The sequence below is a fragment of the Leucobacter tardus genome, from assembly GCF_017583045.1.
In the GTDB taxonomy this organism is placed as follows: Bacteria; Actinomycetota; Actinomycetes; order Actinomycetales; family Microbacteriaceae; genus Leucobacter; species Leucobacter tardus.
The window spans coordinates 230,687-285,304 of the sequence record NZ_JAGFBF010000001.1 but is presented as its reverse complement, the minus strand read 5'-3'; the positions used below and the strand labels follow the sequence as shown (position 1 = coordinate 285,304).

At 68.7% G+C, this 54,618-nt stretch carries 62 protein-coding genes and 1 riboswitch (1 of these 63 running past the window's edge); of the genes, 30 read left to right on the top strand and 32 right to left on the bottom strand.

Annotated elements, in window-relative coordinates:
• Positions 1–4: 4 nt before the first annotated feature.
• The gene (locus tag J4H85_RS01300) at positions 5–328 is read right to left on the bottom strand and encodes a DUF952 domain-containing protein (protein ID WP_208236141.1); all 324 of its coding nucleotides are present in this window, start codon (positions 326–328) and stop codon (positions 5–7) included.
• Between the two features lie 49 nt (positions 329–377).
• Here J4H85_RS01300 and J4H85_RS01295 point away from each other — a divergent pair, with 49 nt between their 5' ends.
• The 3 genes from J4H85_RS01295 (at position 378) to J4H85_RS01285 (ending at position 2,671) form a co-directional block, all read left to right on the top strand.
• Positions 378–932 (top strand): TetR/AcrR family transcriptional regulator, encoded by a 555-nt coding sequence (locus J4H85_RS01295; protein ID WP_208236139.1) that lies wholly within the window; start codon positions 378–380, stop codon positions 930–932.
• Positions 933–1,034: 102 nt separating this feature from the next.
• Positions 1,035–1,919, top strand: coding sequence for an ABC transporter ATP-binding protein (locus J4H85_RS01290; protein WP_208236137.1), 885 nt, complete (start codon positions 1,035–1,037; stop codon positions 1,917–1,919).
• 29 nt (positions 1,920–1,948) lie between these two features.
• Positions 1,949–2,671: an ABC transporter permease gene (locus J4H85_RS01285; RefSeq protein WP_208236135.1), complete on the top strand. Its 723-nt coding sequence runs from the start codon at positions 1,949–1,951 to the stop codon at positions 2,669–2,671.
• Between the two features lie 46 nt (positions 2,672–2,717).
• Here J4H85_RS01285 and J4H85_RS01280 read toward each other — a convergent pair whose 3' ends face one another.
• Together J4H85_RS01280 and J4H85_RS01275 are read right to left on the bottom strand one after the other, a co-directional pair.
• Positions 2,718–3,557, bottom strand: coding sequence for a PhzF family phenazine biosynthesis protein (locus J4H85_RS01280; protein WP_208236133.1), 840 nt, complete (start codon positions 3,555–3,557; stop codon positions 2,718–2,720).
• Positions 3,558–3,609: 52 nt separating this feature from the next.
• The gene (locus tag J4H85_RS01275; RefSeq protein WP_243893360.1) at positions 3,610–4,323 is read right to left on the bottom strand and encodes a GAP family protein; all 714 of its coding nucleotides are present in this window, start codon (positions 4,321–4,323) and stop codon (positions 3,610–3,612) included.
• 80 nt (positions 4,324–4,403) lie between these two features.
• On the opposite strand from J4H85_RS01275, the gene J4H85_RS01270 reads away from it, so the two are divergent.
• Both J4H85_RS01270 and J4H85_RS01265 read left to right on the top strand, forming a co-directional pair.
• Complete coding sequence (locus J4H85_RS01270; RefSeq protein ID WP_208236129.1) at positions 4,404–5,276, top strand: DNA-formamidopyrimidine glycosylase family protein; 873 nt, start codon at positions 4,404–4,406, stop codon at positions 5,274–5,276.
• A 135-nt stretch (positions 5,277–5,411) separates the two neighbouring features.
• On the top strand, positions 5,412–5,573 hold the full coding sequence (locus tag J4H85_RS01265; RefSeq protein ID WP_208236127.1) for a hypothetical protein: 162 nt from the start codon (positions 5,412–5,414) through the stop codon (positions 5,571–5,573).
• A gap of 70 nt (positions 5,574–5,643) precedes the next feature.
• On the opposite strand, the gene J4H85_RS01260 is transcribed toward J4H85_RS01265, so the two are convergent.
• A complete protein-coding gene (locus J4H85_RS01260; RefSeq protein ID WP_208236125.1) occupies positions 5,644–6,261 on the bottom strand; it encodes a TetR/AcrR family transcriptional regulator in 618 nt (205 codons plus the stop codon).
• 118 nt (positions 6,262–6,379) lie between these two features.
• On the opposite strand from J4H85_RS01260, the gene J4H85_RS01255 reads away from it, so the two are divergent.
• Genes J4H85_RS01255 through J4H85_RS01225 form a run of 7 tightly spaced genes read left to right on the top strand, consistent with a single transcriptional unit; the run spans position 6,380 to position 11,368 of the window.
• Positions 6,380–6,529, top strand: coding sequence for a hypothetical protein (locus J4H85_RS01255; protein ID WP_208236123.1), 150 nt, complete (start codon positions 6,380–6,382; stop codon positions 6,527–6,529).
• A 25-nt stretch (positions 6,530–6,554) separates the two neighbouring features.
• Positions 6,555–6,842 carry a DUF7882 family protein gene (locus J4H85_RS01250; protein WP_208236121.1) on the top strand — a complete coding sequence of 96 codons (288 nt, stop codon included), beginning with the start codon at positions 6,555–6,557 and terminating at the stop codon, positions 6,840–6,842.
• 21 nt (positions 6,843–6,863) lie between these two features.
• Positions 6,864–7,367, top strand: coding sequence for an SRPBCC family protein (locus J4H85_RS01245; RefSeq protein ID WP_208236119.1), 504 nt, complete (start codon positions 6,864–6,866; stop codon positions 7,365–7,367).
• A 27-nt stretch (positions 7,368–7,394) separates the two neighbouring features.
• Positions 7,395–8,330, top strand: a complete 936-nt coding sequence (locus tag J4H85_RS01240) for an EamA family transporter (RefSeq protein ID WP_243893293.1) — start codon at positions 7,395–7,397, stop codon at positions 8,328–8,330.
• Positions 8,331–8,357: 27 nt separating this feature from the next.
• Positions 8,358–9,329 (top strand): permease, encoded by a 972-nt coding sequence (locus J4H85_RS01235; RefSeq protein ID WP_208236118.1) that lies wholly within the window; start codon positions 8,358–8,360, stop codon positions 9,327–9,329.
• A 7-nt stretch (positions 9,330–9,336) separates the two neighbouring features.
• A complete protein-coding gene (locus tag J4H85_RS01230; RefSeq protein WP_208236116.1) occupies positions 9,337–10,107 on the top strand; it encodes a TIGR03943 family putative permease subunit in 771 nt (256 codons plus the stop codon).
• Positions 10,097–11,368 (top strand): hypothetical protein, encoded by a 1,272-nt coding sequence (locus J4H85_RS01225; RefSeq protein ID WP_208236114.1) that lies wholly within the window; start codon positions 10,097–10,099, stop codon positions 11,366–11,368. Before J4H85_RS01230 ends, J4H85_RS01225 begins: the two co-directional genes overlap by 11 nt.
• 94 nt (positions 11,369–11,462) lie before the next feature.
• On the opposite strand, the gene J4H85_RS01220 is transcribed toward J4H85_RS01225, so the two are convergent.
• Genes J4H85_RS01220 through J4H85_RS01210 form a run of 3 tightly spaced genes read right to left on the bottom strand, consistent with a single transcriptional unit; the run spans position 11,463 to position 14,667 of the window.
• Entirely contained in the window at positions 11,463–12,356 is an 894-nt protein-coding gene (locus tag J4H85_RS01220) for a glycine betaine ABC transporter substrate-binding protein (protein WP_208236111.1), read from the bottom strand.
• A 56-nt stretch (positions 12,357–12,412) separates the two neighbouring features.
• Positions 12,413–13,387, bottom strand: a complete 975-nt coding sequence (locus J4H85_RS01215; protein WP_208236109.1) for an ABC transporter permease — start codon at positions 13,385–13,387, stop codon at positions 12,413–12,415.
• Positions 13,388–13,398: 11 nt separating this feature from the next.
• Positions 13,399–14,667 (bottom strand): quaternary amine ABC transporter ATP-binding protein, encoded by a 1,269-nt coding sequence (locus tag J4H85_RS01210; RefSeq protein ID WP_208236108.1) that lies wholly within the window; start codon positions 14,665–14,667, stop codon positions 13,399–13,401.
• A 380-nt stretch (positions 14,668–15,047) separates the two neighbouring features.
• Between J4H85_RS01210 and J4H85_RS01205 the strand changes: the two genes are divergently transcribed.
• From J4H85_RS01205 to J4H85_RS01195, 3 genes are read left to right on the top strand one after another with little or no spacing between them, the layout of a single operon-like run.
• A complete protein-coding gene (locus J4H85_RS01205; RefSeq protein ID WP_208236106.1) occupies positions 15,048–15,935 on the top strand; it encodes an ABC transporter substrate-binding protein in 888 nt (295 codons plus the stop codon).
• A gap of 12 nt (positions 15,936–15,947) precedes the next feature.
• Positions 15,948–16,952, top strand: a complete 1,005-nt coding sequence (locus tag J4H85_RS01200) for an amino acid ABC transporter permease (protein ID WP_208236104.1) — start codon at positions 15,948–15,950, stop codon at positions 16,950–16,952.
• Positions 16,953–16,969: 17 nt separating this feature from the next.
• Positions 16,970–17,722: an amino acid ABC transporter ATP-binding protein gene (locus J4H85_RS01195; RefSeq protein ID WP_208237263.1), complete on the top strand. Its 753-nt coding sequence runs from the start codon at positions 16,970–16,972 to the stop codon at positions 17,720–17,722.
• A gap of 51 nt (positions 17,723–17,773) precedes the next feature.
• Here the strand turns inward: J4H85_RS01195 and tagD are convergent, their stop codons facing one another.
• From tagD to J4H85_RS01170, 5 genes are read right to left on the bottom strand one after another with little or no spacing between them, the layout of a single operon-like run.
• A complete protein-coding gene (gene tagD / locus J4H85_RS01190) occupies positions 17,774–18,172 on the bottom strand; it encodes a glycerol-3-phosphate cytidylyltransferase (protein WP_208236102.1) in 399 nt (132 codons plus the stop codon).
• A 40-nt stretch (positions 18,173–18,212) separates the two neighbouring features.
• The gene (locus J4H85_RS01185; RefSeq protein ID WP_208236100.1) at positions 18,213–18,683 is read right to left on the bottom strand and encodes an SseB family protein; all 471 of its coding nucleotides are present in this window, start codon (positions 18,681–18,683) and stop codon (positions 18,213–18,215) included.
• A gap of 10 nt (positions 18,684–18,693) precedes the next feature.
• Positions 18,694–19,305, bottom strand: coding sequence for an energy-coupling factor transporter transmembrane component T family protein (locus J4H85_RS01180; protein WP_208236098.1), 612 nt, complete (start codon positions 19,303–19,305; stop codon positions 18,694–18,696).
• The gene (locus tag J4H85_RS01175; protein WP_208236096.1) at positions 19,302–19,994 is read right to left on the bottom strand and encodes an energy-coupling factor ABC transporter ATP-binding protein; all 693 of its coding nucleotides are present in this window, start codon (positions 19,992–19,994) and stop codon (positions 19,302–19,304) included. Before J4H85_RS01175 ends, J4H85_RS01180 begins: the two co-directional genes overlap by 4 nt.
• Positions 19,991–20,602, bottom strand: a complete 612-nt coding sequence (locus J4H85_RS01170) for a biotin transporter BioY (protein WP_208236095.1) — start codon at positions 20,600–20,602, stop codon at positions 19,991–19,993. Before J4H85_RS01170 ends, J4H85_RS01175 begins: the two co-directional genes overlap by 4 nt.
• Before the next feature lie 91 nt (positions 20,603–20,693).
• Here J4H85_RS01170 and J4H85_RS01165 point away from each other — a divergent pair, with 91 nt between their 5' ends.
• The 9 genes from J4H85_RS01165 to J4H85_RS01125 all read left to right on the top strand — a co-directional run bounded on the left by J4H85_RS01165 (position 20,694) and on the right by J4H85_RS01125 (position 27,921).
• On the top strand, positions 20,694–21,305 hold the full coding sequence (locus J4H85_RS01165; RefSeq protein WP_208236093.1) for a TetR/AcrR family transcriptional regulator: 612 nt from the start codon (positions 20,694–20,696) through the stop codon (positions 21,303–21,305).
• 71 nt (positions 21,306–21,376) lie between these two features.
• Positions 21,377–22,762, top strand: coding sequence for a glycine--tRNA ligase (locus J4H85_RS01160; protein WP_208236091.1), 1,386 nt, complete (start codon positions 21,377–21,379; stop codon positions 22,760–22,762).
• 52 nt (positions 22,763–22,814) lie between these two features.
• Positions 22,815–23,975: a CPBP family intramembrane glutamic endopeptidase gene (locus J4H85_RS01155; RefSeq protein ID WP_243893292.1), complete on the top strand. Its 1,161-nt coding sequence runs from the start codon at positions 22,815–22,817 to the stop codon at positions 23,973–23,975.
• Positions 23,972–25,345, top strand: coding sequence for a hypothetical protein (locus J4H85_RS01150; RefSeq protein WP_208236089.1), 1,374 nt, complete (start codon positions 23,972–23,974; stop codon positions 25,343–25,345). Before J4H85_RS01155 ends, J4H85_RS01150 begins: the two co-directional genes overlap by 4 nt.
• 98 nt (positions 25,346–25,443) lie before the next feature.
• Positions 25,444–25,767, top strand: a complete 324-nt coding sequence (locus tag J4H85_RS01145) for a YtxH domain-containing protein (protein WP_208236087.1) — start codon at positions 25,444–25,446, stop codon at positions 25,765–25,767.
• Positions 25,764–26,228, top strand: a complete 465-nt coding sequence (locus tag J4H85_RS01140; RefSeq protein WP_208236085.1) for a phage holin family protein — start codon at positions 25,764–25,766, stop codon at positions 26,226–26,228. The genes J4H85_RS01145 and J4H85_RS01140 overlap by 4 nt, the downstream gene beginning before the upstream one ends.
• On the top strand, positions 26,225–26,485 hold the full coding sequence (locus tag J4H85_RS01135) for a hypothetical protein (protein ID WP_208236083.1): 261 nt from the start codon (positions 26,225–26,227) through the stop codon (positions 26,483–26,485). The genes J4H85_RS01140 and J4H85_RS01135 overlap by 4 nt, the downstream gene beginning before the upstream one ends.
• 208 nt (positions 26,486–26,693) lie before the next feature.
• The gene (locus J4H85_RS01130; RefSeq protein WP_208236081.1) at positions 26,694–27,479 is read left to right on the top strand and encodes a uroporphyrinogen-III synthase; all 786 of its coding nucleotides are present in this window, start codon (positions 26,694–26,696) and stop codon (positions 27,477–27,479) included.
• A gap of 28 nt (positions 27,480–27,507) precedes the next feature.
• Positions 27,508–27,921 (top strand): hypothetical protein, encoded by a 414-nt coding sequence (locus J4H85_RS01125; RefSeq protein ID WP_208236079.1) that lies wholly within the window; start codon positions 27,508–27,510, stop codon positions 27,919–27,921.
• 9 nt (positions 27,922–27,930) lie between these two features.
• Here the strand turns inward: J4H85_RS01125 and J4H85_RS01120 are convergent, their stop codons facing one another.
• The 6 genes from J4H85_RS01120 to J4H85_RS01095 all read right to left on the bottom strand — a co-directional run bounded on the left by J4H85_RS01120 (position 27,931) and on the right by J4H85_RS01095 (position 34,693).
• Entirely contained in the window at positions 27,931–28,851 is a 921-nt protein-coding gene (locus J4H85_RS01120; protein WP_208236077.1) for an AEC family transporter, read from the bottom strand.
• Positions 28,851–30,566 carry a thiamine pyrophosphate-binding protein gene (locus J4H85_RS01115; RefSeq protein WP_208236075.1) on the bottom strand — a complete coding sequence of 572 codons (1,716 nt, stop codon included), beginning with the start codon at positions 30,564–30,566 and terminating at the stop codon, positions 28,851–28,853. The genes J4H85_RS01120 and J4H85_RS01115 overlap by 1 nt, the downstream gene beginning before the upstream one ends.
• Entirely contained in the window at positions 30,563–31,345 is a 783-nt protein-coding gene (locus J4H85_RS01110) for a cyclase family protein (RefSeq protein WP_208236073.1), read from the bottom strand. Before J4H85_RS01110 ends, J4H85_RS01115 begins: the two co-directional genes overlap by 4 nt.
• A gap of 53 nt (positions 31,346–31,398) precedes the next feature.
• A complete protein-coding gene (locus tag J4H85_RS01105) occupies positions 31,399–32,187 on the bottom strand; it encodes a response regulator (RefSeq protein ID WP_208236071.1) in 789 nt (262 codons plus the stop codon).
• Positions 32,184–33,449, bottom strand: coding sequence for a sensor histidine kinase (locus tag J4H85_RS01100; RefSeq protein WP_208236069.1), 1,266 nt, complete (start codon positions 33,447–33,449; stop codon positions 32,184–32,186). The genes J4H85_RS01105 and J4H85_RS01100 overlap by 4 nt, the downstream gene beginning before the upstream one ends.
• A 71-nt stretch (positions 33,450–33,520) precedes the next feature.
• A complete protein-coding gene (locus tag J4H85_RS01095; protein ID WP_208236067.1) occupies positions 33,521–34,693 on the bottom strand; it encodes a hypothetical protein in 1,173 nt (390 codons plus the stop codon).
• Positions 34,694–34,863: 170 nt separating this feature from the next.
• Between J4H85_RS01095 and J4H85_RS01090 the strand changes: the two genes are divergently transcribed.
• The 4 genes from J4H85_RS01090 to J4H85_RS01075 all read left to right on the top strand — a co-directional run bounded on the left by J4H85_RS01090 (position 34,864) and on the right by J4H85_RS01075 (position 38,095).
• The gene (locus tag J4H85_RS01090) at positions 34,864–35,268 is read left to right on the top strand and encodes a GntR family transcriptional regulator (RefSeq protein ID WP_208236065.1); all 405 of its coding nucleotides are present in this window, start codon (positions 34,864–34,866) and stop codon (positions 35,266–35,268) included.
• Entirely contained in the window at positions 35,265–36,209 is a 945-nt protein-coding gene (locus J4H85_RS01085; protein WP_208236063.1) for an ABC transporter ATP-binding protein, read from the top strand. Before J4H85_RS01090 ends, J4H85_RS01085 begins: the two co-directional genes overlap by 4 nt.
• 2 nt (positions 36,210–36,211) lie before the next feature.
• Positions 36,212–36,922, top strand: coding sequence for a hypothetical protein (locus J4H85_RS01080; protein WP_208236061.1), 711 nt, complete (start codon positions 36,212–36,214; stop codon positions 36,920–36,922).
• 66 nt (positions 36,923–36,988) lie between these two features.
• On the top strand, positions 36,989–38,095 hold the full coding sequence (locus J4H85_RS01075; protein WP_208236059.1) for an acyltransferase family protein: 1,107 nt from the start codon (positions 36,989–36,991) through the stop codon (positions 38,093–38,095).
• Here the strand turns inward: J4H85_RS01075 and J4H85_RS01070 are convergent.
• From J4H85_RS01070 to J4H85_RS01015, 12 genes are all read right to left on the bottom strand, one after another.
• The gene (locus J4H85_RS01070; RefSeq protein ID WP_307863301.1) at positions 38,085–39,983 is read right to left on the bottom strand and encodes an ABC transporter ATP-binding protein; all 1,899 of its coding nucleotides are present in this window, start codon (positions 39,981–39,983) and stop codon (positions 38,085–38,087) included. The genes J4H85_RS01075 and J4H85_RS01070 overlap by 11 nt on opposite strands.
• Positions 39,984–40,035: 52 nt before the next feature.
• On the bottom strand, positions 40,036–40,521 hold the full coding sequence (gene ribH / locus J4H85_RS01065; RefSeq protein WP_208236057.1) for a 6,7-dimethyl-8-ribityllumazine synthase: 486 nt from the start codon (positions 40,519–40,521) through the stop codon (positions 40,036–40,038).
• Positions 40,518–41,852: a 3,4-dihydroxy-2-butanone-4-phosphate synthase gene (gene ribB / locus J4H85_RS01060; protein ID WP_208236056.1), complete on the bottom strand. Its 1,335-nt coding sequence runs from the start codon at positions 41,850–41,852 to the stop codon at positions 40,518–40,520. The genes ribH and ribB overlap by 4 nt, the downstream gene beginning before the upstream one ends.
• Positions 41,853–41,886: 34 nt before the next feature.
• Entirely contained in the window at positions 41,887–42,606 is a 720-nt protein-coding gene (locus J4H85_RS01055) for a riboflavin synthase (protein ID WP_208236055.1), read from the bottom strand.
• Positions 42,606–43,880, bottom strand: a complete 1,275-nt coding sequence (locus J4H85_RS01050) for a bifunctional diaminohydroxyphosphoribosylaminopyrimidine deaminase/5-amino-6-(5-phosphoribosylamino)uracil reductase RibD (protein ID WP_208236054.1) — start codon at positions 43,878–43,880, stop codon at positions 42,606–42,608. The genes J4H85_RS01055 and J4H85_RS01050 overlap by 1 nt, the downstream gene beginning before the upstream one ends.
• Before the next feature lie 60 nt (positions 43,881–43,940).
• Positions 43,941–44,079, bottom strand: a riboswitch (FMN riboswitch).
• Between the two features lie 77 nt (positions 44,080–44,156).
• Complete coding sequence (locus tag J4H85_RS01045; protein ID WP_208236053.1) at positions 44,157–45,203, bottom strand: LLM class flavin-dependent oxidoreductase; 1,047 nt, start codon at positions 45,201–45,203, stop codon at positions 44,157–44,159.
• Positions 45,203–45,433, bottom strand: a complete 231-nt coding sequence (locus J4H85_RS01040) for a tautomerase family protein (protein WP_208236051.1) — start codon at positions 45,431–45,433, stop codon at positions 45,203–45,205. The genes J4H85_RS01045 and J4H85_RS01040 overlap by 1 nt, the downstream gene beginning before the upstream one ends.
• A gap of 3 nt (positions 45,434–45,436) precedes the next feature.
• Positions 45,437–46,921 (bottom strand): aldehyde dehydrogenase, encoded by a 1,485-nt coding sequence (locus J4H85_RS01035; RefSeq protein WP_208236049.1) that lies wholly within the window; start codon positions 46,919–46,921, stop codon positions 45,437–45,439.
• The gene (locus J4H85_RS01030) at positions 46,918–47,712 is read right to left on the bottom strand and encodes an alpha/beta fold hydrolase (protein ID WP_208236047.1); all 795 of its coding nucleotides are present in this window, start codon (positions 47,710–47,712) and stop codon (positions 46,918–46,920) included. Before J4H85_RS01030 ends, J4H85_RS01035 begins: the two co-directional genes overlap by 4 nt.
• Positions 47,713–47,742: 30 nt before the next feature.
• The gene (locus tag J4H85_RS01025; RefSeq protein ID WP_307863300.1) at positions 47,743–48,315 is read right to left on the bottom strand and encodes an amino acid synthesis family protein; all 573 of its coding nucleotides are present in this window, start codon (positions 48,313–48,315) and stop codon (positions 47,743–47,745) included.
• Complete coding sequence (locus J4H85_RS01020; protein WP_208236045.1) at positions 48,312–48,968, bottom strand: amino acid synthesis family protein; 657 nt, start codon at positions 48,966–48,968, stop codon at positions 48,312–48,314. Before J4H85_RS01020 ends, J4H85_RS01025 begins: the two co-directional genes overlap by 4 nt.
• The gene (locus J4H85_RS01015; protein ID WP_208236043.1) at positions 48,965–49,642 is read right to left on the bottom strand and encodes a GntR family transcriptional regulator; all 678 of its coding nucleotides are present in this window, start codon (positions 49,640–49,642) and stop codon (positions 48,965–48,967) included. The genes J4H85_RS01020 and J4H85_RS01015 overlap by 4 nt, the downstream gene beginning before the upstream one ends.
• Positions 49,643–49,758: 116 nt before the next feature.
• Here J4H85_RS01015 and J4H85_RS01010 point away from each other — a divergent pair, with 116 nt between their 5' ends.
• The gene (locus J4H85_RS01010) at positions 49,759–50,706 is read left to right on the top strand and encodes a flavin reductase (protein ID WP_208236041.1); all 948 of its coding nucleotides are present in this window, start codon (positions 49,759–49,761) and stop codon (positions 50,704–50,706) included.
• Between the two features lie 103 nt (positions 50,707–50,809).
• Complete coding sequence (locus tag J4H85_RS01005; protein WP_208236039.1) at positions 50,810–52,474, top strand: BCCT family transporter; 1,665 nt, start codon at positions 50,810–50,812, stop codon at positions 52,472–52,474.
• Between the two features lie 94 nt (positions 52,475–52,568).
• Here the strand turns inward: J4H85_RS01005 and J4H85_RS01000 are convergent, their stop codons facing one another.
• Entirely contained in the window at positions 52,569–53,549 is a 981-nt protein-coding gene (locus tag J4H85_RS01000; RefSeq protein WP_208236037.1) for a putative endonuclease domain-containing protein, read from the bottom strand.
• 330 nt (positions 53,550–53,879) lie between these two features.
• On the bottom strand, positions 53,880–54,618 hold the 3' portion of the coding sequence (gene trpS, locus J4H85_RS00995; protein WP_208236035.1) for a tryptophan--tRNA ligase. It continues 272 nt past the right edge of the window; the window shows 739 of its 1,011 coding nt (coding positions 273–1,011); its start codon lies off the right edge, out of view; the stop codon is at positions 53,880–53,882.

The following is a 54,618-nucleotide window of genomic DNA, read 5'->3' as shown; positions in this document are numbered from 1 at the left end:
AGGGCTACTGATCGCGGGGAATCGGGACCACGGCCGTCACCACCTCGGGCACCATGGGGATCGCGCCGAAGATCCGCGGAGTTCCGTCGACGCGCGCCACCTCGACGCCGTAAGCAGTCAGGCCGGTGACGCTGCAGTCGATGCGCAGCAACGGGAGGCGCACATCGCCGTAGACGTCTGCGACCACGCGCGCGACATGCTCGGGGTCCGTTGCGCGGATGTAGTCGCCCGGTTCCCACGCGACGCCGCGCGTCGCGACTTCGTATTCGCCGAATCGCGCTCCGGCTTCCCAGTCGTCGGCGATCGCCACGTGACAGATGATGTCCATCAATCCTCCAAATGAAACGTCAGAGTTTCATTCAGCGTAGTATGGAGCAATGCCCGTCGTCGAACGCAAGCGCGGCCGCCCGACGGCGGCTGAGAAGGTCGAGCGCGATCAGCGCATCCTGCAGGTCGCGACCGACCTCTTCGCCGAACTCGATTTTCACCGGGTCTCTCTCGACCTCATCGCCGCACGCGCCGGGGTCGCGAAGCGCACCCTCTACGATCAGTACGGCGGAAAGCCCGCGGTGCTGAGCGCGGCCGTCCGGCAGCTGCACTCGTATGCACAGCATCCCGCTCCGCATCTGCGCGATGCCTGCGTCGCGATCGTGTCGGCGGTGTGCTCCGACCGGGCCGTCGGAGTGCACCGGGCCGTCATCGCATCGGCCGACACGGTCGCCGCGCGTGCGTTTCTCGAGTCCGGCCCCCGCGCCGCCCAGCAGTACCTCGCCGGATACCTCGGTGGAGATCTCGCGCGCGCAGGGCACCTGTTCGCCGCGCTCCTCGGCGAACTGCATCGCTTGCGCCTGCTGGGTCTTGCGCCCGCGCCGACCCGAGCGATGGTCGACCGTCACGTGTCGGACGTGCTCGCGGTCCTCTCGATGTCCTGAGACGTGGTGCGACGACGTGCTGCCGACCAGTGACACGGCGTCACATGAGCTGATGACGTACGCGCCCTGCCGGTGACGCCTCGGGCGGCGTGGAATAGAGGCATGACACGAGAGACAGTGATCGACGTGCACGACTTGACCGTGCGCTACGGAACGTTCGAGGCCGTCACCGGCCTGAGCTTCGAGGTGCGACGCGGTGAGCTGTACGCGCTGCTCGGAACGAACGGCGCGGGCAAGAGCTCGACGCTCGAGGTGATCGAGGGGCATCGCACCGCATCGTCGGGCGAGGTGCGCGTGTTCGGCGAGCCGCCGACGCGACGGCGTTCGGTGCGACCGCGGACGGGCATCATGCTGCAGGAGAGCGGCTTCGCCGAAGACCTCACCGTGCGTGAGACGCTCGGCTTGATCGGCAGCCTGTCGCAGCGGGAGGATCGGCCGGAGCGGGTGCTCGACGTCGTCGGGCTCGCTCCGAAGGCGGCGACGCGGGTCTCGCAGCTCTCGGGCGGTGAGAAGCGGCGACTCGATTTCGCGACCGCGATCTTCGGATCCCCCGAGCTGCTCTTCCTGGACGAGCCGACGACCGGCCTCGACATCCAGTCGCGCGACGCCCTGTGGGAGACCGTCGATCGCCTGCGCGAGGACGGCGCGACCATCGTGCTCACCACCCACTATCTGGAGGAGGCGCAGCAGCGCGCCGACCGGGTCGGGTTGATGCATCGCGGTCGATTCCGCATGGAGGGGACGGTCGCCGAGATCACCCGGACACTGCCCGCCACCATCTCGTTCAGAGCCACGGCGGAGTCTGCGGAGATCCCGTTGGAGCACGTGCGCCGCGACGACGGCACCGTGCTCGTCGAGACGCACGCGCTGCAGGGCGACCTGCATCGCCTGCTCGCCTGGGCGGACGAGCGAGATCTCGAGCTGCTCGAGCTCGAGGCGGGGCCGACCCGCCTCGACAACGTGTTCCGCTCGATCGCCAACGACTGACGCCAGCACCGATTCGAAGGACTCCCATCATGCTCCCCATTGCCCGCAGTGAATTCCTGCAGATCGTCCGCAACCGAATGGTCTTCGTGAGCGCGACGATCGTGCCCGTCGGCCTCAGTCTCGTCTTCATCTCGCAACGCGAGGTGTTCGCGCAGTCGCCCACGGGGGTCGGTCTGCTCGCCGGCGCCTTCATGATGATCCTGATCAGCATGGGGCTCTACTCCACGGCCGTGACGACGCTCGCGGCGCGACGGCAGACCCTGTTCTTGAAGCGACTGCGTTCGACAGCCGTCAGCGATGGCGCGGCACTCAGCGGCATCGTGATCCCACCGGCGATCATCGGGATCGTGCAGGTCACCGCCGTGCTCGCCGTGCTGGCGTCGATCGATGCGCCCCCGGCAGAACCGCTGCTGCTCGTGGTCTCGGGACTCGCGCTGGTGCTGATGATGCTCGGCTTCGCGCTCGCGACAGCGGGGATCACGCAGTCGCCCGAGCACGCCCAGGTGACGACGCTCCCCATCACGCTCGGCGCCTCGGCCATCGCGTTCTGGATCGGATTCACCGGAACCGAAGAGCTCACCCTGCTCAAGCGCCTGCTGCCCGGCGGGGCGGCGACGGAGCTGACGATCTCCGCCTGGAACGGCGGAGCGGAGTGGGGCGAGAGTCTGCTGCTGCTCGCGCCGACCGCGGGGTGGATCGTGGTCGCGGTCGTGCTCGCGAAGTCCATGTTCCGCTGGGAACCGCGACGCTGAGCGGCACCGGCGAGGTGCCGAGACCGGCCGACCCGGCGGAGTAGCGTCACGCCATCGCCGAGCCCCGGAAGCACACGGTCGTCGCGCCGCCCACCCAGACGGTGCCCTGCTCGGCGGCGATGGTGACCTCGCCGGCCCGACCGAGCCGCGTGCCTTGCGTCACGGTGTAGCGGTCGGGCGCTTCGCCGCTGGTGATGAGCCACTGCGCCGTCGACGCGTTCAAGCTGCCGGTCACCGGATCTTCGGCGACGCCGACGCCCGGCACGAATGCGCGGATCTCGAACGCGTGCGGGGACCCGGCGGGGTGCGCTCCGATGACCCCGACCTTCGCGTCGCGAATGCGTGAGAAGTCGGGTTCGAGGGCCAGCACCTCATCGGCGGTGGCGAGACGGACGACGGCCCACCCCGGCCCGTTGTCGACCCACTGGTGTGCAACGACGCGCTCGCGATCGATGCCGAGCGCGTCCGCGATCTGCACGACGAACGGCTCATCGAGGTCGCCGGACCGCAACACCGGGGGAGCGGCGAAGGCGAGTGCCTCACCGTCATGGCGCAGTTCGATGAGCCCGGCCGCGCACTCCTGCACGATCGTGCCGGCCTCACGCGGTTCGCCGCCGCGATCGAGCCATGCGCGCGCCGACCCGAGGGTGGGGTGCCCGGCGAACGGGAGCTCACCGCCCGGAGTGAAGATGCGCGCGCGGTAGTCGGCGCGCGCCTCGGTGGGGGAGAGGATGAACGTGGTCTCGGACAGGTTCGTCCAGCGGGCGATGCGCTGCATCTCGTCGTCGTCGAGGTCGTCGGCATCGAGGATCACCGCCACGGGGTTGCCGCGATACGGGTCGCGGGCGAAGACATCGACCTGGGCGAACGGGTGCGGTGCGGGCATGGTGCGGGCTCCTCGGGGTGAATGGACGAATGGACGAGTGGACGAACGGAGATCAGGCCGGGCGCGGTGATCCCCACACCCCGAGTCCGAGCAGGATCAGGCCGATCACGAGAACGATGCCGAACTCCCAGGGGCGACGATCCATCGTGGCCAACCGGTGGAAGACCGTCGTGATGCGGTGCGCGGCGCGCGGCAGGCGCTGCCACGCCCAGGTCAGCAGGACGTAGGGCGACACCGTCGCGACCAGGAACACGGCGTAGGCGAGCACTCGGATCGGGTCGTCCGTGCTGATCCCGCGGACCAGGCGGGCGGCGACATACACGGTGGCGAGGCCGCTCACCCCGATCACGGTGTTCGAGGCGCCGACGACGATCATCTGCCACGGTCGTTGCATGCCGGCAGACCGGGGCAGTCGAGCTCGAACCGGACGTCGCGGACGACGCAGCCGCACCCCCATGACGACCGCAGCGAGCACGAAGAGCGTGCCGAACACCAGGTCGACGCTCCGCCGCACGAGCACGCCCTCGACCTCGTTGCGCAGCGCGGCTTCGAGCGTGCGCGGATCGATGAACTGGAGCACCAGCAGGAGCGCCGTGGAGCCGAGGGCCAAGCCCACGAGCATGCCGGCGATGAGCCGGTCGGGTCGTTGCACCTGCGTGAGAATGCGGAGGGCGACCGCGATGAGCGTCGGGCTGAAGCCCATAACCAGACCGAGACCGATGAGGCTCACCGCACCGCCGGCGAAGCGCAGCAGATCGGCCAGCATCACAGTGATCACGCTAGCGGGCGGGATCGGCCGGCGCCAGTGGGTGTGCGCCACTCCGGCCCCTCCACCATACTGAGAGCATGCCTGAACTGCCGGAGGTCACCGCGCTCGTCGCGGATCTCCGTCGACGCGCCGTCGGCAGGACGGTCGACCGTTGCGAGATCCGAGCGTTCGCCGCGCTCAAGACGGCCGGCATCGGCCCGGACGCGCTGCAGGGAGACACCGTCGACGCGGTGACGCGTCACGGCAAGTTCCTGGACCTGCGGATCGGCGCCCACCACCTCATCGCGCATCTCGCCCGTGCGGGGTGGATGCAGTGGCGCGACGAGGTGCCCGAAGCGGTGGCGCGGTCGGGCACAGGGCCACTGGCAGCGCGACTCGTGTTCGCCGACGCGCACGGTTCCGACGCCTGCCTCGACATCACCGAGGCGGGGACGAAGAAGAGCCTGGCGCTGTACCTAGTCGCGGATCCGGAAGAGGTTCCCGGGGTAGCACGGCTCGGCCCTGACCCGCTCGATCCGGCATTCACGTTCGAGGTGTTCGCGGGCATCCTCGCCGACGCGGGTCGCGCTCAGATCAAGGGCGTGCTGCGCAGACAAGAACTCATCGCGGGGATCGGCAACGCCTACTCGGACGAGATCCTGCACGCGGCGCGCATGTCACCGTTCACTCCCGCAGCGATGGATCAGGAGCACGCCGAACGACTGTACGCGGCGATCGAGCGCACGCTCACGGACGCCATCGAGCGCGCCGCGGGCACGCCGGCCTCCGGATTGAAGCGCGAGAAGCGCTCCGGAATGCGCGTGCACGGCCGTACCGGAGAAACATGCCCGGTCTGCGGCGACACCGTGCGCGAAGTGACCTACGCCGACTCCTCGATGCAGTACTGCCCCACCTGTCAGACCGGCGGGAAACCGCTCGCGGATCGCGTGCTGTCTCGGCTGCTGAAGTAGAGAACTTCGCAGCTCTGAACGTCTCGAGCGACGGGGACAGCAAATTCCAGAATTAAGGGTATCGGGTCACTGGAGAAAGCGCCAGGCCCCCCGGTGCAAGTTTTCAGAGAAACAGCTGAAAGATACACTGCGAGGATGAATATCTTTCTGATCCTCATCATCATCGTCGCCATCGCGCTGCTGCTCGTCGGCGGCCTGGTCGAAGCCGTGCGGTTCCTCCTCTGGGTGGGCCTCGTCCTGGCGATTATCGCCGTCATCATGTGGCTCTTCCGAGCCATCACCGGCAAACGCCGCTAGAACACTCACGTGAGGGGCCGCACGGTATCCGTGCGGCCCCTCACGTGTATCCGGGGGTCAGAGACCGTGTTCACCCTCCAGCTGCGCCCGGCACGGAGGTGCTCGCGTCCGGCCACGAATGCGTGCAGATCCCGTCCCACATGAGGCGCAGCTGCGCAGCCATGTCGACGGAGCGGTCGAGCAGCCACTGCAACTGCAGTCCATCGGCGGCGGCCATGAGAATACTCGACGTGACCGGAATGTCGACGTCAGGTCCGACGTCACCGCTCGCCTGCCCGTTCTCGATGACTTTGGCGAAGAGGGCGCGGATGCGGGCGACGCGACCCTCGAAGAACTCGCGGGCGGCGTGCCCGTCGATCGTCGCCTCCGACGCGCACTCGACGTAGAGCTGCACGAGACCGGGAACCGACGTGTTGTGCGTGATGACGTCGATGAAGCCCTCGAAGGTGGGGTTCGGGTCGAAGAAGGTCTGCCGATCGTACTGATCCTTCGACTGGAGCACGGCGATCGCGAGCTCTTCGCGCGTGCCGTAGTAGTGGACGAGCCCCGCTTGGCTCAGTCCGACACGGGACGCGATCTCGGCGTTGGACGTCTGCCGCCAGCCGCGCCGAGCCACGATATCGAGGGTGACGTCGATGATCTCTCGCCGTTTCGCGATCCCTTTCGCGTATGGGCCCCGTTGACTCATGGACCTAGCCTACGAGATTGCACCGCAGGTGTTTCGAGAACGCCTTATAGCTAATGCGACCCCGCACTGTCAATGGGTCGGGTGTGCAACTCGCCCCAGTGCCGGATCGTCTGCCAGGATGAATCCGAACCTCGCAATCCTGCCGAAGTCGTTCTTGATCTCGGCGGGTCTTCAGGCCGACTCTCGATTCGAGATCGGTGTCCACACCTCGTCGACCCTCTCGGCGCTGCGTCGCACGCGACCCGTGCGATCTTCGGCGACCGCGTGAGTCCGCTGCACCCAAGGAAACATCAATGGGATACCTCAACTATGGGGCGAGGCACGTGTTCGAGTTCGATGACCGCACTCTCGCGCACCTCCAGCCCGTCATCCTCGCGAAGCTCAGCCGACAGGAGAGCTTCGCCTTCACCTGGACGGATCGGGGACACCGGCGCAGCATCTGGCTGCACCCCGCGATCACGCTGTCGTTCCAGCTCGCTGCGGAACCCTCACCGCGGCTGAATCGTGCCTGGCTGCATGCGCTCACCAAGCAGGCGAACGGATCGTCAGGCCTCAGGATCGTCACGGAGCCTGACGCGTAACCCCGCGGGGTGCAGCAGCTCATGCCCACACACACCGGGACGGCCCACGCCGACATCGCAATGCCCGTGCAGGGGGTGTACGAACTCTGGACGCGAGTCGAAACCTATCCGCACTACCTCTCGGCGGTCGAGGAGGTCGCGCGGCTGACCGACACCGTGCTCCACTGGCGGGTCGCCTTCGGCGAGCACCGTCGCGACTTCGACGCGGTCGTCGAGGAGCACCTCCCGCGGCAACGCATCGCCTGGCGGAGCCTGGGATCCGCGTTTCACACGGGGAATGTGACCTTCGAGGCCCTCGATGCCGCGCGCACCCGTGTGCGACTCCACCTGACCTGGGATCATCGGGTACTGGAGTCGCCCGAGGGTGAACGGGTGAGCGGTCGGCTCGTCGACGATGCCGCGGTCGCGGCGGATCTCCGGGCCTTCGCCGACTACGCGGCAGCGACCGGTGCCGGGGACGATCCCCCGAGACTCATCGGGGAGCCCGAGGCGCACGAATCTCCTCCCGGCGACCGCCTAGGATAGCTGCGGGGGTGAAGAAAGGAGTCCGCGTTGCGTCGCATCGTCGTCCTCGGATTCGTCTTCACGCTGCTGTCGGCCTTCTTCTTCGCCGTGTCAGGCCCCGTCGCGAAGACGATGTACGAGATCGGCTGGACACCCGGAGCGGTCGTGCTCGTGCGATTGGCCGGCTCCGCCGCGTTGCTTCTGGTGCCGACGCTGCTCGCGCTGCGCGGCTACTGGGGTGAGGTGCGCCGGCACTGGGTGACCGTGGTCGTCTACGGCGTCGTCTCGATGGCGGGTGTCCAGGCCTTCTTCTTTCTTGCGGTCGAGCACCTCACGGTGGCCGTCGCACTGCTGCTCGAGATGACGGCGCCGATCCTCATCGTGTTCTGGGTGTGGGCGCGCACACGGCGACGACCCGGAGCCTTCACATTCGCGGGCGTCGTGGTCTCACTCACGGGTGTCGTGCTCGTGCTCGACCTGCGCAACGTCTCCCTGAACGTCTTCGGCGTGGTGATGGCGCTCGCCGCTGCGGTGTGCCTCGCCAGTTACTTCCTGGTGTCGGCGAACGCGACGATCCGGGTACCACCCGTCGCCTTCACGGGTCTCGGCATGTGCGTCGGCGCGCTCACCGCGGTCGTCGTGAATGCGGTCGGCATTCTTCCCGTGCGTTTCGTCTCCGCCGATGTCGCGTTCGCCGGGGCGACGGTGTCGTGGACGGTGCCGATGATCCTCATCATCCTGTTCACGGTGGGCGCCTACTTCTGCGGCATCATCGGTCTCCGGTACATCGGCGCGACGGTCGGTTCGTTCGTGAATCTCGCCGAGGTGCCGTTCTCGGCGATGGCGGCGTGGCTCATCCTGGCGGAGGTGCTGACGCCGGTACAGCTGCTGGGGGGCGTCGGCATTCTGGGAGGCATCGCGTTCATCAAGTGGGGCGATGTGCGCCTCGCGCGTCGGCGCGCGGGTGCGCAGCGCAGCGGATGAGATAACGGTTCTCGTTACACTGGTCTCGTGCTTCCCGATCGGCTCAGCGACTTCGTCACGCTCTCTGTCAGCGTGTTCATCGAGTCGCTGCCGTTCGTCTTTCTCGGGATCCTGCTGTCGATCGTGGTGCAGGTGTGGCTGCCGCCGACGCTCATCGAGCGCGTGCTGCCGCGTCGGCCGGTACTGCGTCGCGCATCGCTGTCGCTGCTGGGGGTGCTGCTTCCGGTCTGCGAGTGCGGCAATGTTCCGCTCGCACGCGGACTGATTCTGCGCGGGTTCACCCCGGCCGAGGCGCTCACGTTCCTTCTGGCCGCGCCGATCCTGAACCCGGTCACGATCATCACGACCTATCAGGCGTTCGGGTGGGATCACGGAATCCTGGTCGCCCGCATCCTCGGCGGCTTCGTGATCGCGAACCTCGTGGGCTGGGTCTACAGTCGACACCCGCGTCAGCACGAGATTCTCACGCCGCGGTTCGAGGCGAGCTGTCGCCACGCCGCAGCGGGACCCGACCACGACCACGAGCACGACCACGACCACGCCGAGGAAGGCCGGTCGAGCGAACCCGTCCGACCGGGTCTGTCGCACCGCACGCGCACCCGACTGCGTCGCAGCGCGCTCGGCTTCGCCGAGGAGTCGAGCGCCATGCTGCCGGCGCTCGCGGTCGGATCCGGGATCGCCGGGGCGATCCAGGTCGGTGTGCCACGTGAAACACTCCTGCTGCTCGGCAGTCACCCGCTCCTCTCGGTGCTCGCCCTCGTCGCGCTCGCGTTCATCATTTCAATCTGCTCGAACGTCGACGCGTTCTTCATCATGTCGTTCGGGTCGACCTTCATGCCGGGCGGTATCGTCGCCTTCCTGGTGTTCGGGGCGATGCTCGACATCAAGATGCTCGCGCTGCTCCGCACGACGTTCACGACGCGCACGCTCGTGCAGCTCCTGGCGATCGTCGGGCTCTGCAGCATCGCCATCGGATGGGGGGTCAACCTTGTCGCGTGATCGCATCATGACGCACTGGCGGGGTCTGGTGCTCAGCGCCATCGGCATCGCCGCCACCCTCTCGCTCGCCCTGAGCGGGCGACTCGACTGGTACATCCACCCGAGGTACACCGTCTTCACCGTGACCATGTCGCTGCTCGGCGCCGTGGTCGGAGTCCTGGCGGTCGTGGTCCTCGCCTCGGGTGACCGGCGCCGCCGCCGCGCGCAGACGCAGGCGCAGACGGTCGGTGCCGATGCCGCCGCAGGATCCGACCGCCCCCGGGCGCTCGCCCTCGTCTCCGCCGGGGTGCTCGTGGTCGGCCTGGCCACCGCGTTGCTCATCATCCCTCCCGCCACCCTGAGCGCCGCGACTGCGGGTCAGCGCGAGATGAACGCGTCGATCAGCCCCGGCGGAGAAGCGCCGATCGCGCTCGACGACGTCGACGACGTGACCGAACTCGACGTCAAGCAGTGGTCGTTGCTGTTGCGCCAGCAGGGCGGCGACGAGGCGCTCGGCCGCACCGCCGACCTCGTCGGCTTCGTGATGCCCGCCGAGGGCGCGCCTGACGACGTCTTCTACGTGGCCCGTTTCTCGGTCACCTGTTGCACCATCGACGCCCAACCGGTGGGCGTGCCGGTGTACGCGCCCGGCTGGGAGGACGACTTCGGCACCGACGACTGGGTGCGCGTCACCGGCGTCTTCGCCGCGAATCCCGATCCCGACGGTGCGCACCCGACCGTCCTCATGCCCGCCGAATCGGAGACGGTCGAGATGCCGGAGGACCCCTATGTCCATTGAGCATCACGACTCCAGCGCGCCGCACAGGCGCGGATCTTCGGGCGGCAGGCACGGCCGTTTCATGTGGGCCGTCATCGGCGTGCTCGCGGTGCTCGCCGCCGCTCTCGGTGCCGCTACGCAGACGCAGGGGCCCCGTCTCGAAGCGATCGACGTGAACACCGCTGCGGTGACGGAGCGCGCCGGGCAGACGCTGACGATCCAGGCGAATCAGCCCGTGAACCCTGATGATGCCGCGGTGCCCGAGGTGAGCGTCGTCCCCGAGGTGACGGTCGACTCCGTGGTCGTCGACGGCAGCGCGATCGTCATCACTTTCGCCGAACCCCTCGACTACGCAACGACGTACACGGTGACGGCGACGGCGGAAGGCCGGCACACGGGCCGAGCGGCAGAGCTGCGCGCGGCGTTCACGACGCTCGACCCCGAGGTCGCGACGCTCGTGCGCGGAGCGGAATCCGATCGCGTCGCCGCGCAGCGGCTGCAGGACGGCGACGCGCACGATCAGCTCGCCGTCGCCGAGCGCATCCAGGAGTACGCCCTGCTCGACGACCAGACCGTGGTCGTCACCCTCGATGACGCTGATCGGCCCGCCGTGGAATCGGTGCCGCGCAGCGGGGGCGATCCGGTGCCGATGATCGACTCCGGCATCGCTTCCGTCCGCGACCTCCGCGTCGAACCGCGGACCCGGCTCGCCGGATTCATCGTCGACGACCTCGACCAGTCGGAGACGTTCAAGGTGCTGACGTACACCGACTCGCTGCTCCTCTACGACATGAACAGCCCCGGCACCCTCCTCGCCACAGTGGTGGACGAGCAGAATCGGCCGCTCGAGATCGCGGAGTGGCGCTTCGTGCCCGGCACCACGGCGGTGCTGGCCAGAACCCTCGAGGGCGAACTCGTCGCCTACGACCCGGCACTCGGATCGGCGGCGACGCCGGCGACCGAGGCGGATTGGGACGCGGCGGAGGACGCCGCGTCAGGACCGGCCCTCGACCTCACGACCACCGGCGACGTGGTGACCGTTCGCGACGAGTCGGGGGAGCGGGAGCTCTTCCGGCCGGCTGCGGAGTCGAGCCGGGTCGGAGCCGTGTGCGCGGCCCCCAACGACGAGGTCGTCGCCATCGAGGTCTTCTCGGGCGACGGTGAACCCGACGGGTATCCGGTCCCCGGGTTCACGGGCGCCACCGTCTCCTACGTGCGCGTCGCCGACGGAGCGGTGATCCGCAGCGCGAACGGGCTGCAACCCGACTGGTGCCGACAGTAATCCCGCCCCCGCGTCACGCGCGTTCGTGAGCGCCCCGGACACGCGAACGGGGGCCGGATCGCGATGCGACCCGGCCCCCGAAAGGTGCAGCGGATTAGCTGGTGAGGCCGTCCACGTACTCCTGGTTCTGCTCGATCCACTCGCGCACGATCGGCTCGTAGTCGTCCGAGCCCTCGTTCTCGTTGAACATCAGGTTCTCGAGCGAGTAGAGGTGATCCGAGTCCATCTTGAAGTTGGTGAGCCACTCCGAGACCTCGGGGTGATCCTCGGCGAGCGTGGAGCTGCCGTACGAGTAGATGCTCTCGGCGTCGCCGAGGGTGCCCTCGGGATCCTCGAGATCCTTGATGTCGTAGGCGTCGTACGCCCAGTGCGGACGCCACAGGGTCACGGCGATGTTGTCACCGGAATCCATCGCGCTCTTCAGCTCGGTCAGCATGGCCGGGGTCGAGGAGACGACGAAGTCCATGTCCTCGAGACCGTAGGTGGGAATCACCTCGTTCTCGGTGGCGGAGGTCAGGCCCGCGCCGGCCTCGATGCCGACGATGCGGTTGCCGAACTCGTCGGCGTTGTCGGCCAGCTCGCTGATCGAGTCGATCGGGGCGTCGGAGTTGACGGCCATCGTGAGCTTCGCCTCGTCGTTCCACGCACCGAGCTCGACGATGTCGTCGCCGTAGCGCTCGACGTACTCCTGGTGGGTCAGGGGCAGCCAGACGTCGAGCACCGCGTCGTAAGCGCCATCGGAGAGGCCCTGGAAGACGGGTGCCGGGTCTGCGGTCTCGATCTCGACCTCGTAGCCCTCATCCTCGAGGATGACCTTCCAGAGGTTCGTGACGGCGATCGCCTCGTCCCAATTGAAGAGACCGAAGGTGACGGTGCCCTTGCTGTCGCCGTCGCCGCTGCCGCTGTCGCTGCCGCCGGCGCAGCCGGTGAGTGCGAGTGCGCCTGCCGCGCCGAGCGCGAGAGCGCTGGTGAGGAACTTCTTCTTCATCGTGTGTCCTTACTTTCTGTCGTACGTGGTCTGTGTGGGGTGCGCAGCGCCGGCGATCAACCGGGGATCGGCGCGCGCTGGGGCGATGCGACCTGACGGTCGGCGGTCTCCTGCGCTTCGGCCTCTGCCGATGCCGGTGCGGTGCCTCGCGGCGCCTCGCCCGCGGGCTTCGCGGCGCGACCGCTGCGCTTCTTCTTGCGGCTCCGCTTCGAGGCGCCGAACGCGCCGGTGATGCGGTCGAGGATCATCGCGAGCACCACGACCGAGAGTCCGGCTTCGAACCCGAGCCCGATATCGATGCGGTTCAGCGAGGCCACGACGTCTCCGCCGAGTCCTCCCGCGCCGACCATACCGGCGATGACAACCATCGAGAGGGAGAGCATGATGACCTGGTTGACGCCGGCCATGATCGAGGGCATCGCGAGCGGCAGCTGGATCTGGCGCAGGATCTTCCCGGGGGTGGAGCCGAAGGCGTAGCCGGCCTCGACGACCTCTTTGTCCACGCCGCGGATGCCGAGCTCGGTGAGTCGCACGCCCGGGGCGAGGGCGAAGACGATGGTCGCGACGATACCCGGGACCACGCCGACACCGAAGAGCATCAGGGCGGGGATCAGGTAGACGAACGCGGGCATCGTCTGCAGGAAGTCGAGGAAGGGGCGGATGATCTTCGACGCGGTGTCGTTGCGTGCGGCGAGAATGCCGAGCGGGATCGCGATGATGAGCGCGATGAACGAGGCGATGATCACGAGCGCGAGGGTGTTCATCGCGTTGTCCCACTGATCGACCGAGACGATGACCATGAGCCCGATGACGGTGCCGAGGGCGAGTTTCCAGCTCTTCGCGAAGTACGCGATGATCGCGAGGACGATGATCACTGCCCAGAACGGGGGTGTGGAGGTGACGAAGTCGAGACCGTCGTAGAGCGACCCCATCAGGGAGCGCAGCACGCTGAAGAATCCGCTGAGCGTGGAGGTGAGCCAGTCGACGCCGTCCGAGACGATGTCGCCGAGCGGCAAGCGGATGCTGTCCATGAACTCATCCATCAGACGCGTCCCCCTTCAATCGTGTCCGAGGATCCCGGCAGCGAGACCGGTTCCCGGCTTGCCGCGGTGTCTTCGCCGTCCTGCAGCGTCGCCGTGATCGTCGCGGCCGGAACCGTGGGCGTCGGCTCGATGATCGGGATCGCCGTGGTCGTCGGAGGCACCTGCGCGAGCGACGCCAGCAGCGTCACACGCGGGACGACGCCGATGAGTCGGCCCTGATCGTCGGTGACGGCGATCGGGAGCGGGCTCTCGACGGCGAACTCGAACAGTTCGGCGATCAGCTGATCGGCCGTGACCGTCGCCGGGGTCGGGCGGAGCGCTTCATGGAGGTCGGTGCCGCCCTCGCGGACCAGACGCATCATGTCTTTATCGCGCACCACGCCGAGTAGGGTTCGCTTGGCGTCGGTCACGAACAGGGACGCGGTCTGCAGGTCGCGCATCGTCTTGAGCGCGGCGCGCGGGCCCGCCGAGGCGAAGACGACCGCGCGCGGCGCCTCCATGACATCGCCGGCCGTCAGCACCCGTGCGCGGTCCACGTCTTGCACGAACTGCGCGACGTAATCGTTGGCGGGGTCGGTGAGGATGTCGTTCGGGGTGCCCACCTGCACGATGCGCCCATCGCGCATGACCGCGATGCGGTCGCCGAGGAACATGGCCTCGTTGAGGTCGTGGGTGATGAACACGATCGTCTTGCCGAGCTCCTGCTGCAGTTCGACGAGCTGCTCCTGCATTTCGCGGCGGATCAGCGGATCGAGAGCCGAGAACGCTTCGTCCATGAGGAGGATCTCGGTGTCGGCTGCGAATGCGCGGGCGATGCCGACGCGCTGCTGCATGCCGCCCGAGAGTTCCTCGGGGTAGTGCTCCTCCCAGCCCTCGAGGCCGACGCGCTTGAGCCAGTGCTTCGCGCGCTCGGTGCGCTTGCCCGACGCGACGCCCTGGAGTTCGAGGCCGTAGGCCACGTTCTCGAGCACGGTGCGGTGGGGCAGCAGGGCGAAATGCTGGAACACCATGGACATATGGTCGCGGCGCAGGCCGCGCAGCTCAGTCGGTCCCGAGCCCACGACCTCGGTGCCGAACACCTTGATCGAGCCGTCGGTCGTGGGGTTCAAGCCGTTGAGCATGCGGATCAGGGTCGACTTGCCCGAACCCGACAGGCCCATGACGACGAAGATTTCGCCCTTCTTCACCTCGAACGAGGCGTCGATCACCGCGGCCGTGCCGAGCGGCTGCACCTCGGTGCGGGACGATCCGGTCCGGAGCCGCTTCACGGCCTCCTTCGGACGCCGTCCGAAAACCTTGAAGACCTGAGAGATCTCGAAAGCGACTTCACGTTCAGTGCTCGACGCAGGCCGAGTACTGGATGGGGAACTATTCACTATTTTGCCTCCTAGCCGCCGAGCGAGGTGCTCAGCAGCGGGTCTAACACGGGGCGGGCGCACTCGACGCCCGGGTCACCACCGCAGACTGACGCTAACAAGTTGCTGAGCCCCCCTCAATGCGAGCCGGGAGGTATTCCCGTGCGAAGTATCGTACTTTCCCCGTCCGATCGGGGGTAAGTGCCGATACACCATTGTTATCGCCTGTTGTGTTCTGACCTCGCGAAGACCGGTACTGTTGCCATGTTTCACTGACTCTGAGAGGACGATCAATGAGGATTCGATTTGCGGTTCCCGCACTCGCTGCGGCTGCGGCTCTCGTGCTGACCGGATGCACGAACGATGACGGCGCGAACACCGAGGCGACGACGGGCGGAGCGGACATCGCTGCGGACGACGCCGCGGTCGCGCTGCTGCCCGAGGCGGTCAGCGAGTCGGGCGCGTTGCGGCTCGCCACGGACGCCGACTACCCGCCGAACGAGTTCAAGGATCAGAACGGCGACCCCGTGGGGTGGGGCGTCGAGCTGGGCGAAGCCGTCGCGGCGAAGCTGGGCCTCGAGCCCGAGTGGAGCATTCTGAGCTTCGACAGCATCCTGCCCCAGATCGAGGAGGACGGCGTCGACGTCGGCGCCTCGTCGTTCACCGACACCGTCGAGCGTCAGCAGACCGTCGACTTCGTCAACTACTACAACGCCGGCACGCTGTGGGCGGCACCCACCGGTGAGACCGTCGACCCCGAGAACGCCTGCGGCATGAAGGTGGCCGTGCAGTCGGGCACGGTGCAGCACACGCATGAGCTGCCCGATCGCAGTGAGAAGTGCGTCGAGGACGGCGAATCGGCGATCGAGATCCTGCCGTTCGACGGTCAGCCCGAGGCGACGAACGCCGTCGTGCTCGGCCAGGCCGACGCCTTCTCAGCCGACTCGCCCGTCACCATCGACGCCGTGAACAAGCTCGACGGCGATATCGAGATCCAGGGCGAGTTGTTCGATGCGGCCCCGTACGGTTTCGCCATCAAGAAGGACAGCGAGCTCGCCGAGGCGGTGCAGGCAGCGGTGCAGTCGCTCATGGACGATGGCACCTACCTCGAGATCCTCGAGAACGCCGGGGCCGAGACCGGCGCGATCGACGAGGCGACGATCAACGCGGGTACCGAGTAGGTCGCTTCCTCGATGTCTGACTCTCGAACTCCCGGCCACGAGGTGCCGGAGCCGATCCAAGCGATCAAGCTCCGGCACCCGTGGCGCAACGTGTTCGCGGTCGTCGTTCTGGCGATGGTCGCGCTGTTCCTCTACGACGCGGCGTTCAATCGCCCCGTCTACGCGTGGGACGAAGTGGGCAAGTACCTCTTCGATGTCCGCGTCATCTCCGCCATCGGCTACACGCTGCAGCTCACGATCTACTCGATGATCATCGCCATCGTCCTGGGCGTGATCCTGGCCGTCATGCGGTTGTCGCCGAACCCCGTGCTGCGATCGGTGGCGTGGGCGTTCCTGTGGGTGTTCCGCGGGACGCCGGTCTACGTGCAACTCACCTTCTGGGGGCTCGTCGGTGTCGTCTACAAGACGATCGACATCGGCATCCCCTTCCAGGAGCCGTGGTTCCAGTTCGACACGCAGGCCATGCTGAGCTACTTCACCCTCGCGGTCATCGGGCTCGCGCTGAACGAGTCGGCCTACATGGCCGAGATCGTCCGCGCCGGTCTGCTCGCCGTCGACAAGGGGCAGGAGGAGGCCGCGGTCGCCCTCGGGCTCGGCTGGTGGCACACGATGAGCCGCATCGTTCTGCCGCAGGCCATGCGCGTGATCATCCCACCGACCGGCAACGAGGTCATCTCGATGCTGAAGACCACCTCACTGGTGATCGCGGTGCCGTTCACACTCGAGCTCTACACCCGAACCCGAGACATCGCCGCGGTGACGTACAAGCCGGTGCCGATGCTCATCGTCGCATCGATCTGGTACCTGCTGATCACGTCGATCCTGATGGTCGGTCAGTACTACCTCGAGCGCTACTTCGCGAAGGGCGTGGGCGCGCGCCCCGACACCGTGAAGCCGCTGACGCCCACCGAGGCCGTCGCGATCCAGCGTGCGAACGAGACCGAGGCGGTCGCGCCCGCGGATCGGAATGATGATCCCGACACCCGGTGGCCCGACGGCGAGAGGAGCCGATCGTGACGAACGACACCGTACCCATGGTGCGCGCGGAGGCGATTTCGAAGAGCTTCGGCTCGAACGAGGTACTGAAATCCATCTCCCTCGAGGTGAAGCGCGGCGAAGTGCTCTGCATGGTCGGCCCCTCGGGGTCGGGCAAGTCCACCTTCCTGCGCTGCATCAACCACCTCGAGACGATCAACGCCGGACGTCTTTGGGTGGACGGCAGCCTCGTGGGCTACCGCCAGCGGGGTGACAAGATCTACGAGATGAACCCGCGAGAGGCCGCGAAGCAGCGACGGGACATCGGCATGGTGTTTCAGAGGTTCAACCTGTTCCCGCACATGACGGCTCTCGAGAACGTAATGGCGGCGCCGACGCTGCTGCGCAAGGGGAGCCGCGCGCAGCTGAAGCAGCGCGCGAAGGATCTGCTCGACCGCGTCGGCCTCGCCGACCGCGGGGACTACTACCCGGCGCACCTCTCCGGTGGGCAGCAACAGCGCGTCGCCATCGCCCGTGCGCTGGCCATGGAGCCGAAGCTGATGCTGTTCGACGAGCCCACCTCGGCGCTCGACCCCGAACTCGTCGGCGAAGTGCTCGATGTCATGCAGGGGCTCGCCGAGTCGGGCATGACCATGGTCGTCGTCACGCACGAGATGGGGTTCGCCCGAGAGGTGGCGGACTCGCTCGTCTTCATGGACGGCGGCGTGGTCATCGAGTCGGGTGATCCGCGTGAGGTGCTGCTCAACCCGCAGCGCGAGCGCACGAAGGCGTTCCTGTCGAAGGTGCTCTGACCGCGGCGCACGACACGGTTGCGCGCCGGAGGACCGGCGGGGGTGCGACGATCACGCGCCCTCGCCGAGGTCCTCCTTGATCTTGGAGGTGGAGACGCCCTCGGTGCGATCCAGGTACACGATCTCGGAATGTCCGCGGAGAACCTCGAAGCGGGGGTCGCCCTCCCAGTCGCCGCCCATCACGACGGTGTCGATCGCGTAGCGCTCGACATCGCCGATCTTCTGCTCCCAGTCGTTCTCGGGGATCACCAGGTCGACGTAGCGGACGGCTTCGAGCATCATCTTGCGGGTCTCGTAGTCGTGGTACGTCTGCTTGCCCTTGCCCGCGTTGAACTCCTCGGTCGAGACCGCGACCACGAGGTAGTCCCCGAGCGCACGCGCCCGCTGCAGCAGACGGATGTGCCCCCAGTGCAGCAGGTCGAACGTTCCGTAGGTCAGGATGCGTTTCATGCGGTCCATCTTATGCATGATCGCGCGTACCCCGGACGGGCTACCGCTTCATTCGCTCCAGCGTTTCGGCGGTGATCGGGTCGTCACCCGCCGCGAGTTCGACGTACTTCCGGAGCAGAACGAGTTTCGCGGAGGCGTGATCGAGTTCGGCCGCCACGAAGCGGTCGCTCGAGATGAGCCGCAGCGCCTCGAGCGCCGGCATCACGGCGCCCTTGAGTTCGGCGCGCTGCGTATCGGTGACGGCGGCGCGCAGCTCGGCCATGGACGTGAAGATCGGCAGCACCAGCTGCCCAGTCGTCGACCGGATCGTGCGCACCCTGGCGCCTTTCTTCCCGCCACCGCCGGTGCGCGTGCCGGTGACGTCGACGACCAGGTAGTCGTCGCGGAGGGCCGTCAGCAGTGCGGCGAGGTGCGTGTAATCCGGAGCCGCGTGGAAGGCGTCGAGTGCCTGCCGGGCGCCGGCATTCGCGTAGTCAGCGGACACGTCCTCGGGAATGCTCGCCTCAGCCATGGCCACCAGCCTAGTCATCTCCGATGCCGCGGGCGTGGAGCGCCTCGCCCGTGTGCTGGGCGTGGGAGACCGTGCGGAGCACCAGCGGCACCATGAGCGCCCGCGGGTGCCGCTCGAGTCCCCGGGCCTGAGCGGCGGTGCGCGTCTCCTGGGCGAGCGCGAGGAGCGTCGGGATCATCCGCAGCACCAGTGAGAACGCGAGGGCTACCCGTTCGGGCTGGGCGCCGAAGCGGCGGAACGGACCGAGGACCCGGGTGATCGTGTCGATGAGGTCTTCCACCCGCGTGCTGGCGGTCAGGGCGCTCGCCGCGAGGATCAGCGCGAAGAGCGTGCCCACCACCGCGAAACCGCGCTCCCACCCCTGCTGCCACGCCTGGAACGCGAACAGGGGCACTCCGATGAGCGCGAAACGCAGGCTCGAGCGCCCGAACGCCCGCCATCCGAGGCCGACGGAGAGGACGAGGGCACCGGCGATCACCAGTGCGACGAGCGTGCTCGGTACGGTGCGGAACGCGATGGCGACGGCCGCGAATACGAACAGTCCGAGCAGCTTCGGACCCGGTGCGACGCGGTGCAGTGCAGAGGTGCCCGGCACGTAGGAGCCGAGCGGAGACGCACTCACGCGAGCCCCCGGTAGTGGGCGACGGCGGCCGCCGGATCCCCGTCGAACACCACTCGACCCTCATCGATGACGAGCGTCCGGTCTGCGCGGGCCGCGAGATCCAGATCGTGCGTCACCAGAACGACCTGCTGCGGAAGCGACATGAGCAGATCGCCGATCATGCGACTGTTCCGCAGGTCGAGCAGCGTCGTGGGCTCGTCGGCGACGAGAATCGCCGGGTCGGTGGCGAGCACGCTGGCGCAGGCGAGGAGCTGACGCTGGCCACCCGACAGCGTGTGGACGGAACGGTCGGCGAGCTCACCGATGCCGAAGCGCTCGAGGGCTGCGCGCGCTGCCTCATCGCGTTCGGTGCGGCGGCGATATCGGCGACGCAGTGAGAGGGCGACGTCCTCGAGCGCGGTCGGCATGACGAGCTGCGCTCCGGGGTCGGAGAAGGTGAACCCCACGCGCCGTCGCACGGCGGCGCCGTCCGTGACGGTGTCGAGCCACGAGTCCGCCTGCACGCGCACCGATCCGCTCGTCGGTTCGACGAGTCCGTTCAGCAAGCGGGCAAATGTCGACTTGCCCGATCCGTTTGCACCGATCACCGAGATGCGCGGCTCGGCGAGCGTGAGCGTCGCGGGGTGGAGGATCGTGAGGCGGCCCTCGGGAGCCGTCACTTCGACGGCCGCTGCGTGGAAGTCGATCACGCCGGCTGCGTCCGCGGGGGAAGCAGGGCGGGGAATGCGCGGTGCACGGATGCGGCGACCACGCCGACGAGGATGTTCTTCACGACGTCGCCCGGCCAGAACGCCAGATCGGCGATGAACGCCTGCTGCAGCGTGAGGTCGCCGAGCCAGGACATGCCGAGGATGCCGAGCGGATGGGTGAGCACGATGTTGCTGCCGATGCCGGCGAGCGCGATGAGCGCGATGGTGGAGCCGACGCGCCGACGCGGCAGACGCTCGACGATGAAGCCGCACAGCGCGGCCGCGAGCGGCATCGCGATGAGGAAGCCGACCGAGGGGCCGACGAAGGGGGCGACGCCCGCTGATCCGCCGGCGAACACTGGCAGGCCGACGGCGCCGACCGCCAGATAGAGCAGGACCGCCAGGAAGCCGCGTCTGGCACCGAGCACGGCGCCGGCGAGAATCGTGCCGAACGTCTGGAGGGTGATCGGGACCGCGCCGCCGACCGTGATCGCCGGGAGGATCGCGCAGACGGCGATGAGCGCCGCGAAGGTCGCGATGAGTGCGAGGTCGGTGGCAGTACCGGTGCGCCGACGGCTGGGGGTCGGGGTGTCCGTCTGCTGCGACATGAGGCCTCCGCTTCGCGATGTGATTCCTGAACGGTGTTGAACTGAACGGTGTTCAACTGAACGCTGTTCAGGTTAGCGATAGGGTGGGGGGATGCGCAATTCGAGATCCGACGTCGTCGCTGCGGCGATGCGCGTGCTCGACACGCACGGCCTCGAGGGGTGCTCGATGCGCAGGGTCGCCGCGGATCTCGGGGTCCAGCCGGGTGCGCTCTACCACCACGTGCCGAACAAGCAGACCCTCCTCGCGCTCATGGCCGATGAGATCGTCGCCGATGTCGTGCCGGACGCGGATCCGCACACGACCACATCCGCGCGCGCGACCGACGACGCGGTGCGGCTCTGCCGCGCGCTTCGCGATGCCATGCTCCGGGTGCGGGACGGCGCGGACGTCGTCGCGACCGCCGCAGCGTTCCGGCTGGGCGCCTCGCGCGTCGAGGCGGAGCTCGCGGCACTCGTCGGGCCGGCCGGAGCCCGGACTCTGCTGCTGTACACGTTCGGCCATGCGCAGTCGACGCAGACGCGGCTGCAGGCCCGCGTGTTCGGGGCTCTGGTGGGCGACGCGGATACGCTCGAGACCGGCGACGTCGACGCGACCGCGCTCGACATCTCCTTCACCGAGGGGCTCGCGATCATCTCGTGCGGACTCCTCGGGGGCGGCTCCGCGACGATCCCGCACTCAGGCCAGTCGGAGAGCGCTGGGTAGACTGGGCGGGTATGTCGCGTCCCGCACGCGGCGGTCCGAGATCCCCACACGCCCCTTGGAGTTTCACGCACATGGCCGAGCAGTCTCGCCTCGACACCGTCATCTCACTCGCCCGTCACCGCGGGTTCGTCTTCCAGGCGGGTGAGATCTACGGCGGTTCGCGTTCGGCCTGGGACTACGGCCCGCTCGGCACCGCGCTCAAGGAGAACATCAAGAAGCAGTGGTGGCGCGCCATGGTGCAGAAGCGCGACGACGTCGTCGGGATCGACTCCAGCGTGATCCTGCCGAAGCAGGTCTGGGAGGCCTCCGGTCACGTCGAGGTCTTCAGCGATCCCCTCGTGGAGTGCAAGAACTGTCACAAGCGCGAGCGCGAGGATCACCTCATCGAAGCGTTCGAGGCGAAGAAGGGTCGCGCGCCGAAGGATGGTCTCGCCGAGATCGTCTGCAAGAACTGCGGTACCCGCGGCGAGTGGACCGAGCCCCGCTCGTTCTCCGGTCTGCTGAAGACCTACCTCGGTCCCGTCGATGACGAGGCCGGACTGCACTACCTGCGCCCGGAGACGGCGCAGGGCATCTTCGTGAACTTCGCCAACGTGCTGCAGTCGGCGCGCATCAAGCCGCCGTTCGGTATCGCTCAGATCGGCAAGAGCTTCCGCAACGAGATCACTCCCGGCAACTTCATCTTCCGCACCCGCGAGTTCGAGCAGATGGAGATGGAGTTCTTCGTCGAGCCCGGCACCGATGACGAGTGGCAGCAGTACTGGATGGACGAGCGCATGCGCTGGTACACCGACCTCGGCATCAACCCCGAGAACCTTCGCTTCTACGAGCACCCGCAAGAGAAGCTGTCGCACTACTCGAAGCGCACCGCCGACATCGAGTACCGGTTCGGCTTCACCGGTGGCGACTGGGGCGAGCTCGAAGGCGTCGCCAACCGCACCGACTTCGACCTGTCGACGCACGCGCAGGCATCGGGCAAGGACCTCTCGTACTTCGATCAGCCGAAGAACGAACGGTGGACCCCGTACGTGATCGAGCCGGCCGCGGGTCTCACCCGGTCGCTCATGGCGTTCCTCGTCGACGCGTACCGCGAAGAGGAGGTGCCGAACGCGAAGGGCGGCACCGACACCCGGACCCTGCTCGCGCTCGATCCGCGCCTCGCCCCCGTGAAAGCCGCCGTGCTGCCGCTGAGTCGCAACGAGAAGCTCTCGCCGCTGGCGAAGGAGATCGCTCAGGAGCTGCGCGACGACTGGAACATCGATTTCGACGACGCCGGTGCCATCGGCCGCCGATACCGTCGGCAGGACGAGATCGGTACCCCGTTCTGCGTCACGGTCGATTTCGACTCCCTCGACGACGACGCCGTGACGGTTCGCGAGCGCGACACGATGGAGCAGCACCGCATCCCCCGCGCCGAACTCCACGCGTACCTCGCCGAGCGTCTGCGCGGAGCCTGACCGGGTTCCCGGTCGGGCCAGGGTCGCACCGCACAGACAGGAAGGGTCCGAGATGACGATCCCGCAACCGCCGGAATCCGGTCAGTCGCCGTGGCCGCAGGAACCGCAGGCGGCACCGGACGCTGCCGCGCCTGCCGCAGCGCCGTGGCCCTGGGTGCAGCGGAAGCGCTGGCAGACCGTGGAGACCGAGGAGCTCGAGTACCACCGGCTGTTCCGAGGGGTGACGGGGTTCCGGTGGTGGAAGCCGCTGGTCGCTCTGGTGCTCGCCGCGCTCTACTACTTCACCCTGTCGCTCGTCTTCGGCATCGTGATGGGGCCGGTGCTCGTGCTGACCTCGGGCGTTCCGTTCGGCGACATGACGGCCTTCATGGAGAATTTCGAGCGCCTCCTCGTGCTCGATACCCAGGAACCGCTGTCGCTGGTGTTCGGCCTCGGGTCGGTCATCCTCATGATTCCCAGCGTGTGGCTGGCGCTCCTCAGCGTCGGCATCCGGCCGCTCGGACGCGCCTGGTCAGTGGCGCTCCGCGTGCGCTGGGGGCTCGTGTGGAAGACGGCCGGGCTCGCCATCGCGTGCCTGCTCGTGACGAACGGGCTCAGCATCGTCGTGCAGATGCTGTTCTTCGACTCCCCGCAGGAGATGGCCGCAGAGATGCCGGAGATCGATCTCACCGCCGCCATGTGGTCGCTGCTGATCGTGCTGCTGCTCGTGCCGTTCCAGGCCGCAGCCGAAGAACTGGTCTTCCGCGGCTTCTTCATGCAGGTCATCGGGTCTTGGCTGCGCAGCCCGTGGCTCGCGATCCTGCTGCCGACGGTCGCGTTCGCACTCGCGCACATCTACGACATCTGGGGCATGCTCTCGGTCGGCGTGATGGGCCTCATCGCGGCGTGGCTCAGCTGGCGCACGGGCGGTCTCGAGGCCGCGATCAGCATCCACGTCGTGAACAACCTCATCGCCTTCGGGATCATGGCCTCGGGGCTCAGCGGATCCACGGCGCAGGAGTCCGAGACCGGGGGGTCATGGGTCTCGATTCTCGTGCAAGCCGCCGGACTGCTGCTGTTCCTCGTGCTCACGATGGTGATCTTCCGCCGAGGCGGATACGGTCGGACCCGCATCGATCTCATCCAGGTTCCGGCGCTCGATCCCGAACCGCGGATCGCTCCCGGACCGCACCCGGGGCATGCCGATGGGCCGGCGGGCGAGGCGCGACCGTGATCGACGCGGTCGTCACCGGGAACAGCCTGCCCGCGCTCGCCGCGGCTCTCGATCTCGCGGAACTCGGTCTTCGCGTGCGGGTCGTCGACCGCGGTGATGCGGTTCGCGCGCTCGACGGCCCGGCGCTCGACGGCGACGGAGCGCTGCGCGATCTCATGGCGCACCTCGCTGCACCGATCGCGGAGGGCGACGACGTGGACGTGCAGGTTGCCCCACTCCTGGTGCCGCCGGCGCCGGTATGGCTGAAGGATGCTCGGGGCGGGTGGACGCGGCAGCCGCTACCCGCGGTCTCGGGCGTGCCCGCCGTTCCGCTCGCACACGAGGCCTTGGCGGTCCTGGGGAGCGGGGCGGCGTTCCGCGCGTACCTGGACCGGATCGCACCCCTGCTGACGATCGGGAAGACCCGTCGACTCGGCGCGCTCGTCGACAAGCGACTCGGCCCCCGCGTGCGCGAGCGGCTCGTCGAGCCGTTCGCGATCGAGCGGTTCGGCGTCGGTGCGGCAGACGTCGATGCGGCGGTGGCAGCCCCCGGCCTGAACGAGGCGATGAGCCGCTCGGGTGCACTGACCGGCGGAGTGCTCGCAGAAACCGACCGCGATGTTGCACGTGAAACCGCCGTGGTGCCGACCGGCGGGTGGGACGCCCTGGACGTCGCGCTCCGTCGACGACTTCGTGCCTACGACGTCGATTTCACCGATGCGCCGCCCGCGGCCGTCGAGCGCAGTGCTACCGGATGGCGCGTGCGCGACGACGCCGGGACGGTGACGGAGGCGCGAGCGCTCGTCGTCGATGTCGGTCGGAGTGCCGCCGCTGTGCCGCCCGCACTGGACGCGGAGACCGCGGAGGCGCTGCGCGATGTGCTGCAGATGATGCGCGTGCGCACCCGCGCCAGGGTGCGCGTCATCGCCCCCGACGATGCGCCGGAGGACGCCGTGAGGCTGCTGCGCTGCGTCACCGTACCCGGGGAGGCCCGCGTCGGAGCGCAGGCGAGCGAGACGTGGGCGGTGCGTCTCGAGCGGCAGGAGTCGGGTCACTGGGTGGCGATGCTCGCCGGCCCGGCCGCGACGCCGGACACGGATCACACGGCCGCCCCGGTCTCGGTCGCCGCGCTTGCGCGCGTGCTCGAAGCGGCCGCAGTGCGCGAGGCGCCGGGAGCCGAGTGGATGGTGCTCCAGGTGTCGGCGGAAGTTCCGACGCTCGAGGATCGGGCCCGTGAGCGCTCCGCGGCTGCGGCCTTCGCCGAGGATCACGCGGGCGCGTTGCTGGTGGTCGGGCGTCGCGTGCACGAGGACTCGCTCGCCGCAGCCGTGCAGTCCGCCCGCGAGGGATCGGTGCCGCTGCGGAGGCACCTGACGGGCATCGCGGACTGAAACGCAGCACGGCGACCGTATTGCTGTCAAGGAATATGACTGAACGATCTGCGGCTGTAGGGTTGGCAGAGACGCACACACCAATCTCTGGAGGCAAGATGAAAGGCAAAGTCGCGTTCGTTCTCGGAGCCGCCGTCGGGTATGTGTTGGGAACCCGTGCCGGTCGTGCCCGCTACGAGAAGATCAAGTCGGGGGCCAAGGCCGCCTGGGAGTCCGAGCCCGTGCAGAACGGTGTCGCGGTCGTGCAGGGCGCCGCGTCGGCGAAGGTCGCCGAGGTGAAGGCGGCAGCGTTCGATGCCGGCAAGGATGCACTCGCCGCCGTCATCGGTTCGTCCAAGACGTCGCACGGCAGCTCGACATCGCAGAGCAGTTCGACATCATCGCGGGAATCCGAGTCGCAGGCGAAGCGAGACGCCCGATGAGTCGCCGCTCCGACCAGCCGGGCACCTTCGAGCTGCTCGCGAAGCTGCCCCATCAGATCATCCAGCTCGTCAAGCTCGAGATCGCGAACGCGAAACGCGAGGTGACCGCGAAAGCGAAGCGGCTGGGCATCGGCGCGGTCGCCGTGGTCGTGGCGCTGTTCTTCGTGTTCTTCGCCCTTGAGGCGCTCGTCGTCGCCGCCATCGCCGGTGTCGCCGTCGTGTGGCCCGTGTGGCTGTCGGCGCTCGTCGTGGCCGTCGGCCTGCTGGTGCTCGCCGGCCTCGCGATCTTCGCCGGCATCATGCTCATGAAGAAGAACGTTCCCGTGCCATCGGAGACGCTGCACCGTTTCGAGGACGACGCGAAGGCGATGTCCGAGGTCCGCATCAACGCCGAGGACACCCCGGCGGCTGCCGGCGGCAGCGAACTGCCCCGAGTCGGAGAGAAGGGAAACTGGCGATGAGTCAGGAGCACGTCGAGAGCGTCACCGAGACCGAGGCAGTGCGCGCCGAGCTGTACGACACGCTCGCCCACCTCCGCGACCGACTGAACTATGCCAGACGGTTCGATCACGCCGTGGCCAGGACTCGCGCTCGCCTCGCGCGGCAGCAGCGGGAGAACCCCGTGGCATTCGGTGCCGGCGTGGCGGGTGTCGCCGCGATCGCCGGGCTCGCCGTGTGGCGTGTTTCGGTCGCCGTCGCCAGGCGCGCCGCCGACTGAGTCCGGATGATCCGCTCGACGACACCTTCGTCAGACGGATCACATTTCGGTTGCGTTCCCGCGTGACCGCCGCCCCGTTTTGCGTCTTGCGCGGCGCAGAGTAAGAATAGGGTTCAGCGGAAGCAGTGCTTTCTGAGCTGCGACCGGAACCTCACGCATGAGGAACCGGAGCGTTCCGAGTGTGGTTCGAGCGAGTGAAGAGGAGTCTATGTCGGCTGAGTCGAAACCGCTCAGCGGTCTCCGCGTCCTCGTGCCTCGCGGCGGCACCTGGGGTGAACTGGTCTCCAAGGCGCTCCGTGAACAAGGTGCGAGTACGGTGATCGCCCCGCTAGTGGACTTTGGTCACACCAGCGAAGAGGACAAGCTCGTCGATGCACTGCACCGACTCGAGGCCGGCGATTTCCAGTGGATGACCGCGACGAGTGCCACCGTGGTCGACGTGCTGGCACACCACCAGGCGGTGATCCCGAAGCACACCGAGGTCGCGGTCGTCGGTGAGGCGACCCTGCAGGCGTTCGAAGCCGCAGGCTATGAGGTGGCCCGGACACCCCAAGACGGTGACAACACCACCGAGGGTCTGTTGAAGGTCTGGCCCGAGATCGAGACCGACGAAGTGCTGAAGGTCCTCACACTTAGGTCCGATGTGGCGAAGCCGGTATTGACCGAAGGTCTCATCAGTCGCGGCCACGACGTGACGCAGGTCGTCGCGTTCCGCACCGTCGGCGTTCCCGCGTCCGTGCATATCCGCGAGGACGTGCAGTCGGGGCGCATCAACGCGCTGCTGATCGCCTCTCCGGCGATCGCGCGAGAGGTCGCGAAGCAGTTCCCCGACATCCCCGAGAACACGATCGTGGCGTGCGTGGGCCCGCACACCCACGAGGCCGCGATCGACTCGGGAGTGAAGCACACTGCCGAGCACGTCGAGTCGGACATGAAGCACGCGCTGATCGAGACCGTCGAGTCGGTCATCGATCAGAGCGATATGCTCGACTAGTTCCATACGACCGGGCAGACTGGAACTCATGGCAAGACTCCAGGTGCATGCAGATCGGCTCGTCATCCAGCTCACCCGCGGCGAGCAGGTCCTCGCGATGCATCGCGGTGATCTGGTGATCGATCGTTCGCGGATCACGTCGGCGATCATCACCGACGATCCCTGGGTCTGGCTGCGCGGGTCCCGGGTGATCGGCAGCCGTATCCTCGGGCGTACCGCGTTCGGTACCTGGCGGCATCTCTCGGGCAAGGATTTCGCGCTGCTCCGCAAGGGGCGTCACGCCGTCGTCATCGATCTCGACGAGGCTTCGGCCGCGGCAGCGGGCGACTTCGACGACCACGTGCGGGTCATCGTCTCCACCGAGCACGCCGCCGACCTGGTGCGCGCGCTCCGGCTCGAGCAGCCGGGCGAGCACGGCGTGTTCACCACCGAGACGCTGTAGCGGGCGCGTCTACGACTGCAGGAACCAGGCGATCGCCGCGATGATCGGGAGCGACGCGAACGTCGTCACCAGCACGGTGTCGCGGACCATGATTTCACCGCGCTGATACGTCGCGGCGTAGTTGTAGACGTTCTGCGCAGTCGGCAGCGCCGAGATGATCGTTGCGACGAACGTCTCGTGCGGGGAGAGCCCGAACGCGATCGACAGGCCCCATGCGGCGAGGGGCATCAGGAGCAGCTTGATCCCCGTCGCGGTGAACACGGCGGCGCGCCCGCTGCCGCGCTGCAGCGCTCGCTGCCCGTGCAACGAGATGCCGAAGCTCAGCAGTACCATCGGGATCGCGGCGCCGCCGATCATCTCGATCGGTGCGAGTGCGAGCTCGGGGACGGGGATGCCGATGAGCGCGAACGCGAGGCCGGCGACCGATGCCAGGATGATCGGATTCGAGGCGGCGCGCCCCAGCGCCAGGAATGCCCCGCGCTGGTTGCCGCGCGTGGTCTCGAGAATCGCCAGGATGGTCGGCGCGAAGAGGATCAGCTGCACGAGGATGAGCGGCGCGACATATGCCGCGTCGCCCAGGATGTACACGGCGACCGGAAGCCCGAGATTGTTCGAGTTGACGTACCCGGCGCACGTGGCGCCGAGTGTCGTCGCGCCGAGGTCGCGCTTGAACCACAGGCGCGAGGCAGCGACGAAGACCCCGGCCGCCACGATGGCCGAGACCGTCGTCACCAGGATCACGGGGGACACGATGATCGAGGGGTCGCTACGATGCAGCACCGTGAACAGCAGCGCCGGGGTGGCGACGGAGAACGCCACCCGGTTGAGCACGAGGCGCTGCTCGCCCTTGACGACTCCGAACCGGCCGGCGAGGTACCCGACGCCGATGACACCGAGAATGACCGTGAACCCCTGGATGATGCCGAACATCAGTGCCCCCTGAACGCTTCTGCGAGCCACCAGGACCCGCCATCGCTGGCGATGCGGGCGTCCAGGACGATCGGCGGCACGGCCTCGCCGTGCGCGCGTCGTGCGAGCCACGCCGTCAGCGGCGCGAGATCCTCGAGGGAGCGCACCGTCACCCCCTCCGCGCCGAACCCGCGCGCGATCGCCGCGATGTCGGTCGGCGGGAAGACCACCGTCGAGAGATCCGCGTCGGCCCCGAAGTGATGAACTTCTGCGCCGTAGGCGTCGTCGTTGTACACGATCGCCACGAGCGGCAGGCCGAGGCGCACGACCGTCTCGAGTTCGGCGATCGACATGAGCATGCCGCCGTCGCCCGCGCCGAGTACCGGAAGACGATCCGGGCGCGCGGTAGCGGCTCCGATTGCCGTCGCAAGGCCGAGGCCGACGGATTGGAACGCCTGGGTGAAGCAGAACCCGGATGCGTCGGGTACCGCGAGGTACGCGGACGGGTACCCCATGAAATTGCCCGAATCGACGGCGACGATGCGTTCAGCGGGGAGCAGGCGATCCAGCTGGGCGCTCAGGAGTCGGGGATCGATGCGGGCATCGTCCCCCGGAGATCCGGAGAGGACGTCGTCCACGGGAACGTCGGCCCAGCGCGCGCCGCGGGAGAGGCGCTCGCGCACCTCGGGCGACCGGTACGAGCGGTCGTCGGAGGGTCCCTCGGGGGAGCGCTCGCGCAGGAGCGCGGTGACCGCCAGTGCCGTGGCGCCGGCGTCGCCGACGACTCCCACGTCGATCGAGCGGTGGAGCCCGAGCGCTGCGGGGTCGTCGTCGATCTGCGCGATGGTGGCGGTCGGGGAGAGGAGGCGGCCGTGGCGCGTCGTCCACATGTTGAGCGCGCACCCGACGGCGACGACGAGGTCGGCCCCGGCGATGAGTTCCGCACTCACCGGCGAAGCGAAGCCGCCCGATATGCCGAGCGCGAACGGATCGTCGGCGAAGAGCCCGTTCGCGACCGCGGAGGTGGCGAGCAGTGCCCCGCTCGCCGCCGCGAGGTCGCGCAGCGGATCGCCGGCCCCGCGCGCGCCGCGGCCGGCGACGATCACGGGGCGGCGGGCGGCGTGCAGCGCATCGGCGAGTGCCGTCGCATCTGCCGCGGCCGCCTCGCGCGGTGCCGGGGGAGGCGGCGGCTCCAACGACTCCAGGGCCGCGAGCGACTCGACGGGAGCCGGTGCCGCCTGCACGTCGAGCGGCAGATTCAAGACGACCGTACGGCGGTCGTCGCGTGCCGTGACGAATGCCGCGACCACCTCGGCGAGGGCGGTCTCGGCCGAGGTCACCCGGCGGGCCTCCGCGGTCAACGCCAGACCGAACCCCGACTGGTCCATCGCGAAGTTCGAGCGCGCCTCCGCGGCTTCCGCGGCGAGCACGAGCACCGGCGTGCGACTCTTCGCCGCCTCGGCGATGCCGGTTGCGGCGTTGGTCAGGCCGCACCCCTGGTGCACGGACACGAGGGCGACCGTCTCGCTCATGCGCGCGAACGCGTCGGCCATGGTTGCCGCCCCGCCCTCGTGGCGAGCCGCGGTGACGGGCACCCCGGCGGCGCGCAGGGCGTTCGTGACGTGGAAGTTGCCCGACCCGACGACGCCGAAGCAGTGGCCGGCTCCCAGGCGGGCGAGCGCCCGTCCGACCAGAGCGGCGACCGACGCCGATCCTTCGGCAGCGGGGCCGGTCACCGGGTCGCAGCCTCGACCAGCGCGTACACGCGGGCCGGACTGCCCGTGCCGCCCACGATGGGGAGCGGGGCGACGACGATCGCCGCCCCCTTCGGCGGGAGCTCACCGAGATTCTGCAGCGACGTGATGCCGTACTTGTCGGCACCGAGCAGGTGATAGTGCACCGGGAACGGGGGGATCAGCTCGGCTCCGCGCCCCGCATCGATGCCGACGGTCTCGACGCCGACGCCCGAGATCTCGGCGCGCCCCGCGAGCCACTCGGCGCACTCGGCGGTGAAACCCGGAGTGTGCGAGCCGGTCGCATCGGTGTTCAGGAAGGCGCGCTCGTCGTCGGCGTACCGATCCCAGCCGGTGCGCAGCAGCAGCCACGTGCCCGGCTCGAACCTGCCGTGCGCCTCCTCCCAGGCTTCGACGTGCGCGATGTCGAGGAGGAAGTCGGGGTTCTTCGTCGCCTCAGCGGTGAAGTCGAGCACTGCCGCGGGCCCGATGAGGCGCTCGGGCGGCAGCTGCGAGACATCGTGTCCGTCGCGACCGCTGATCCAGTGGACCGGCGCATCGATGTGCGTGCCGACGTGCTCGCCGGTGTGAATGTTCGCGTGCTTCCAGAACGGTCCGGGCTCGTCGTACGCGCTGACGGTCTCGAGCGAGAAGTCGATGAGGTTCGCGAACGGCTCGGGCAGGCGCAGTGCCGGAGTCGAGGCCTGCAGTCGGTTCGTGAGATCGATGACGCGGAGCGAGCCCGACCCGATGGCCGACAGGAGTTCGGGAATGAGCGTCATGAGTCCTCCTCGACGGGGTCCGGTACACCGTCCAGCCTAGTGCTCCCCCGGAATCACGGATCGACCGGCGGCACCGCGAGACGGTACAGCACTTCCGGTCGACCCCGCGCGCCGTACCGGTGCGACAGCGAGATCGCGCCCGATCGAGTGAGATGATCGAGGTAGCGCCTGGCGGTGGCCCGCGAGATCTGACAGCGCTCGGCGAGATCGTGGGCGGAGGTCGGCCGTGTGCGGTCGAGCGCGGAGAGCACCTGCCGCATCGTCACCTCCGAGATGCCTTTCTTCGGAGCGATCACCGGTATCCCGGACGTCGAGGTCGTCGGCGCGGGGTCGTGCGTCCCGGTCCCGGATCGGTGCATCGGGATCGGCGCGGTGCCGGGGTCCGCGCGCCCCACGCCGAGCATCCGATCGATGTCGCCCTGCCCGAGCAGCCGGTCGCGCTCGGCCGGTGCGTCTCGTGTCCAGTCCTCGCGGAGCGACCGCAGGCGCGCCGCGAGCGCCTCCTGCGTGAACGGCTTCACCAGGTACCCGACGATCTGGGCAGACAGTGCCTGCCGCACCGTGATCTGGTCGCGGGCCGAACTGATCACGAGCACCGCAGGGGCGGTGCCCGGATCCTGATGCAGGCGATGGAGCACCTCGATGCCGCTGATGCCGGGCATCTGCATATCGAGCAGCACGAGGTCGACGCCGCCGCGCTGCACCCGCGCCACCGCATCCTCGCCGGTCCCGGCGGTGCCGACCAACGCGAAACCGGGAGCCTCATCGACGAAGCGGCCGTGGAGCGCGCGCGCCCCGGCGTCGTCGTCGACGACCAGGGTGCGGATCGGTGCGGCGCTCATCGGTAAGCCCTCTCGGGCGCCGTCCGCTCGGGAACACGCAGATCGAACGAGAACCGGGCACCGCCGAGCGTCGACTCGCCGATCTCGATCGTGCCACCGCGATCGGTGACGATGCGGCGGACCAGGTTGAGTCCGATGCCCCGGCCCGCGCCGCTGCGATCGGGCTTCGAGGAGAAGCCGAGCGCGAATACCTGCGAGCGCTGCGACGGTGCGATGCCCGCTCCGTCGTCGTCGACCGTCCCATGCACCGCGTCCTCGGTCTCCACGAGCTGCAGGCGCACGCGAGACGCCCCGGCCTCGCCCGCGTTGCGGCACAGGTTCGTGACCACGAGCATGAGGTCGTCGTCGGGCGGAGTGCGCAGGTCGACGTCGGCGCTGAATGCGGTGCCGAGTGCGGCGAGATCGGATCGAAGCGCCTCGATCACGGCGCGAAGCAGGGGGTGCATGTCACCCCCGTCGTCGTCGGACGCGGTCTGCACGGGCGCGATGTCCTCGATGTAGCGCAGCGCCTCTGCCGAGTCGCCGTGCGAGACGAGACCGTGCAGCACGTGCAGTCGGGTGCGGAACTCGTGGGTCTGCTCGCGCAGCAGCGCGGTCGTCGTGCGCTGATGCTCCATCTCGCGCGTCATCTCGTCTGCACCGCGGAACCGTCGGCGGATCGCCGCGCTCACCAGCGTGTTCGCCAGCGTGCCGACGACGAGCGCGCCGATGATCCAGGGCAGCAGGTCGGCCACCGCCTCGCCGAAGTCCTCGGAGATGCTGGATTCGAGAATGCCGACGGAGAGGATGCCGATGACGTCGCCATCGTCGTCGAGCACGGGGGTCTTCGCCCGCAGTGTGAGCCCGCGGGTGCCGGCCTCGGTGTCGACGTAGGTCTCACCGGCGAGCGCCCGAGACGGGTCGGTGGAGACGTGCTGGCCGCGCTCGGAGGGGGTCGGGTGGGTGATGCGGATGCCGGCGTCGTCGGTGATGACGACGTAGTCGACCCCGGCCGCGCGCTGCACGACGTCGGTCAGCGGCTGCAGCTCGGCCGTCGCGGTCTCGCGATCCTGTACCACGGCGTTCCGCACCTGGTCGAGTTCGGCGAGGTGCGTGGCGACGTCCACCACCCGTTCCGTCGTCGCCGTCCGAATGCTGTGCTCCTGCACCGAGACCGCGATCGCGGCGGTGATGCCGACGCAGAGCAGCACGATGATCGATGGCAGCAGCAGCATGCCCAGCCGCGCGGCGCGCCCGCGAGGACGCACGGGAGCCTGGCCCATGAATCGTCCTCCTCCGTCGTCGGCGCTGATTCCGTGCAGCCCAGTGTACCGACGGCTTCCCGGGCCGTCCTTTAACGGGGTGAGCGCCCCTTCCATGCGTCCGCGACCGAGGAGAGCGCCCAGTAGACGATGCCGGCGAGCGGCCACACCAGCCAGGAGACGCCCCAGCTGTCGCCGAGGAAGCTCCAGGCAAGGTAGGTCGCGAGGGTGAGCGGCCAGAGCGCCGCTTTCGCGACCCGGATGACCGGCGGGTCAGGCGTGTCGTCGTCGGCGTGCGGGTCGTGGACGTCTTCCAGGGTCTCGGCCGGGCCGACGGCCCACGCGGCGGGGAGGAAGATGCCGAGTCCGAGCGCGACGAGCAGGAGGGTGCCTGGCACTCCGATGCCGGCGAGCTCGCTCGGCCACGGTCCGTCGGCACCGATGAGCAACCCGCCCGCGAGCGTGGGAATCGGGCTCAGGATCCAGCACCCCACCGCGATGACGAGGGCGCGAACGCGGCGTCCGTCTGCGTCCTCGCGTATGCCGCGCGCCCATGAGGTGACGGTCGGGTCTTCCTCGAAGCGCCCCTCGATGAGGCGCCGATGCGGATGCAGCACGCGGTTGCGCCGCAGGATCAGTGCGACGCCCGCGAACACGACCGCGGCAAGGACGGTGAGTCCGATGAGGCTGGACACCGATTCGGTGAGGGGAAAGCCCGGCAGTGCCGAGAGCGCGGGAAGCGTGAGGAGCGCGATCGGCGAGAGGACGAAGAGCACGACGGCGGCGGTGAGGAGTCGCTGCGCGACCCGTGCGTCCTCAGCGTAGGTCCGAGCCTCCTCGATCGTGACGGGCAGCAGCCCCGAGGCCGGGGGCGGCGGCACGAGCGCCGGTTCGGGTGACGGTTCGGGCGGAGGTTCCGGGAGGATGCGCGGCGAGGGCGGCGGGAGGTCGAGGCTGCCGCTGTCGATGGGCTGCGTGTCCGCCGAGGTGTCGACGGCGGCGCGCGGCCCGGCATCGGAGTGCGCGGCGACAGGGTGCTGTCGGGTGAGTTCCTCGACGATTCCGAGCCGAGGCGCGATGGCCTCCAGGTCGCCGTAGCGCGAGATCGCCTGCGCCGCGGCCTCGTGCTCGGAGCGTCCCGATGCGCGCTCCTCCCGGTACGCGCGCTCCATCAGCGCGTGCACCTGCGTTCTCGCCTCGCGCATTCGCGACGTATCCGGGTGCTGTGCGAAGAGCGTGTCGAGGTAGGAGCTGATGACGTCCACTGCGATTCCCCCTGGGTTCGACGCTGCGCTGCACCGGTCGTCGGCCGGGTCGGCACCGATGGTCGCACAACGTGGGGCTCATCATACGAGGGAAGCGGGAGCGATTGACAATCGAGGACAAGGTGGCTAGGTTCATTAGTGAAGTAATGAACCAGTGAAGAGGAGTCCGAGTGTTCGACGAAGACCGGCCGATCTTCCTGCAGCTCGCCGACCGCATCTCAGACGAGATCCTGCGCGGCGTCTATGCAGAGGGGGAGCAGGTGCCCTCGACCAACGAGCTCGCGGCGCATCTGCGCATCAACCCCGCCACGGCGGGGAAGTCGCTCAACCTGCTCGTCGACCGCGAGGTCCTCTTCAAACGTCGCGGACTCGGCATGTTCGTGGCGGAGGGAGCCCGAGCCCGCATCGCCGCGGCCCGCCAGGAGGCGCTCGTCGCCGCCTATATCGACCCCCTGCTCGACGAGGCCGTTGCGCTCGGCCTCGATACCTCAGCCATCACCGACCTCGTCGCGGACCGCGCGCGCACCCGCAGCGACTCCCGCGTCACGCACCGACACCCGGAGGGGACACCATGACCATCGCGATCGAAACCCGAGGCCTCACGCGCCGGCACCGCGGTACGCCGGCACTCGACGATGTGAACCTGCAGATCAGGCAGAACACGATCACCGGTCTGCTCGGCCGCAACGGTGCGGGCAAGACCACGTTCATGTCGCTTGTCACCGCGCAGGATCGCCCGACCTCCGGCGACGTCAGGGTGTTCGGGGAACGGCCCTTCGAACGCGCGGAGACTCTGGAGCAGATGTGCTTCATCCGCGACAATCAGCGCTACCCCGACGACTACCGCGCCAAGCACGCGCTGCGCGCAGCGCGCATGTTCTACCCGAACTGGGATCAGGCGCTCGCCGATGAACTCCTCGATGCCTTCCGCATCCCGCAGAAGGTCGTCATCAAGAAGTTCTCGCGCGGTCAGTTCTCGTCGCTCGGCATCGTGATCGGCCTCGCCTCCCGCGCGCCGGTCACGTTCTTCGACGAGCCCTACCTCGGCCTCGATGCGACGGCGCGCACCCGTTTCTACGATGTGCTGCTGCGCGACTACGCCGAGTACCCGCGCACCATCGTGCTCTCCACCCACCTCATCGATGAGATGGATCGCCTGCTCGAGCATGTGATCGTGCTCGACAACGGCAAGGTGGTGCAGGACGCGGCGATCGATGACCTTCGAGGGACAGCGCATCAGGTCTCGGGCAAGACCGACGCGGTCGCCGAGTACACCGCGAACGCCCGGGTGCTCAGTCGCCATCGCATCGGCGGGCTCGCCACCGCCGTCGTCGAGGGGCGACTCACCGCCGAGGATCGCGAGCGCGCGCACGATCTCGCCGTCGAGTGCTCCTCCGTCAGCCTGCAAGAACTCGTCGCCGCCTACGGATTCGACGCCGCCGACGCCGAGCACCGCCCCGACGACCTCGCGGCCCCGACCGCCTCCACTCCCGCATCCGCACCGAACGGAGCCTGATCATGCATCGCACGCTCAACGTCACCCGCCTGCACTTCGTGAAACCGCTCGTCTCACTCGGGACGCCGCTGCTCATCGTGGGCCTCGTGCTGGTCGTCACCTGGATCATCGCCGCGATCCTCATGCGCGCCGGACTCGACCCCGCCAGCGCCGAGTACGCGGACGGCGCGCGGCAGAATCTGGGGATGGTCTGGTCGCTGCCGGGCTTCCTCGTGTACTTCGGCGTCCAGGCGGTCGCCACGACCTTCCCCTACGCGCTCGCGCTCGGCTCGTCGCGCCGTGCGTACGTGCTGGGCACCGCACTCGCCAATGTGGCGATCGCGGCCTACGTCACGATCATCATGACCGCGCTGCTCGCGCTCGAGCTGGCGACGGACCACTGGTTCTTCGGCGCGTACGCGCTCGACAACGTCGCGTTCGGCAACGGCAGCTTCGGCGTCCTCATTCCCGCCGTCTTCCTGGGCACCCTCGTCGCGCTCAGCGTCGGCGGCGCCTTCGGCGCGGTCTGGGTCAGGTTCGGTGCCAAGGGCCCGACCATCGTCGCCCTCGCCGTCGCCCTCGTGCTCGTGATCGCGCTGCTCATCGTGGTGCCGCAGATCGGCGAGATCGTGGCGGCGATCACCCGCCCGCGCGTCGCTCTCGTCGCCGTGGTCATCGCCGCCGTGGCGATGCTCGGTACGTGGGCGTGCATGCGGCGCACCGCCGTCAGGTAGGCGTCGCGCATCGCGAGTTCACTCGCTGAGTCGACATCTCGGCCGTCCGGTTCTTAAGCTAGTGCCGTGACGGCCGAGACGACGCACCCCGATCGGGCACCCGAGAAACCCGGGGCCGGGGGTCGCGTCGCGCTCTGGGACAACGCGAAGTTCCTGGTGATCGTCCTCGTCGTCGTCGGGCACCTGATCTCGACGGTGCGCACCGAGACCGCGTTCGGGTTCGGTCTCTACGCGGTCATCTATCTGTTCCACATGCCCGCGATGATCCTGCTCTCCGGAATCTTCGCGAAGCTCGAAACGACCCCGAAGGCCGTGGTGTCCACGGCCCAGCTGCTCGCCACCTGGCTCGTCTGGGAGGCCATCTGGGCGGGGATCAGGCAGCTGGGCGGTGAGCGGGCGATCGGCGACGCGTTCCTCGTGTCTCCCGCGTGGACCCTCTGGTTCCTGGTCTCGCTCGCGACGATGCGCATCCTCTTCCCGTACATCGCGCGGTTGCGTCATCCGCTCACCTGCTCCGTCATCATCGCGCTGCTCGCCGGTCTGAGCCCGGAGATCGGCTCGGAGTTCTCGGCGTCGCGCACGCTCTGCCTGCTCCCGTTCTTCGTGCTGGGCTGGAAGCTGCGATCCGCCGGGTGGAGCGAGCAGCCGTGGTTCGCCCGACCGAGCGCCCGCGTGCGCGCGGCCGCCTGGGCCGGTCTCGCGCTCATCGCCGCCGTCTTCCTGCTGCTGCCCGACCTGATCGACCAGTGGCGCATCGACACCTGGCTCACCTGGACCGACCACTACGGCGCACTGTTCGCCGACGCTCCGCCCCTCGGGTTCGAACCGTCGCACGTCGTGCCGCTCGTGGCGGCCGGTATGGGCATCCGGCTGGCGCTGCTCGCGATCGCCGCAGGCATGACGCTCGCACTCCTGCTCATCACCCCCCGAGGCGGCTCGCGCATCACCGCCTGGGGTGCCCAGACACTGAGCGTCTACCTGCTGCACGGCCCCATCGTCTGGACGCTGCGGCACTTCGGTGCGGTCGATGCCATCGGCGGCCTCGGGGTCGCGGGCGTCGCGATCCTCGTCGCGATCGGCATCGTGCTGACCATCGCGCTCGCCGCCGGGCCGATCGCGCGCGCCGTGAGCCTGGTCACGACGCCGCGGATCGGCTGGCTCTTCACTCGCTGACGAGCAGTTGGTGCTGGGCGAGTTCGCGGTACAGCGGGACCGTTCCGATGAGTTCAGAGTGCGAGCCCACTCCCACGACGCGTCCCTCATCGAGGACGACGATCACGTCGGAATCGACCACCGTGGACAGGCGATGAGCGATGACGACGAGCGTGCGCCCGGTCGCCACGGAGTCGAGCGCGTCGCGCATGAGCCGCTCGTTCACCCCGTCGAGACTCGCGGTCGACTCGTCGAGCAGCAGGATCGGCGGTGCCGTGAGCAGCGCACGCGCGATCGCGAGCCGCTGCTTCTCACCGCCGGAGAGCATGACGCCGTGCTCGCCCACCTGCACGTCGAGGCCCGAAGCGACGCGCGCGTTGGCGGCCGAGCGGGCGACCAGGTCGTGCAGATTGACGGCCTTCAGCACGCGCTCGCACGCCGCATCCGTCGCCTCGGGGGCGCCGAGTCGCAGATTCTCGCGGATCGTTCCGGCGAGCACCGGAGCGTCCTGCTCGACGTAGCCGAGCTGCGCGCGCAGTTCGGCACGGTCGAGGGTGCGCAGATCGGCTCCGGAGAGCGAGACCGCGCCACTGTCGGGGTCGTAGAAGCGCTCGATCAGACCGAGAATCGTCGATTTGCCCGCACCCGACGGTCCGACGAGCGCCACCCGCGCACCCCGCGGCACCTCGAAGGTCACCCCGTGCAGCACCGGCGTCTCGACGATGTCGGGCGCCGCCGCCTCGGCGTCGCGCTGCGCCCCCCGCTTGCCCGCGTTCACGAGCGCTCGCGCATCCGCGCGGTCCGGCGCCGCTGAACGGTAGGTGAAGTGGACGTCGTCGAAGCGGATCGCGGCCGACGACTCGTCCGCCGCCTCGGCAAGCGGCACGATGCGTCCGATCGGGGACAGCTCGACGTCGCGGTCGGTCTCCGTCGGCAGGTGCGCGATCTCTTGGATCCGGCCCAGCGCGCCGAGAGCCTGGTTCACCGCCGAGATCGCGCCGACGGCCTGGCCGAGCGGCATGACCATGAGGAACAGGAAGATGATGAACGTGACGAGCTGCGAGATCTCGATCGCCCCGATGGCGACGCGGTACCCGCCGAGACCGAGCACCAGCAGGAAGGACACCTGCATGGCGAGGAACGAGATGGGCACGATGACGGCCGAGATGCGGGCGACTTTGAGGCCCAGCTGATAGGCGTCGGCCGCGTCGCGCTCCGTCGACTCCTGCTCGCGCGACGCTGCGCCCGCGGCCCGGATCGTGCGGATCGATGAGATCGAGCGGTCCACCTGCGCCGCGAGGTCGCCGACCTTCTCCTGCGCGCGGGCGACCGCCGGACGGATGCGCGCCGAGACGAGCACGACCACGACGAGGGCGACGGCGACGACGCCGAACGTGATGCCGAACAGCATCGGATCGATCACGAGCATGCCGATGAGCGCGCCGACGAAGACGAGCGAGCCGCTGATGGCCTCGACGAAGCCCTGCGTCAGCACGGCGCGGAGCAGCGTCGTGTCGCTGCCGATCCGCGACACCAGGTCACCCGTACGGCGGCGGTCGAACTGCGACACCGGCAGGTGCAGCACCTTCGCGATCAGGCGACGCCGACTGGTGAGCACGACGCCCTCGCCCATGCGCTGCAGCACGTAGTGCTGCAGACCCGAGAGCACGGCGTCGACGACGATGATGCCGGTCAGGATCCAGAGCAGCCAGCCGAGCGCCAAGCCCGCCTGGACGTTGTCGATCACCCGACCCAGCAGCACCGGCTGCACGAGCGACGTCGCGGCGCCGATGATGCCGAGCCCGAGCGCGAGCACGAGCGCGCCGCGCTGCTCGAACAGATAGGGGAGCAGTTCCTTCAGGGACGCTCGAGGGCCGCGGGGTCGGTCGTCAGGGGTCTCGTCAGCCACACCCTCCAGCGTAACCCCCACATCTGATGTGAGTCTGCGTGCCGGGGTCGGCTCAGGCGTTCCCGCCCGCCGCGCGGATGCTGCGCGTCTGCACAGCGAGGTGCAGCGCGGCCTCCGCCGCTTCGCGTCCCTTCGCCTCGGGCGCGCCCGGACGACCCGAGCGATCCAGCGCCTGCTGCTCGTCATCGGTCGTGAGCACCCCGAACCCGACCGGTTTACCGGTGTCGAGCTGCACCCGGGTGAGCCCGTCGGTGACGGCGGTGCACACGTAGTCGAAGTGCGGCGTGCCGCCGCGAATGATGACGCCGAGGCAGACCACGGCGTCGAACGACCCCTGCAGGGCGGCCTGCGCGGCGAGCGGCAACTCGAACGACCCGGCGACCCGGAACGACTCGGCCGTCGCACCCGCCTGCTCGATCACGGAAACGGCATCGGCCAGCATGGGATCGATGATCTCCTCGTGCCAGCTGCCGGCGACGACGGCGACCGAGAGTCCCGTCGCGTCGACCGTGAGGTTGGGGGCTCCTGCGCCGCTCATGAGGCGCTCCTTTCGTCGGGGTGCGCTGCCGCACCGTCGGTGGCCGGCTCTTCGGCGTGCGCCACATCGCCGGGCAGGGTGTGCCCCATGCGATCGCGCTTCGTCTCCATGTAGCCCAGGTTCGTCTCGGTCACCCCGACGATGAGCGGTACACGCTCCGTGACGACGACGCCGTGCGCCTCGAGCTGCGCCACCTTGTCCGGGTTATTGGTCAGCAGCCGGACGCGATCGATGCCGAGTTCGGCGAGGATCTCGGCCGCGGCCGTGTAGTCCCGCGCATCCGCGGGCAGACCCAGCTTCAGGTTCGAGTCGAGCGTGTCGAGACCCTGCTCCTGCAGCTGGTAGGCGCGGAGCTTGTTCGCGAGGCCGATGCCGCGTCCCTCCTGCCCGCGCAGGTAGACGACCACGCCGCCCCGGTCGTGCACGAGGTCGAGGGAGGCGCGCAACTGCGGGCCGCACTCGCACTTCAGCGAATCGAACGCTTCGCCGGTGATGCACTCCGAGTGGACGCGGACGAGCGGATCGGCGTCGGGCAGACCGTCGGGGGCCTGCGCGCTGAGCGCGACGTGATCCACCCCGAGGCGACGATCCCGGTACGCGCTGGCCCAGAACTCGCCGTGCTCGGTCGGGAGGCGCGTCTCGGCGCGCAGGCTGACCCGCCGGTGCGAGGACGCCGTGACGCGATCGTCCGCGGGGGCTCCTTCCGGATCCCGTTCGGCGAGGAACTCGATGAGCTGCGCGATGGTGATGACCGGGATCGTCTCACGTGCACCGAGCTCCATGAGCTCGGGCAGCCGCATCATCTCGCCGTCCTCGGCGACGATCTCGGCGATCGCGGCAACCGGACGCAGACCCGCGAGCTGCATGAGCTCGACCGCGGCCTCCGTGTGACCGTTGCGCGCCCGCACACCGCCGTCGACGGCCCGCAGCGGGAGGATGTGCCCCGGCCGGTTCACATCGCCGGGCACCGCGGTCGGGTTCGCGAGCGTGCGGAGCGTCGTCGCGCGATCGCTCGCGCTGATGCCCGTCGTGACTCCCGCGGCCGCATCGACCGTGACCGTGTACGCGGTGCTGCGCACGTCTTCGTTGCGCTCCACCATCATCGGCAGGTCGATCTGGTCGGCGATCTCGTTCGTCATCGGCGCGCACAGGAGCCCGGACGAGTGTCGCACCGTCCACGCAACCCACTCGGGGGTCGCGAGTTCGGCCGAGAGGATCACGTCGCCCTCGTTCTCGCGGTCCTCGTTGTCCGCGACGATGACGGGACGACCGGCGCGCAATGCGTCGAGCGCATCGGGGATCGCGGCGATGCCTGGGGCGGGTGCGGTCATGATCTGGGGCTCCTCAGTGCGGGCAGGGTCGGTGTCAGGCGGCCGGGGTGGGGCCGGTGGTCGGGGCGCCGGGTGCGGCGGCTGCGGGGGCGGCGGCTGCCGCCGTACCGGGTGTCGGCTGCTCGGCCGCGAGGTACGCGCGGACGCGCAGCAGGTGCCGCGCCACGATGTCGGTCTCGACGTTGACGCGATCGCCGGGCTCGAGCGTGCCGAGCGTGGTGGCGGCGAGCGTCTCGGGGATGAGGGAGACCTCGAACCACGCCTCGGGGGCGCGCGCCGCGGGATCGGAGACGTCGGAGACGGTCAGCGAGACGCCGGACAGGGTGATCGATCCCTTGCTCACCACGAGCGGCGCGAGGTCGTCGTCGAGGGCGAAACGCAGCACGCGCCACGCCTCGCCCGGGGTGACCGAGACGAGTTCCGCGGTGCCGTCGACGTGCCCCTGGACGATGTGCCCGCCCAGACGGCTGTCCGCCCGTGCGGCCCGTTCCAGGTTCACGCGCGCGCCGGGGCCGAGCTCGCCGAGTGTCGACATCTGCAGCGTCTGCCGCATGACGTCGGCGGTGAACGTGCCTCTGCCGTCCGCAGTGGCGTCTTGCGCGACCACCGTCAGGCAGACGCCGTCGACGGAGATGGAGTCGCCGTGCGACGCGTCGCTCGTGACCACGGGCCCCGCGACGGTCAGCCGGAGCGCGTCGTCGCCGGCGTCGATCCGGGTGATCTCCCCGGTCTCCTCGATCAATCCGGTGAACATCAGATCTCCTCCCTGCGTGCACGGGCTTCGGGGAACGATTCGGCGATCTCCTCGCGGCCGGAGACGCGCTGGCTCCAGCGGGCGCGGAGCAGCAGGTCGGCGCCGAGCGGCAGGGTCTCGAGCACCTGCAGTCGCCGCATCTCCGAGATGTCGGTGATGCCGAGATTGCCGAGCGAGACCTTCGGCCCGCCGAGCAGCGCCGGCGCGACGTACACGAGCAGTTCATCGACGAGGCCCGCCGCGATCATGCCGTTGATGATCTTCGGGCCGCCCTCGACGAACACGGTGTAGATGCGATACCGCGCGAGCGCCGAGAGCTCGGACTCGATGTCCACGCCCGGCAATTGGATCGGCTCGGAGATCTCGTGCGCCGCGAGCGCCGGGTGCTGGCGGACCCGCGCGTGCGGCGGGATCTCGCGGTTGCCGACGACGACCGGGATCGGCTGACGATCCGCCGGCACGATCAGCTGTCCGTCCGGCGTGCGCGCCGTGAGCTCGGGGTCGTCGGTGATCAGGGTGCCGGTGCCGATCAGAATCGCGTCCGCTGCCGCGCGACGTCGGTGCACGTCGGCACGGGCCTCGGGCCCCGTGATCCACTTGCTGGTTCCGTTCGCCGCTGCGGCGCGGCCGTCGAGGGTCTGCGCCCACTTCGCGATCACCCGCGGCCGCCGCGGGCGGGCCCCTCCGGCGCGCGAGGCTGCGGTCGCCGCGACGGAGACCGCGGACGCTCCGGTCGTCGTCGCGCCGGTGCGCGTCGTCGGCACCGACCCGGTCGCCGCCCCCGTGCGCGTCGAGGTGCCGTGCGCGGCGTCGTGCGACCCGCTCGCCTCACCGTTCAACCAGTGCGAGATCTGTGCCCGCGCCTCGCGCTCGAGCACGCCGCCGAGCACCTGAACGCCGGCGTTCCGCAGCGTCGCCGCGCCACCGGCGGACTCCCGGCCGGGATCGGCGACCGCGTAGGCGACCGCGCCGATCCCGATCGCGGCGAGCGCTTCGGCGCACGGCCCGGTGTGGCCCGTGTGGTTGCAGGGTTCGAGGGTGACGACGGCGGTGAGCTCGGCGGAGCGATCCCGCCACTCCTCGGGCAGGTGCGCGAGCGCATCGACCTCGGCGTGCGCCGTGCCGAGCCCGCGATGCCAGCCCTCGGCGACGATGCGTCCTTCGCCCTCGAGGATCACGCACCCCACCTGAGGGTTCGCGTTCTCCGCGGGGCCGCGGCGCGCCACCGTGAGCGCACGACGCATGGCGTCCTCGAGATCACTTCGCTGCAACATCCGGTCCGTGGTTCCTGCCCATCACAGTTCCGGGTCGCTCGCGACACCTCGGCGGCGTCGCTCGCGTTCCTCTCATCCGGACTAGAGCGCTGAACGCTCATCACCGTCGGTACCGGAATTCCACCGGTTCAGCCTCGCGGAAGCGAGGGTCGCGGACTGTCACCGCCGGTTCGGATTCTCACCGACCCCGGAACACACTCCTACTGTACATCGGGCGGAAGCCCCGCGCGTGTCGGATTGCTCCGAATGACGCGCGGGTGCTCCCGCGGGGTTCCGCTATCCGCGGAACGCCGGCATCACGTCGGCGATGAACAGCTCGAGCGAGCGCTTCTTCTGCTCGTGGGAGAGCGTGTTGTCGCTCCAGAAGCTGTACTCGGTCACGCCGAGTGCCGCGTAGTGGTGCAGGCGCTCGATGACCTCGTCGGGCGTGCCGATCATCGCGGTGCGGTGCAGCGCCTCGGGTGCGAACTCGGGGCGTTCCGCGAACTTCGCCGGGTCCGATGGGGCGAGGAACCCGTTCTCCGGCGTGTTCTTCTCGAACGCCCAGGCGTTGAACGTGCGGTAGAACGTGTTGATGCCCTCGGCGGCCGGACGCCAGCCCTCGGGATCGTCCGCGCTGTGCACGTAGGTGTGACGCAGCACCATGATGTCGGGGCGGCGCTCGATCTCGGGGTGATTCGCGATCGCGGTCTCGTACTTGCCGACGAGCGCCTCGACCTCTTCGTCGCCTTTCATGAGCGGCGTCACCATGACGTTCGCACCGTGGGCGACTGCGAAGTCGTGCGACTCGGGGCTGCGGGCCGCGACCCACACCGGCGGGTTCTTCTGGATCGGTTTCGGCACGCTCGTCGAAGTCGGGAAGCTGAACACCTCGCCGTCGTGCGCGTAGTCGCCGTCCCAGAGGTGGTTGACGGTCGCGACGATCTCGTTCATGGCCTTGCCGCCCTCGGTGGCCGGCATGCCGTCGGCGAGGCGGTCGAACTCGAACTGGTACGCGCCGCGCGCGACGCCGAGCTCGGCCCGACCGCCGCTGATGACGTCGAGCAGGGCGACCTCGCCCGCCGTGCGGATCGGGTTCCAGAAGGGCGCGATGATGGTGCCGGCACCCAGTCGGATCGTCGACGTCTTCGCCGCGAGATAGGCGAGCTGCGGCATCGGGTTCGGCGAGACGGTGTACTCCATGGAGTGGTGCTCGCCGATCCAGATGGTGCTGAACCCGCCGGCCTCGGCGAGCAGCGCCAATTCGACGAGGTTCTCCCAGTGCTGCTCATGGGGGATCGAGTCGTCGTAGCGCTCCATATGGATGAAGAGGGAAAAACGCATCACATGCTCCTGTCCTGCGGTTCGGGTGCCGCCGACGCGGCTGCGGTGCGCTCGGCGACGGTCTGGTTGGTGCGCGACCACAGCGCGGGTTCGACCTCGCGCACGATCACGGTGATGTTCTCGGGGGCCGCGCCGACCGTCTCCTCGGCGGCGCGGTGCACGGCGTCGATGAAGGCGCGCAGCTGCTCGGGCGAGCGTCCGCGGGCGATCGACACATCGATGAGCGGCACGGGTCAGCTCCGCATCACGAAGGGATCGGCGACCGGTCCCTCGTCGGTGTTGATCCACACGCTCTTGAGCCGGGTGTACTCCTGCATCGACTCGATGCCGTGCTCGATGCCGACGCCCGAGCTCTTGAATCCCTGCCGGGGCGACATCGGCGACATCGCCCGGTAGGTGTTCACCCAGATCGTGCCGGCGTCGAGGCGACGGGCGAGCCGGTGGGCGCGCGCGAGGTTCTGCGTCCACACGCCCGCGGCGAGGCCGTACTCGGTGTCGTTCGCGAGCGCGACGAGTTCGTCTTCGTGCTCGAACGGCATGATCGCCGCCACCGGACCGAAGATCTCCTCGCGCACGACGCGCATGTCGTTGTGCACATCGGTCAGCACGGTGGGGGAGTAGAAGTATCCGGGCAGTTCGAGGCCGTCGGGCCGCCCACCGCCCGCGTGGACGCGCGCGCCCTCCGATGCGCCGAGCTGCACGTACGAGTCGACCTTGTCGAGCTGGTCGGCGAAGGCGAGCGGTCCGAGTTCGGTCTCATCGGCGAGGGGGTCGCCGATCGTGATCGACCGTGCGCGCTCGGTGACCCGCTCGAGCAGTTCGTCGTAGACGGCCTTGTGGGCGAACACGCGACTTCCCGCGATGCAGGTCTGACCGCCTGCGGCGTAGATTCCGGCAATCACGCCCATCGCCGCGTTCGACACGTCGGCGTCGTCGAAGACGATGTTCGGGCTCTTCCCGCCGAGTTCGAGCGTGCAGCCGATGAACCGCGCCGCGGCCTCCGAGGCGATGCGCGATCCCGTCGCGGTCGAGCCGGTGAACGAGATCTTGGCGAGCGCGGGGTGGCTGACGAGGGGGGCGCCCGCTTCGACCCCGAGACCCGTCACGACGTTGATGACGCCGTCGGGGAACCCGGCTTCCGCCGCGAGCTCGGCGAGACGCAGCACGGTGCGCGAGGTGTACTCGCTCGGCTTGATGACGACCGTGTTGCCCGCCGCCAGCGCGGGGGCGATCTTCGACGTCGTGAGCGTGAGGGGCGAGTTCCAGGGTGTGATCGCGCCCACCACGCCGAGCGGCTCGCGCTGCGTGTAGTTCAGGATCGCGAGGTTCGACGCCGGGATCTGCGCGCCCTGCACCTTGTCGGCGAGGCCGGCGTAGTAGTAGAAGTACTCGGGCAGCGTCCGCATCTGCCCGCGCATCTCGCGCAGCAGCTTGCCGTTGTCGAGGCTCTCGAGCAGGGCCAGCTCGTCGGCGTGCTCGCCCACGAGATCGGCGAGACGACGCAGCAGGTGCCCGCGTCGCGTCGCGGTGAGTCCTGCCCAGGCCGGCGACTCGAATGCGGTGCGGGCCGCGGTCACGGCCCGGTCGACGTCCGCCGCGGTGCCGCGCGCGGCTTCGTAGAGCACGTCGAGCGTCGCGGGGTTGGTGCTGGCGAAGTACTCGCCGTCGACGGGCGCGACGTGCGCGCCGCCGATGAAGTGCTGCAGGCGTTCAGTCATGATGACCTTCCTTCCGATGCTGCGATGAATGCGGTGATGGCCGGTGCGAGCGCCGGCGTGTCCTCGACCGGCATCATGTGCCGTGCGCCCGGCACGATGGTGACGCGGCAGTCCGGGATCGCCGCCGCGAGGCGCCGCGACATCTCGGGCGTGGACCCGGGGTCGAGCTCACCGGTGATGGCGAGCGCCGGAGCGGAGATCGCGCCGAGCTCCGGCCCGATCTCGCGATCCCCGCGCACGAAGACCGTGTACGCGTGGAGGTACGACTCGAGATCGTTCGCGAGCAGTGTGCGTCGCGTGCCCGCGATGACCTCGGGCGGCACGGTGGTCGTGGCGGCCGGGTACCAGCGCTCGATCGACGCCTCGACGCCCTCGGCGAAGTCGTCGCCAGCGGTCGCGAGTCTGGCCTCCACCTTCGCGGCTTCGTCCGGCGTTCGTCGGCACACCGAGTTCACGCTGGTGAGCGTCGCCACGCGATCCGGCGCGAAGCGCGCGATGTGCTGGGCGATGAGGGCACCGAGCGAGAAGCCCACGAGGTGCACGCGGTCATCGGGAGCGCCGTTCGGCAGACGCTCGAGCACATCCGCCGCGAGCGACGCCAGCGTCTGCGGCTCGCGCAGCGGCGGCTGCGCGCCGTGGCCCGGCAGATCGATCGCGATGCACCGATGACCATCGGTCTCGAGTCGCGCGATGAGCGGATCCCACATCGTCCGGTCGAGGCCCACGCCGTGGAGCAGCACGACGGGAGTGCCCGACGCGTGCGGCGCGGGTACGTCTGAAGCGGAGTGCATCGGTGGAATCTCGCTCTCGGGTCCGGACGGTCAGTCCTGGCCGAGCTCGGCCAGCCGCTGCTGCGGACGGCCGCGGTTCGCGCCGGCGAGCGCGATCAGAATCTCGTCGGCGTGCGGAGCATCTGCCACACGGACCTCAACGGTCTGGTGGTGCGAGCGGATCTTCATGTCGGTGAAGTGCTTCAGCGGAATGTCGAAGGAGATCCCGGCCGGCCCGCGCTTCTCGACCGCGGGCAGCAGGGTCGTCGCGTTCGCGGCGTTGCGGAAGTGATCGCCGAAGCGCAGATTGTGGATGATGCCCGATCCATGCTCCACCTCACCGTTCAAGCCGATGATGGCCGCCTTGCCGTACGCCTCGAGCGGGGCGTCGAGCGCCGCCATCACGCGGGGGGCGAGCAGCGCGCCGAGATCCGACGCCACCGCGTTGATGCCGGGCAGCAGGTCGTCGACGAACCCCTGACCCGCCCACGGGTTCGGGAACACCGCGCCCACGATGGCGACGCGGGCGAGCGGGTCGACGGGGCGGCCGCCCTCGAACAGGGTCTCCTCGACGATGGTGAAGATTTTGCGGGGGGCCAGTTCGGTGGTGCGCTCAGTGCTCACAGGGTGATCTCCTTCAGGATCTCGGAGGTGATGGGCCGGTCGGTCGCTCGGTCGCCGATGCGCGCGTGAGGCCGCGGCCCCGTCGATGCGGCGGCGATGACGACGATCTCGTCGGCATGCGGGGCGTCGGGCAGAGCGACGTCGAGGGTCTGGTAGTAGTCCCGGGTCGCGGCGGCCGTCTTGTGCCAGAGCGGCACGCGCAACAGCTCGCCGGGCTCGGCGCGGCCGTCCGCGAAGCAGAGGATCGAAGTGCCTTCGAGCGCTTCGCGCACGAGGTTGCCGAAGTATGGGGTGTGGATGAGCGCGGCCGCGTGCTCCAACTCGCCGTGCGCGCCGACCAGCGCGGCCTTGCCGAACGCCGCCACCGCCTCCGCGCCGCCGAGTGCGTCGAGCAGACGATCGGTCAGGAGTTTGGCGAGCACCGGGGCGATGCGCTCCCCCTCGGGTGCGAGGTCGTGGTCCGTGCCGGTACCCGTCCAGGGGTTGCGGATGACCGCGATCGCCGCGGCGCGATGCGTCGTGCCGCCATTCGGACCCGGAGCCTCTTCGATCTGCGTCGAGAGGCGGCGGAGTCCGATGGCGCGCGCGATGTCGCCGATGTCGTTCAATGTCGAGCGCGCGAAGAGATCGACGGTGGTGGGGGGCGGGGTCATGCCTGGTCTCCTGTCGCTGGGACGGCGCCGCCGTCGTGCTCGTGGATGCGCGCGAGCGTCGCCGCCTGGCGCGACTGCGCCACGTGATTGCGGGTGGCGAACTCGGCCGCCAACGCGTCCTTCGATTCGATCGCGGCGAGAATTCTGCCGTGCTCGCTGAGCGACGCCCCGAGTCGGCCGGGGAGCGCGAGCGTCTGGGTGACGATGCGGTGGTAGGCGAGCTGGTTCATCAGCAGTGCGTAGTGCTCGGCGAGCTTCTGGTTGTCCGCACCCGTCACGAGCGTGTGATGGAACTCGTGGACGAGCGTGGCGTACGCCCGGGCATCCCCGGCCTCGACGACCGCGCTCTCGTCGGCGACGTTCTGGCGGAGGATGCGGAGTTCGGCGACCTCGCCGCGCTGGGCGAGGAGCCCCGCAGCCAGCCCCTCGAGGGACTCCTTCAGCTGGAACAGCTCGAGGATCTCTCGCTCCGTGGGTTTGCGCACGAACGTGCCGACGCGCGGGCGGACTTCGACGAGCCCTTCGCGCTCGAGCTGCTTCAGCGCTTCGCGCACGGGCGTACGGCTGACCTCGAACTCTTGAGCGAGTGCGATCTCGCCGAGGAGTTCGCCGGGAGGAGCGGAGCCGCTGACGACCATGTCGCGGAGGCGCTCGAGAATCGTGCCTTCTTGCATACATCAACCGTATCTTGCATTCATGAGGGGGTCAATGTTGTGCGGCAATTTCCTGTGAACTGGCTGTTTCAAGCGAGTTGCTTGACGATTTCACGATCACTGTTAGCATTCCTTGTATGCATCAGATCAAGGAAGCTGTGATTGGCGCGTGGGAAGCCGCGTGGGACCGGGGCGAGCTCGACGCCTTCGACGCGATCCTGCACGAGAACTACGAACGCGTGAGTACGAGCTCGAAGCGCGTGACCGACGCCGAAGCGCTGAAGCGCGAGATCAGTGAAGTCAGAGCCGCCTTCCCCGACCTCGTCACGACGGTCGACAATCTCGTGATCGATGAGACGGGGCAGTCGGCAGCGATCTTCTGGAGCACCACCGGCACGTTCACGAACGACCTGCAGGGCGTACCCGCCAGCGGCACCCGCGTCGAAACGCGCGGGTCGAACCTGGTCGAGTTCCGCGACGGCAAGATCGCGCGCGAAGAAGTGACCTGGGATCAGAGCGAGCTGCTTCGCGACCTCGGGGTACCGTCGCTCCGATCCGCATTCGAAGCGGACGACTCGGTCGTCGACGACCTGAGCGGTATCCCCTCGCTCGACGCGCTCAAGGGGTTCAACCGGCAGTTCATCACCGGGGTCACCGTCGTCACCACGATCGACGCCGAGGGCAAGCCGCGCGGACTCGCGGCGAACTCCTACGCCTCCGTCTCGCTCGATCCGCCGCTCGTGCTCGTGTGCGTGCAGAAGACGACGAGCACCTACGCCTCGCTGTTCAAGTCGACGCACCTCGGCATCAACATCATGAGCCACGCCCAGCGCGACACCGTGGGTGTCTTCGCATCGAAGGGCGCCGACAAGTTCGCCGACCTCGACTGGCACGCAGGCCCGTCAGGGAGCCCGCTCATCGACGGATCCGCCGCCTCCATCGAGGCCGAGATCAAAGAGCGATTCCAAGCCAAGACGCATACGGTGTTCATCGCCAAGGTGACGCACGCCGAACTCGCCGACGTCGAGCCCATGGTCTACAAGGCCGGCCGGTTCTTCGACGGCGCCGAACTCACCGAGCTCTGAACCCCGGCGGGCCCCGATCCCGCACCTCCCACGGCGCCCCATCGGGCGCCGCCCATCCAATGGCCGCGCCAGGCCATCCTTCCGACACAAGGACGTGTACCGCATGAGCACTCAGCAGGATTCCTCGGGTCTCGGCCCCGGGCCGGGGGGCGACGACGAGTCGTTCCTCACCCACTCCATCGACGTGGTGCGTGCAGAGCAGCAGCGGTACCGGCCAGGGGCGGTGTTCTACATCTCCACGGTGCTGATCCTGGTCTTCGTGCTCTGGGCCTCGATCTGGCCCGAGCACCTCGGCGCCACCATGACGACCGCGTCCGACTGGTCGGCACGGAACATCGGGTGGGCCTACCTCGCCGTCACCACCGGGTGCATCGTGCTCATGCTGTACCTCGCGATCAGCCGATTCGGTCGCGTGCGACTCGGCGAAGACCACGACCGGCCCGAGTACAGCAACTGGGCATGGATCGCCATGATCTGCGGCACCGTCATGGGCATCGGCCTCATCAGCTACGGTGCAGCCGAACCCATGACCCACTTCATGGACCCGCCGCACGGATTCGCGGAGCCCGAGACCATGCAGGCCGCCGTCACCGCCATGCAGTTCTCCTACTTCAACTGGGGGCCGAACGCGTGGGCCCTGTTCGGCGTCTTCGGACTCGCGATCGCCTACTCCACCCACCGCAGGCACAACACCGGTCTCGTCTCGCCCATGCTCCGGCCCGTGCTCGGCAAGAGCATGGACGGGTGGCTCGGCAAGCTCGTCGACGTCTTCACGATCATCGCCACGCTCTTCGGCACGACCACCTCGCTCGGACTCGGCGCCTCGCAGATCGCTGAGGGCGTGAACCGGCTCACCGGACTGCCGACCGACCTCTTCGTGCAGATCATCATCATCGCGGGCATCACCGTGATCTTCACCCTGTCAGCGCTCTCCGGCGTCGCCCGCGGCATCAAATGGATCAGCCAGGCCACCATGCTCGCCGCCGCCGCACTCGGCGTCTACGTGCTCGTCGTCGGCCCCACCAGCTTCATCTCCAACCTCTACTTCCGCTCGTTCGGACAGTTCATCGCCGAGTTCCCGATGGTGGCGCTGCTCACCCCCAACAGCCCGGAAGACCTGCAGTGGATGCAGTGGTGGACCTACTTCATGATGGCCTGGTGGCTCAGCTGGGGAGCGTTCGTCGGGATCTTCCTCGCGAAGATCTCGAAGGGTCGCTCGATCCGCGAATTCGTCATCGCCGTGCTCGGCGTGCCCACCGCCGTCTTCACGGTGTGGTTCACGATCTTCGGCGGGACCGCCATCAACCTCGACATGTTCGGGGGCACCTCGATCGGCGAACAGACGCTCGCAGACACGAACACCACCTTCTTCGCGGTGCTCGGGGAACTGCCCCTCTCGGCCATCACCTCGGTCCTCACCGTGCTCATGGTGGCGCTCTTCTTCGTCTCGGGAGCCGACTCGAACACGTTCGTGCTCAGCGTGCTCTCGTCACGCGGATCCATGAACCCGACGAAACCGGTGCTGGGCGTGTGGGGAGTGCTCACGGGGGTGTGCGCGATCGTGCTGCTCATCGTCGGCGGGCTCCAAGCGCTGCAACAGGCGGCGATCCTGTCGGCCGTACCGTTCACGGTGATCGTGGCGCTCCTCGGCGTCTCCCTCGTGAAAGAACTGCGGAACGACGCGAGGTTCGCCGGCACTCGACCCGTCACCCACGACGAGATGGCGCGCGCGATCCGGCCGGACGCGCGCGACGCCGCGGCGGAGTAGCGCGGGGCGGGCGGGAGCGCGCCCGCCCGCTCGCGCCCGCCCCGCCCGCCCGCGCCCGCCCGGCCGCGCCCGCTTCAGTGCGGCGTTCTGTGTTCTATTCAAGGCGATACGGCACAGAATGTCGCACTCTTGCGGGGCGTGGGGTCTGCTGAACCCACCCTCTCTGGACGAGCGCCTGCTCGATCGCCATGCGTAGCGCGAAGTCGTCTCGATACAGCATCCGTGCGGTGACGCGGATCACGGTCCACCCAGCTTGCGTGAGTTCCCTGATCTTCGCGATGTCCCGGTCCCATTGACGAGCGTCGACGCGATGGTGGTCTCCTTCATACTCCAGGGCGACTCGATAGTCCCGAAATACGAGATCACTGCAGCCGAGAAGTCTGCCGTCCGCATCGAGGACGTCGCTGTTCAACTCAGGTTTCGGGAACCCCCAGTCGCGGCATCGCAGCCTGAGGTGGGTCTCGGGGGCAGACGCACTGTCCGGGGACAGGAGTTGCAGGGCTCGCCGCAGGCGCGCGATGCCCGCACGCCGACCCGCGTTGGCAGCGTGTTCGAGGGCCTCGATGTCTGCGAGTGGGGGTCGCTTCAGCCGTTGTGTTCCCGGGATCCTCTCGCGACGCACGATGGCATCGCCGAGTGCGACGAGGTCGTCATCAGCGAGACGTGGACCCAACGTGCACCAGAGGTCGACTGCGCCGATCAGGGGCGTGCCTGAGAGCGTCGTTCGCGACGCCAGGTGGGCCTGGAATCGGGTGCCGCGGATCCCGGCGCGTTCGGGAGGCCGGTCCGGAACGGTCGCTCCCACGTCCACGCGCTCATCTGTTCCCGCCGGAACGGGCAGGTTCCAGAGCACCGCCGCCGTGCGGCCGCAGAAGAACGCGTGCTCGGGCAGAGAACGGTGTATCGCCCGAGCGAGATCGCGCTGACGGCACCGCCAGGTGGCGGCGGAATGCAGGCTCGAATCGGATTCTGTCAGCACGCGGCGGTATACGCCGAACGCGAGGTGTTCGACATCGGGTGCGTCCAGTCGGCGGCTTGCGACGCCTGCCGCTCTCGCCTCGGATCGCGTGAACACGCGGTCCAGTGTTTCAGGGAGAGGCCGACGTACGCGTGGCATACCCCTATTGTGCGCGGAGCACTCAGGACGATGCGGGCTCGAGAGCTGGCACTGTTCACAACTCAGTTGAGGCGAGAGGTGTGCACAGAGGAAAGCGACCCGAGCACACCGCGATTCCCGCAAAGTGCGGGATTCTGTGCTCTTCAAGCAGGTATATCGCACAGATTCCCGCAATGAAACGGACGGAGCGGCGGGCTGGACCGGTGGACGGAGCAGCGGGCCGGACCGGTGGACGGAGCGGCGGGCCCGACCGGTGGACAGGGCAGCGGACCCGCCGTGGACCTCGCCCTATCGGCGCAGGAGCCCGACGGCGTCGTACACGCGGTCGAGGGTGGTGCTCGCGACCTCGTTCGCGCGATCCGCGGCGCCCGCGAGCAGGCGGTCGAGCTCGGCGGGGTCGGCGAGCAGTTCTTCGGTCCGGGTGCGCACGGGGCTGAAGGTCTCTTCGACGACCTCGGCGAGCCCCTTCTTGAGGTGTCCGTAGAGCTGCCCGGTGTACTCCTCTTCGATCGCCTCGACCGTGCGGCCGGTCAGCACCGAGTAGATGGTGAGCAGATTCGAGACGCCCGGCTTTTCGTCGCGGTCGAAGCGGATGGTGTCACCGGTGTCGGTGACCGCCCGCATGATCTTCTTCTTCGTGGCGTTGGCGGGGTCGAGCACCTTGATGAGGCCGGCCTCGCTGTCGGCGGACTTCGACATCTTCGATGTCGGATCCTGCAGGTCGTAGATCTTCGCGGTGCCCTTCTGGATCTGCGGCTCGGGCACGACGAATGTCTCGCCGAAGCGTGAGTTGAAGCGGGTCGCGAGGTCGCGGGTGAGCTCGATGTGCTGGCGCTGATCCTCGCCGACCGGGACGACCTCGGTCTGGTAGAGCAGAATATCGGCGGCCATCAGCACGGGGTAGGTGAAGAGGCCGACGGAGCTCGCGTCCGACCCGTAGCGCTGCGACTTGTCTTTGAACTGGGTCATGCGGCTGGCCTCGCCGAAGCCGGTGAGGGTGTTGAGCACCCAGGCGAGCTCGGCGTGG

Coding starts and splice junctions, on each gene's coding strand:
- J4H85_RS01280 (WP_208236133.1), bottom strand. CDS start 3,557: ATGCCCGCACCGCACCCGTTCGCCCAGGTCGATGTCTTCGCCCGCGAC.
- J4H85_RS01110 (WP_208236073.1), bottom strand. CDS start 31,345: ATGACGCTCATTCCCGAACTCCTGTCGGCCATCGGGTCGGGCTCGCTC.
- J4H85_RS01085 (WP_208236063.1), top strand. CDS start 35,265: ATGACCATCGCGATCGAAACCCGAGGCCTCACGCGCCGGCACCGCGGT.
- J4H85_RS01030 (WP_208236047.1), bottom strand. CDS start 47,712: ATGCACTCCGCTTCAGACGTACCCGCGCCGCACGCGTCGGGCACTCCC.
- J4H85_RS01300 (WP_208236141.1), bottom strand. CDS start 328: ATGGACATCATCTGTCACGTGGCGATCGCCGACGACTGGGAAGCCGGA.
- J4H85_RS01010 (WP_208236041.1), top strand. CDS start 49,759: ATGCATCAGATCAAGGAAGCTGTGATTGGCGCGTGGGAAGCCGCGTGG.
- J4H85_RS01270 (WP_208236129.1), top strand. CDS start 4,404: ATGCCTGAACTGCCGGAGGTCACCGCGCTCGTCGCGGATCTCCGTCGA.
- J4H85_RS01230 (WP_208236116.1), top strand. CDS start 9,337: ATGACGCACTGGCGGGGTCTGGTGCTCAGCGCCATCGGCATCGCCGCC.
- J4H85_RS01260 (WP_208236125.1), bottom strand. CDS start 6,261: ATGAGTCAACGGGGCCCATACGCGAAAGGGATCGCGAAACGGCGAGAG.
- J4H85_RS01295 (WP_208236139.1), top strand. CDS start 378: ATGCCCGTCGTCGAACGCAAGCGCGGCCGCCCGACGGCGGCTGAGAAG.
- J4H85_RS01050 (WP_208236054.1), bottom strand. CDS start 43,880: ATGTTGCAGCGAAGTGATCTCGAGGACGCCATGCGTCGTGCGCTCACG.
- J4H85_RS01265 (WP_208236127.1), top strand. CDS start 5,412: ATGAATATCTTTCTGATCCTCATCATCATCGTCGCCATCGCGCTGCTG.
- ribH (WP_208236057.1), bottom strand. CDS start 40,521: ATGAGCGGCGCAGGAGCCCCCAACCTCACGGTCGACGCGACGGGACTC.
- tagD (WP_208236102.1), bottom strand. CDS start 18,172: ATGAAACGCATCCTGACCTACGGAACGTTCGACCTGCTGCACTGGGGG.
- ribB (WP_208236056.1), bottom strand. CDS start 41,852: ATGACCGCACCCGCCCCAGGCATCGCCGCGATCCCCGATGCGCTCGAC.
- J4H85_RS01130 (WP_208236081.1), top strand. CDS start 26,694: ATGTCGGCTGAGTCGAAACCGCTCAGCGGTCTCCGCGTCCTCGTGCCT.
- J4H85_RS01195 (WP_208237263.1), top strand. CDS start 16,970: ATGGTGCGCGCGGAGGCGATTTCGAAGAGCTTCGGCTCGAACGAGGTA.
- J4H85_RS01135 (WP_208236083.1), top strand. CDS start 26,225: ATGAGTCAGGAGCACGTCGAGAGCGTCACCGAGACCGAGGCAGTGCGC.
- J4H85_RS01170 (WP_208236095.1), bottom strand. CDS start 20,602: ATGTCGCAGCAGACGGACACCCCGACCCCCAGCCGTCGGCGCACCGGT.
- J4H85_RS01225 (WP_208236114.1), top strand. CDS start 10,097: ATGTCCATTGAGCATCACGACTCCAGCGCGCCGCACAGGCGCGGATCT.
- J4H85_RS01160 (WP_208236091.1), top strand. CDS start 21,377: ATGGCCGAGCAGTCTCGCCTCGACACCGTCATCTCACTCGCCCGTCAC.
- J4H85_RS01080 (WP_208236061.1), top strand. CDS start 36,212: ATGCATCGCACGCTCAACGTCACCCGCCTGCACTTCGTGAAACCGCTC.
- J4H85_RS01275 (WP_243893360.1), bottom strand. CDS start 4,323: ATGCTGGCCGATCTGCTGCGCTTCGCCGGCGGTGCGGTGAGCCTCATC.
- J4H85_RS01120 (WP_208236077.1), bottom strand. CDS start 28,851: ATGTTCGGCATCATCCAGGGGTTCACGGTCATTCTCGGTGTCATCGGC.
- J4H85_RS01105 (WP_208236071.1), bottom strand. CDS start 32,187: ATGAGCGCCGCACCGATCCGCACCCTGGTCGTCGACGACGACGCCGGG.
- J4H85_RS01245 (WP_208236119.1), top strand. CDS start 6,864: ATGCCCACACACACCGGGACGGCCCACGCCGACATCGCAATGCCCGTG.
- J4H85_RS01255 (WP_208236123.1), top strand. CDS start 6,380: ATGAATCCGAACCTCGCAATCCTGCCGAAGTCGTTCTTGATCTCGGCG.
- J4H85_RS01290 (WP_208236137.1), top strand. CDS start 1,035: ATGACACGAGAGACAGTGATCGACGTGCACGACTTGACCGTGCGCTAC.
- J4H85_RS01185 (WP_208236100.1), bottom strand. CDS start 18,683: ATGGCTGAGGCGAGCATTCCCGAGGACGTGTCCGCTGACTACGCGAAT.
- J4H85_RS01155 (WP_243893292.1), top strand. CDS start 22,815: ATGACGATCCCGCAACCGCCGGAATCCGGTCAGTCGCCGTGGCCGCAG.
- J4H85_RS01020 (WP_208236045.1), bottom strand. CDS start 48,968: ATGACCCCGCCCCCCACCACCGTCGATCTCTTCGCGCGCTCGACATTG.
- J4H85_RS01035 (WP_208236049.1), bottom strand. CDS start 46,921: ATGACTGAACGCCTGCAGCACTTCATCGGCGGCGCGCACGTCGCGCCC.
- J4H85_RS01220 (WP_208236111.1), bottom strand. CDS start 12,356: ATGAAGAAGAAGTTCCTCACCAGCGCTCTCGCGCTCGGCGCGGCAGGC.
- J4H85_RS01055 (WP_208236055.1), bottom strand. CDS start 42,606: ATGTTCACCGGATTGATCGAGGAGACCGGGGAGATCACCCGGATCGAC.
- J4H85_RS01215 (WP_208236109.1), bottom strand. CDS start 13,387: ATGGACAGCATCCGCTTGCCGCTCGGCGACATCGTCTCGGACGGCGTC.
- J4H85_RS01165 (WP_208236093.1), top strand. CDS start 20,694: ATGCGCAATTCGAGATCCGACGTCGTCGCTGCGGCGATGCGCGTGCTC.
- J4H85_RS01285 (WP_208236135.1), top strand. CDS start 1,949: ATGCTCCCCATTGCCCGCAGTGAATTCCTGCAGATCGTCCGCAACCGA.
- J4H85_RS01015 (WP_208236043.1), bottom strand. CDS start 49,642: ATGCAAGAAGGCACGATTCTCGAGCGCCTCCGCGACATGGTCGTCAGC.
- J4H85_RS01045 (WP_208236053.1), bottom strand. CDS start 45,203: ATGCGTTTTTCCCTCTTCATCCATATGGAGCGCTACGACGACTCGATC.
- J4H85_RS01200 (WP_208236104.1), top strand. CDS start 15,948: ATGTCTGACTCTCGAACTCCCGGCCACGAGGTGCCGGAGCCGATCCAA.
- J4H85_RS01250 (WP_208236121.1), top strand. CDS start 6,555: ATGGGATACCTCAACTATGGGGCGAGGCACGTGTTCGAGTTCGATGAC.
- J4H85_RS01205 (WP_208236106.1), top strand. CDS start 15,048: ATGAGGATTCGATTTGCGGTTCCCGCACTCGCTGCGGCTGCGGCTCTC.
- J4H85_RS01145 (WP_208236087.1), top strand. CDS start 25,444: ATGAAAGGCAAAGTCGCGTTCGTTCTCGGAGCCGCCGTCGGGTATGTG.
- J4H85_RS01140 (WP_208236085.1), top strand. CDS start 25,764: ATGAGTCGCCGCTCCGACCAGCCGGGCACCTTCGAGCTGCTCGCGAAG.
- J4H85_RS01005 (WP_208236039.1), top strand. CDS start 50,810: ATGAGCACTCAGCAGGATTCCTCGGGTCTCGGCCCCGGGCCGGGGGGC.
- J4H85_RS01125 (WP_208236079.1), top strand. CDS start 27,508: ATGGCAAGACTCCAGGTGCATGCAGATCGGCTCGTCATCCAGCTCACC.
- J4H85_RS01100 (WP_208236069.1), bottom strand. CDS start 33,449: ATGGGCCAGGCTCCCGTGCGTCCTCGCGGGCGCGCCGCGCGGCTGGGC.